Source organism: Natronococcus sp. CG52 (assembly GCF_023913515.1).
Classification (GTDB): domain Archaea; phylum Halobacteriota; class Halobacteria; order Halobacteriales; family Natrialbaceae; genus Natronococcus; species Natronococcus zhouii.
In genome coordinates this window covers 230,686-288,356 of sequence record NZ_CP099392.1, presented here as the reverse complement: position 1 = coordinate 288,356, position 57,671 = coordinate 230,686, and the positions used below count along the sequence as shown (strand labels likewise).

The following is a 57,671-nucleotide window of genomic DNA, read 5'->3' as shown; positions in this document are numbered from 1 at the left end:
CACAGCGGTGAGTCCATCGCAGCCAGCCAAACAGACACTGTCGACGGATCTCGAGACGGCGACCGGTCTCAGACTCTCACTCACAACGGGTGTGACTGTCCCTATACCGTAGGTTGGATCGCCGATCCGCCAAGTCAACAGATTCGACGATACTCCGGTGAGGACCGTGAGGACGGTTTTTGCCCTTCGAGACCGTACATTAGATCATGTGTGGACGTAATTCGGTGTTCATCACGGAAGCCGACCTCGAGGAACGGTTCGATGCGCGAGTAACCATCGACGACTACCGGCCCCGGTTCAACGTTGCACCGCAGCAACCGCACCCCGTGATCTCAAACGAGGACCCCGACGAGATCACCGAGTACCGCTGGGGACTCGTTCCGCAGTGGATGGACGACCCGAGCGAGGGATTCATCAACGCTCGCTCGGAGACCGCCCACGAGAAACCCGCCTTCAGGCACGCCTGGAAGACGCGGCCGTGTCTCGTCCTATCCACCGGATTTTACGAGTGGAAGCAACCGAACGGTAGTCCGAAACAACCGTATCGGGTGTACCGCGAGGACGATCCCGCATTCGCGATGGCCGGGCTCTGGGAGGAGCGAGAGCGTGAGGACGGTGAGACGCTTCGAACAGTTACCATCCTCACGACTGAACCCAGCGAGACGGTCGAACCGATCCACGATCGGATGCCGGTCGTGCTGCCTCGGAATGACGAACGAATGTGGCTCGAAGCCGATTCTGAGGAGCGACGGGAGCTGTGCCGTCCGTACCCCGCAGACGATCTCGAGGCGTATCCGATCTCGACCAGAGTGAACGATCCGACGAACGACGACGCTCGCGTGATCGAGCCACTAGGAAACGAACAATCGGACCTTGGCGAATTTGCGTGAGTACACGACGGAATCAGAATCGCCGGCACCGATCGTCTCTTGACCGTCGAAGCCGCCTTGAAAGGACTTCGGCGAATCCGCCCGACGGCGGTCGTGACGATTTCACTATCCTCGAGTTGACCACCAGAGACGCAACGGGATTGTTCAGCGCGATGTACCCCCTCCGTGCGCTGTCTGCCGCGCTCCCTGCCTCGAGGCTGACCGGAAATCCCGCGACACTCGACGGTCGGTCGCCAACAGCAACTCGCCGAGGCTGTGAACGACCCTGGACATCTTCACCGAGTATTACCGGTTCCCGCGAACGCCGTTACGTCTCATTGACGAGCCAGCGGAGCGTCACAACGTGTCTGTCCAGGGTTCGACTAGCGATTATCCTCCCCTACTCGTGTTGCGGTCTCAATCAGAGAACGACGAAAATGGTCATCCAGAGTGGATGGTTCGTTTTGAAGGCACTGCGACCGTTATCGAGGACACTGAGCGGATCAACGTAGGTGTGCGAAACGTGTTCGAACACTACTCAGGCGGCTACCCGGATGAGCGGGATCCACACTGGCGCCAGCAGTTAGAGGTCTCTGGGGACGATTTCTTTATTCTCGAAATACAGATTGAGTCAGCTGTCCGAGGTGTTTAGAAGCGATGTGTCTAACAAACCGCTGTGTGTCATACTACCGGTCTGCGACACGATACCGCGATTCGGAGCGTGAAACAGCGTCTCCACGTCAGACCGTATTCGATAGTGGTAGTGGTTTACGATGTTAGTGATCCAACTAGCGATCGGAGATGCTTAGACAAGAGGACGAACGGTTGTGGACGTATGAGGAACCGCTTCGGTTTTTTGGTCTCGAGATCGGACGAATTATGTCCGTGATTCGACTCTCGAGTGGCGGTCTCTTTGTTCACTCGCCAGCCAAACTGACTGCCGATCTCGAATCAGCGCTTGTCGACCTCGGTGAGGTTCGGTTCGTCGCACCAGCGAGTAAGCTCCACGGCCATCTCTATATGGAACAGTACAGGGACGTCTACCCCGCTGCGGAACTTCTAGCTGCGCCCAGACTTGAGGCCCGACGCTCCGATCTACTGTTTGATCACCATTTGGGTGATACACCCGATCCTCGGTGGGCACCAGATATCGATCAAGTCGCGATCGTTGGCCATCGATGGCTCACTGAAATCGCCTACTTCCATCGGCCAAGTCGAACGGTTATTCTCGGCGATGTCGGATTTCACATTGGCGGGAATAGCCCACTCAAAACCCGTCTCATTGCTCGTGCCTTAGGAGTATGTGGACGAGTCGGCCCCCCGATCGAGTTTCGGTTCACGATCACGAACGAGGCGTCATTTCGTCGATCAATACGAGACGTCCTCGCATGGGACTTTGATCGGGTTATTCCCGGCCACGGAGAGATTATCGAATCAGAAGGAAAACGGGCCGTTCTTGAGGGGTTCGATTGGCTCCTGGAGCCTTGAGAGCAAACGGCATTGTCGTGACGGTCGCAGGAGGACCCACTAAGATACGAAATTATTTTGAGCCGATGAGTAGCACTCGTGCCGAACAGCTGATTACTGTCGTACAGGCAGCGTTCGACCAACGACCAACCGAGATTGAGTCCGGCTTGGATACCGAAGACACGGCGATACTCCAACTTCGAAGGGGGCGCCGGCTGCTCGCTATAGTACCGACTGAAACGGTTTCCACACCGATCGCACTGTGCGCGGTTCTCGCTCGCTTCGCTCGCTCCGACCCGCGCTCCCGTCGGGCGATCGGGTGTGCACCGACTTTCAGTGGCTACTATACTACAAGAGCGCTTCGCGAAGAAGAATATACCGAGGACAAGGCGACGGAAGCGGGTATCGCGATTGAGTACGTGACTCACTCGATTTCGAGGTCACGTTCGGACTCGAGCCCGAGGTAGTCAGCGGCCGTTCGAGCGAAGAGATGTCGGGCGGTCTCGTCCGGCAAATCTCGAGCGATCAGTCCGGCTCGCTCGTTTCGGTAGGGGTACGGGATGTTCGGAAAGTCGGAGCCGTACATAATCGAGTCAGCAAGTTCGACGAGCGTTTCATTGGCGACCGTCGACGGATCAAATCCCATCGTCTCCTCAGCCGAGGTCGACATCGCGAATGTCGTGTCGAGATAGACGGTCTCGTGGTTTTGTGCAAGATCGAGAAACGCCTCAACCTCGTAGGTTCCCATGTGTGCACAGCAGACGCGAAGCTCCGGATACGAAGTCACAACTTCCGTAAACGCATCTGCACCAACGTACTGGTTATTCTCAAACATCGGTGCCGTGCCGCCGTGATAGGTGATCGGTCGATCGTATTCGGCTGCGACCTCGAGTGCCGGCTCGAGTCGCGGATCCGCAGGTCGACACTCCTGGACCGGGCAGTGGATCTTCAGGCCTCGAGTTCCCGTTTCGAACGCCTCCCGAACGATGTCTGCGACGGCGTCGTCGTTGGGATGAACTGTCGCGAACGGAATCAGCATCTCGGACGAAGAGGCATGCTCGCAGAGCCAGGTATTCAACTCGCGTGAGATCCCTGCTTTGTGTGCATACGGAAGCGCGACGTATGCAGTGACTCCGGCCGCGCGAAGGACGTCCTCAATTTCTGAGCGAGTTGTCGGATGTGAAAACTCCCAGTCGGCTTCGGCGCTGAGCGACTGTCGAATCGCGGCACTGAGCCGCTGCGGGAACAGGTGCGTGTGGGAATCGATCGCGGGACGGAACGACGACTGCTGCTCCTCGGATACCATATACTCTTCATCGGTAGCATCGTTATCTACCCCCATTGTTTCTCGGATCGTCGCAAATTGTTCTGATAGCGGAGCGGGTAACGTAATCAGACGAAGCACTTACTGAGTGGTTCAGTATCGCCGCAGCATCAACCCCCAGACGTATGCTTCGGGGGATCGTACGCTTGACATGGACGGTCCCATTCTCGTACCGACGGACGGAAGCGATCCCTCCTCGGCAGCGCTGGACCATGCGCTCGACATCGCGGCCGGCACCGACTCGACTGTACACGTACTCTACGTCGCGAACACGAACGAACCGAGTCTCGTTCGCCTCGGCGAGGAGGTCGTCGACGTTCTGGAAGACGAGGGCGAGGAAATCGTCGATCGTGCTCGAGCGACGGCAGAGGAACGCGGAGTGACTGTCGTCGATCGCATTATGCAGGGCGAACCGAAAGCGGCGATCCTCGAGTACGCTGACGCCCACGACGTCGGACTCGTGGTCATAGGCGCCCACGGTCGCCACGGGGTCAGGGAGTATCTCTTCGGGACCACGACGGAAGCCGTACTCGCGTCGAGCGAGGTACCCGTACTGACAGTACGAACGGACGCCGATAAGACGTGTTCGTATCCGTATGAGCGTATCGTGGTTCCGACCGACAACAGCGATTACGCGCGGGCCGCGGCGGAGCTGGCGTCGACGATCGCGGCCCGCAACGACGCGACGCTCCATCTGTTATTCGTCGCCGACGAACTCCCCGAAACGATCGATCCGCGTTCGACCGGACTCTCGAAGGACGCCGAAGAAGACGCACGTGAGTTGCTACACGACGTCGCATCGCAGCTGGATCACGACGACGTGGTCCCCGCAGTCGAAGCCGGTTCCGTCCCGCACGTGATCTGCTCCTACGTAAAAGAGAACGACGTCGATCTGATCGCGATGGGTACACACGGCTGGTCCGGGTTCGACCGCTTCTTGCTCGGGAGTTTCACCGAACGCATCATTCGAAGGTCGCCTGTGCCCGTTTTGACGACGACGGTCAAAGAGGACTGACCGTGACTGTCCCGTTCGAAGTTTGACGAACCAACCACTTCGGCCGGTTCGTACTATACGGTATAGACGGGTACGGCGATCTTGATTACGGTCTTCTGGTCGGACGGGGTTCCTGATTGGCTTCGGACTGGTCGTGATCGGTGCGAACGGTGAACTGCTCGGTCACGTTCCCTACGGGTTGCTTCCTGCATGGGGAACGCGCTTTCATCTACCTCGAAGGATGCGAAGTTCTCACCGCGTTTCTCCCGGTGCGGATATTCGGTGAGATTCTTCCACTGCCCGGATGGTCGGGATCGAACAGCGGTCGCTCTCTAATCACACCTACTGTCAATAACAGTACAGTTCTCGACATCTCCTTCCTGGTAGTCTTGGGTGCTGTTCTGGTTCAAATAGCCCGGTAGCTATCAGTGTCGTCGCTCTATTCGATTCTTCACCGTTCGGACGCGAACAGAGCGGCCCTCGAACTCAGCTTGTTAACCAACGTAACCGCTATTACTGCTGCCTCTGTTGGTCACCGTCGATCTTCTCGGAGAGTGATTCAGATCTCGAGACGGCGACCGGTCTGCTCGAGGACCGGTACTGTCACCTGGATCTCCTCGAGAAGGGAACAGTGAGTACGGGAGGCGTCACGCCCCTTGCGACCCAGCCAACGGCCGGAATCGCGTGAGAACGACGAGAAAGACGCCGACAAAATATAGTAGCCACTGAAAGTCGGTGCACACCCGATCGCCCGACGGGAGCGCGGGTCGGAGCGAGCGAAGCGAGCGAGAACCGCGGACAGTGCGATCGGTGTGGAAATCGTTTCAGTTGGTACTATAGGAAGACGGATACGGACGGTCTCGTTGAAACCCTTGCTGGAAAACATGACTGGAGAGTAGTGCAGGATAGAATGGATACCCTCCCCAAGTCACGCTTCTTCCAACTCGTTGAACGCGCGGTTATACTGGCTCGCCGTGCTGTAGCGCGGTTCTCGACTCGCTACTCGCGGAAGCGGTTCACGCTCCGGCAACACGTCGTGTTGCTCTGTCTGAATTCTAGTAGCTTCTGAGGATTTCAACGGAGCCGGGAGTTCGAATTGTAAGCGGCGTAACTCTACTATCCCGGTCCGAAGGCCGCGATATCGGCTCCCACCGTCGCCAGTGCGTCGGCGGGGTTCGGGTCGCTGTCGGCCAGATGCGTGTACTGGTGTTCCGGGATGCTCGACAGTGCCGCCGTGACGGCCTCGCTGTACGTCTCGACGCCCGGTTCCGTCGGGTCATCGCCACCCCAGACGTCTCGGATGACCGTCATCGAATCGATGCGCACTTCCAGCCTGCGTGGCTCGTAGCGAGCCAACAGTTCGGAGAGCCCGAGCTGGAGGGCGACGTATTCGGCGGTGTTGTTCCCCGTCCGGGAGCCGACGGGTCGGCCGAGACGGGCGAGTTGGTCCTCTGCAGCGTCCACGATGACAGCGCCCGCACCTGCGGGGCCGGGGTTGCCGCGTGAACTGCCGTCGACGTAGAGGACGAACGTGTCGCTCGTCGGCTCGGGGACGGGTGGCCGGGTGAGTCCCGACGCTAGCAGGCTTTCGAGCGCGCGACGCAACTCGGCCGGAGTGGTCGCGGGGTCGAATAGACCGCCGTAGCCGGGGACAGCGTCGTCGATGGCGTCGGTGGCAGCCGCCACCTCGTAGCCGACGCCCGCGAGTACCTCGTCGGCGAGCGTGGCGAGCGGCGAGCGGTGTTCGGCCGGGAGGGGGTCGTCGGTCACGCCACTTTCCCCTTCGGGCTTCGGTTCCGGGCCCTTACACCCTCGCTCCCGGACGATCTCGTTGGCTGGTCACACCACTGCATATAGGTCCTCGGTGGTCAAGCGGGATAATTTCTTCAGGTGGCACCGGTGGCGGGCCGTTTTGAATCAGTCGGCCCTTGATACCCTCGATGGCTGACACAAACGGCCTGTTGAATACAGAGGATGGATTCATCACGGCGAGTGTGGGATAGAGCGAAAAGAAGCGATTCGTTAGTTCGTTTCGCGGAAGAAGGCCAGTACCTCCTCGATGAAGCGGTCTGGAGCGGTGAGCATCGCCTCGTGGCCGTGCCCATCGAAGGTAACAATCTGGCTGTTCGGGAGCGCGTCGTCGAGCGGTTCCGTGACATCTTTCAAGAGCGGAGGACTCTCGCTGCCGGACAACAGCAAGGTCGGCGTCGTCATGGTTGCGAACCGGGCCGCATCGAATTCGTACTCGCCGACCGCTTGCACGCTGCGGGGCCAGACGTGGGCGACATCCACGAGGTCCTTCCAGTCCGGTGCCGAGCGTTGCTCGTCGATTTCCTCCGGTGTAGATTGGGCGATCTCTTGCAGGAACAGAACGAGTACCTCTTCGTTCCTCCCGGCGTTCAGAAGCCGCTTCATTTCAGCGAGCACCTCCTCGGAGTAGAGTTCGTGGTCGCCGACCTGAATCGGAGGTTCGTACAGGATAAGTTTGTGGAGGTTGTCAGTTCGCAGGGCCGCCTCCAAGGATAAAAGCGCCCCGGAGGAATGTCCGAGAAGAGTCACCGGGTCGTCTATCGCATCGACAACTGCAGCCACGTCCTCGAACTCCTGCTCCAGTTCGTATTCGGCGTCGTCGCCGCTCTCACCGACGCCGCGACAATCCATCGCGTAGACCGTGCAGTTGTCTGCGAAAGCGGGGCGCACACCGGATAGTTCCCAGAACCTGTGGTCGCAGGCACCGCCGTGGACGAGCACGAGCGGCGGCCCGCTTCCCGTCCGTTCGAACGCAATCTCGGTCCCGTCCGCTGATCTGACGGTCTCCATTTCCTCTCTCGTGTCGGGTGGCGTTGGTTCGGACATGGTTCGTCCACCTGCAAGTAACACGATGAGGGACGCGATAATGTAACTATTCAGTGAAATATTGCACGACGTGCAATCGACTCACGCCAGCGAGGCTCTCTACGGAACCGTGAATCGCTCGGGGACCGGGGTGTTCAGTGCGGCTTCGTCGACTGGCCGCGCCTCCTGGCGATACCGCTCGAAGACGGCCTGCGCCCACTCCCGGGTCTCGGGGGCGTCGGTATCGATCCACGCCTGCAGCGCTCTGGTTTCGGTGTCGTGACAGCAGATGCCGACTCGATCGTCGAAGATGTCGATCCCGCACCGCGTCCTGTCGGGAAGGTCGTCGTGAATCAGGACGGTGCAGTGGTCCCGGGCGGCCGTCTTCTCGAAGAGGTCGGGATTCCAGTCCACTGTCGCGGCCAGGATCGCCGGCGAGTACACGAACTCGATTTCCATACCCTCGAGGACGGCCCGACAGAACGCCTCGTTGGCGACCGATTTGAACACCGTCGCCCCGAAACCGCACATTGAGTCGCTTTCCTCGAACAGTTGGATCACGCGATCGACGGGTTCGTAGGGGTAGCCCGGACCCGGATAGGCGACGACGGCGTCGGCGAACAGGTCCACGGAAAATCCCTCCATCTCCCGGGGAAGCCACTGCCAGACGTCACGGAGTTTGCCTTCGGTGTCCATCGCCTCCCGAAAGGCCGCGAACCGTTCGGCGACGAACTCGCCGAGCGGTGTGAGTTCGTACGTCGATCCGCTGCGTTCGATCCACCGGCGCTCCTCGAAATCGCCGATGACGCGTCCGATGGTCGAGGCATGGGCACCAGTCGCAGCCCGCAAATCGGCCCGGTCGCAGCCCCCCTCGGCGAGTGCGTCGAGGACCCCGACCCGGTGTTCGGAGCAGGCGATGAATTCGATTTCCTCGATCGACGATACCATGTGAATCATTGGCATTGCGTCGATATTACGTCTTCCGGGAGGCCGTCGAAAGGGCCGATCCGAACTCGCTTCGACGATGGATACGCGCTCTGTATGCAGCACGGCCGCTGAAACCCATCACTGATTAAAGGTTTCAACAAGGCTATCCAGCCTGATCGCTGAGTTCGGTATCTACCTGCTCAGTCTAGAAGCGGACGGAGACGTTAAGAAAGATGATGCTTTCAACACCGCATCAAGGGGAGGAATTCAGAGCGTGTTAAACACCAAATGGTTTCTATACTACAATAAGGTATCTGTATCAGAATGGCTGACGATGATTTCCCACGGCGAAAATATTTAAAATTAGCTGCGTTCGGCGGTGGTGTCGCAGCTATTGCAGGCTGTAGCAGTTTTGGCGAAGATCAGGAAGATGCCGCGAAGCCGAACGGTGTGCCATCAGCGGCTGAAGGCCCTGCACTCCAGATGAAGACCGCCGACTTTGCCTCCGTGCGCCAGTTTGACAACGGGAACTATGAGCGAATGCACACCTACCGGAAGCGACGGGCGATCGAGACACTTCTGACTGACCCGAAGGTCAACGACCTCATCAGCGGCTGGATCGGGGGATTCGAGGCGTACGAGGTACTCACGAACCACTTGGAGACGGTCAGCCTCCAAGGCCCAACCTCGCTGAGCATCGAGGAGAGTGGATTCCCTGATGGGGAAGAAGCTGAGTTTGAGATTACAGCAGAGAACAGGCAAACTATCTACGGATTGATTGACCGGCACCGCGACAAAATTGTCGCTCTCGAAATCACTGAGCCCCAGGATGTCAGCTGGAATATAACTCAGACCCCCTACCAGATGGTGATCGGGCAGGCGATTCACGAGACTGACGTGGTTCACGATGCCTTCGGGGACATGAACGAGCGGGAGTGGTATCCCTCTTGGAAGGGCGCAGCCGGGGCTTATACTGGTCTCGGGCAGGCGGGCCTACGTCACGGCAACGGATCAACCGCGGTACTGTACGTGAAAGATGATGGGGATGTGCGGATAATCAGCGCGTTCATCGATGGTTCGGACTTAGAGAACCCTGAGATCGTGGACGTCGCCATCCTTAACGACGCCGTGGAGTACCCGCTCCACAAGATCGCCGAGACGATCAAGCCGGCCGCGGAGTCAGTGCTGGGTGTCGTCCCGGACGTGCCGACCGAGCAGCGCCCTTACTATACGGCCAACGATGGCTACCATCGGATTGAGCCACCCGAGGAGTTCTTCAAGCAGGACGGTTGGACCATCGAGTGGTCTCCCGCTAATTGCCAGGGAACGACCATTTCCGCGTCGTACCAGGATAGCCCCGTCTTTGCGGCGATGAACACTCCGATCACGTTCACAGCATACTACCTGCCACCGCGGGAGGGCCGGAGCACTCGAGAGTGGTACTTTCCCGACGACGACACCGTATTCAACGGTGACCTCCTTTTCTGGGACATCCACAGCACGGACTCCGGCGGTCCGGGGCTAATCGGGAAATTCGACTTCCCGGCCCGTGATGATACACCAAGCGGATTCCAGCTTAAGAGCCACTTCCACACCAGTGCGGTTGGACGGGAGAGCATCGACTTTCACTCTGGACTTCGTTTTGGACCCTACAATTACGACATCGCCTACGAGTTCTATGCGGACGGTGTATTCTCCCCAGTCTTCCGGCGGGCCGGTCCAGGATTTGTTAATCAGTTCGTTCAGAAGGTCCAAAAGAACGCCGATACGTACGGGGAAACCGGATCCTACGAGGAGCCAGTTGTCCTGCACTACACCTCAACTCAGGCGATCGACGTAACGCCCGGTACCGAAGACGGCGTGGCGGTGGAACTCTTCGATGGTAATGAGTGGACGGCGCCCGAAGAAGAGTTCTACCTCGAAGCTGAGCCGGAGATGATCGTCCGGTTCAGCAATCCTGATGGCCCAGAGACGGTCAATGTTCCTCTCCAGGATAACATGGAGATTGTCGTGGTTCGACGGGACGAGACAGAGATTGGTCCTGGCGAGTATCCCGCCCACCGACTCTACGATGAGGAAACACCCTCTCACCTTTATCATCCGGCCCAGTACGCCGATGACCAGCCCATTCAGGACGAACGGGTTATCGTTTGGCTGCTCATGACCGGGGCAACTAACCAGATGCCTCACCCCGCAGGAACGACGAACTTCATCACGACGGCAGAGCTGAAGCTGTCCGGATACTAAGAGAAAGTAAATGTACTCCCGATTGACAGCCATACGGACTCTAATATGACATCGGAACGTTCACGGAGAGCGTTCATACGTGCGGCGGTCGCGAGTGGCGGAAGCGCTGCACTTGCAGCCTGCCTCGAGGATGGGACATCGTTGGGTGCCCCTAAGGGTGTGGCGGATCCCACCTCGCTCCCTGATCGCCAGCATGCATGGAATGACGTGTTGTCTAAGGATCAGGATGGAAACGCCAGACCGCCCAAACACCACGTCTTCCTCAGCCTGTCTCTGTCGGGTGAACTGGGCGCCGCAGCCCGCGAAACCGTGGTGTCAGCTCTGAGTGAGGTCGAGCGAGCCCTAGAGTGGAGCACTAATGGTATCCTCTTCACGCTAGGATATACTCCGGCATACTTCGATCGGTTTGATGCGTCACTTGACGATGCTGTCGACCTTCCGAAGCCAAACCCAATCGTTGTACTCTCCGTTGAGAGCGATGTGACGGTCGACACGAACGACGCACTATTGCACCTCGCGAGCGACGACGGTGCCGTGGTGCTCGCCGTCGAAGAAGCCCTGTTCGGCGAACGTGAGCACCTCAACGGTCGCTCAATGTCGGCGTCGCTCGACACGGTCTTCGAGCGGACGAGCCGTCGAACCGGTTTCGTTGGACCAGGTCTTCCGGCCGACCGACAGAGTGGTCTCGAAGGGATCCCCGAAGGCGAGCCGGTGCCCGAGAAGGCACCGTTCTTCATGGGCTTCCGCTCGGGCTTCCAAGAGAGCCAAGCGACCGAGGATCGGGTAACGATCCTGGAAGGATCGTTCGCCGGCGGATCGACCCAACATTTCGAGACTATTGAGCTCGATCTCGAAGTCTGGTTCGAAGAGAGCGACCACGAGCAGCGCGTCGCGCGAATGTTTAGTCCTGATCACTCCGAGCGGAAGGCAGTTGGCGAGTATGGCGAACGCCTCGGAACCAAAACCAGCGCCACTACGGTCACGGACAAGATCCACGAACACGCTCGTAAGAAAGGCGTCGTAGGACACGCCCAAAAGCTCGCTCGAGCACGCGAAAACGGGAATCCAGTGTTGCTCCGGCGCGACGTTAATACAACTGACGGCGATGTCTGTGGACTCCACTTCGTCTCCCTACAGCGGAAGATCAACGAATTCACTCGCATGAGAGAGGCGATGGTCGGCGAAGAATTTCGCCAGTACGGACTGGGGCCGCGCCAGAGTAACGGAATTCTCCAGTACCTCCGGATACGGCGGTGGGGGAGTTACCTCGTTCCACCGCGGACACATCGGGCACTCCCAAGGCCCACTCCTGTGATGTGAGTATACCTATGAGAACGAAACTATAGCGGGGAGCGGCACTGTCTATAGTACTCATCAGAAGTAATTACTCATTTCCGGTATCGTAAGGCGATCGAGGGCGGTATCAATCGCTGTGTTGAGTTCAGAAAGCGACTCGAACAACCGGTTACCGAGGGCGTTCTGAAGCTGTCTCCAGCACTCTTCTACCGGATTGAGCTTAGGAGAATAGGCTGGCAATCGCACTAGGGTGAGGTCGTCACGGGCCGCCAGGTCCGTGACGGCCGACGCGCGGAAATACGGTGCACCATCGAGAACGATGATCAAATCTTCTCGGAATTCTTCGCATAGTGTAAGGATGAAATGTTTGGCGTGTTCGCCGGTTACATACCTTTCAAATCGGGAGAAAAAGCGATCACCGTCTTCGGTGATCGCGCCAACAAACACGCCCAGTCACGTTGACCCGATAATTCGACGGCTGGCCGCGTGCCGCGAGGAAACCACGCGGCACGCGGATCGACTTGCACGGATTTCTTGTCGTCCGTCGCTGAACGTCGTACCACTCGGCTAGTTCAGTCTGCGTAACGCCGTTTTTGTACGCCATTGCCGCTAAGAGCCGTTGTGACGGCTTCTTTCCCTCCACATTGCCGAGGGCATCTCGTAATTCTTCGACAGAGATTTCGTCGAGATGATCCACTGGAAGTGACTACAGGCTATGAGTGAAAAGTTCTAACGGTTACTATAATTTAGAACCTCCGCTGGCGTGTGTCCGTTAAGTGACTGGTGCGGTCGTTGGGCAACAGTGTGAGGTTCGCATAGAAGTCGAGAAAACCAGCGCTGAAACGTTCCTCATTTCCTTTGGGGGAGAGGTGTGTGTCTACTCCGATGACGGTGAAGAAATCACGGGGATAGGAACTCCCGGAGGACCTGGTACAAGTAGAGGACGTATTGCAAAAGGCGAGAGCCGGATGTACTCGAGTATGGGTTTAGAAGACTGTGAGGGGGCTGCTGAGTATGAAATTAACGTTCGGCGTTTCCGTGCTTCCGTTCCGATCAACGAGCTGGAGCCTGACTTCGACTTGGACTCTGAGCTCGAAGGAAAACTCGAGGTTGCGGATTCTTCGATCAGCTTTGAGAGTGGTGAGTACGCTCCGCTCTATAACAGAGAGTTCGCCAGTAGGTACGCCACTGTAGGAAACGTCACTGAGGACTATCGGCTCTCTGTTAGAGGGCCAGACGGTGAATATCGTGAGAAAACGGTCGATCTCGAACCGGGCGAAACCGCTGACTTTGCGCTCACAGGGTGGCAACTCTCTGTCTCTGTCGATGATCTTACGTGCGGTTTCGCGGTTCACGCAGAAGGCATCGAAGAGATCGACGACTCGTAGCGCAACTCCTCTCTGATTTCGAAGGGAAGAGACAACGGGTAGGAAAGTGGTAGTGTGAAGGTTGCGCGGATGGACGATGGTGGGTAACGGACGTCCCCTACGGTTGTTCTGGATGAACTGTGATTCTCGAGATTGAGCACTGTTGAGTCTAAACCGGACCGCACTCACTGAGTTCGACGTTTCTCGCATCTGCAAGAAACGCCTCATCGAAACCGTGTAAGGATGGGTAGCCTGGATGGTTTGAACAGTTCCCTGCGGGTATAAGCCTTCTTACCGACTAAATAGTAGGAGCGTGCGAACTCGGCGGCCGAACGAGTGTGAGCACTTCTCTCACAGTTCGACGTACTGGCTCTCCCAATCCCGTCGTTCCTGAACTATTTGCTCTCCCGCGTCAGTAATGGTGTAGTAGTTCGTTCGCCTGTCGAGTTCGCCCTTCTCGACGACCTCTTTGTTAACGAGGGTGTCCAGGTTAGGGTACAGCCGGCCATGATTGATCTCGGAGCTGTAATACTGCTCGATTTCATCCTTGACTTCTTGGCCGGACGGCTGGTCGGCGCCTGCGATAACGTACAGGAGGTCGCGTTGGAAGCCGGTAAGGTCGTCCATCTCACGAGAGAATTCAACGAAAATGTATTTGATGTTTTTCCCGCATTCGATTGTATGTTTGTGTACTATGACAGTGCCATATAGAAGGTTCAGTTGGCACTGTCTAGTTCTGAACCTCCTCGACTAGCGTTTTTCCATTGAGAATTTGATGCGGTCTTTGATGGTTGTAGCAATGCGCGAACTGTTCAATCCACTCTCGGACGCTCGCCCGACTGCCCACCCACGAACCCCCCAACGGACTCTCGCGTAACATCGACGGTGTATTTCGGCGTTGTGCTGACTGCTAATCCGGTCGAGAACATCCTGCCCGTCGATCCCGCCGGCAAACATTCCTACTGGAAACGGGTATCACGCTACCTGATCGCACCTGTCGAGATGGGCCGCTTCGAGAGCGAGCAAGCGGCCGCGCTCGAGCGCGACGTCGAGAAGATCGTCGATCACCACGGTATCAGCGTCGAACTCGCGACGGTACGGCCGAACAAGGTCGATCAGCGCACGTCGCCCACCGACGCGATCCTCGAGGCGTATACGGGAGCGATCGCCTCCGCGCACGTTTCGGGGAACCAGGACATCCGCAACGTTGCCGACGACGGCCAGACACTGTTTGCCTTCGAGGAACCGTCGCAGACGGCGACCCGCGCCCGCGGGTGTTCCTCGAGAACGCGACACGAATTCACAGCACTTGGAGGTGCAAACATGAGCGACGAGCTCGAGGAGTTGCGCAGGCGGACCGAACGCGGTGACCGAAACGACGAGACTACCTAGGACGATCCGTTTAACGCGGTGTTCGAGTACACCCTCGTCGAGGCGAGCGATGCAGTCGACCGGGGCGAACGGCCGAAGACCGGTTTCAGACTGCTTCCCCAGAAGACTTTTACCGATCATTCATAGAAAGTAGCGATAGTCAGGTATTATGTCTTATTCCGGGCTGCGGCGACGAGACGTTCTTCGGACCGTGATTGGCGGCTGCGGGGCACTGGTGGGGTGCACGGCTGCCGAATCCGGGGCATCGGACCGGACAGCTACTGAGGTACCTACCGAAGTCGAGGCACTCGCCGACCAGTTTGAAGACCGGGCCGTATGGAACGTCGAGGCGCACGAGATCACGGGCGATGGGAGAACCAAGGTCGGACACGCCGTCCACGAGCTCCTCGAGACGGTCGACCGAGCTGGCGGTGGGATCGTGTATTTCCCACCCGGGCGATATCTCTTCGAGCGGACGCCGCTGGTGGGCGACGAGACACTCCTCGTGGGAGCAGGTCGCTCGACGGTCTTCGAAGGGACACGGTCCATCTGGGAGCGCGGCGGCGCCTTGCTCTCCAACAGGGGGTACGACCAGCCCGGCTACACCGGCGCATCGAACTGGGGGGTTGCCAACGTCCGCGTCGACACGCCGGAGACGAACGGCATCATGCCCGCGCATGCTGATACCGTTCGACTGGAGAACATCTACGGCGACGCCACCTATTGCCATCACATCGACATCGTCTCGTCACGAAACGTCGTTGTGGATGGCTACTGGGCCAGCCGGGGCGGGGACAGTGCCTCGGACACACCGATCCAGTTCGACGTGCAACAGGCAGGAATCACCCGGAACGGCATCTGGGATGGCGAGACGCGCACGCTCGCCATGGACGACGAGACGCCGACGAAAGCGTGCACCCTCAGAGACTTCGAGATCGCGCCGAAGAACGGCGCCACCTACGGCGTCCAGCTCCACCGTGGGAAAACCGAGTCGATCACTATCACCGATGGCTCCATTCTTGGCTGTCAGTACACGGCGATCAGAGCCGATCGGGGCGAGGCACTTGCTGATCTGACGATCGACGGGGTATCGTGCATCGACAACGCGCGCGGGATCACGCTCGGCTCCAGTGACGGCGGCCGGCGAGGGGTGACGATTGACGATGTCACGATCAGGACGACTGAGCGCGGGGTGGCTGCCGGCGCGGGGATCTATGCCGCCGGGGTCGACGAGGCCGAACTCTCGAACGTGACCGTCGACGGGGCGTTTACGAACGGGATCATCTTCGAGGAGATGAGCGATCTGGAAATGAGCGATGTCACGGTGACGGGGATGACGCGTCAGGCGTTCCGTTTCCGCGAGAATGTCGAGGCAACACTCACGCGGGCCCACGCAGCGGAGTGCGGTGGGGCTGGCATCTACTCGGGGGAGGGAAGTCGGGTGACCTACGGCGACGTGACGTTCGATGGCGTCGGACGAGAGATAGTGGCCGATGGCGAGATTCAGAAGGAGCCCGCACCGCCAGCATCGTGAGTAGTGACGACGGCATATGAGATTGCACTCGCCTCACTGACGTCCGTGGCTTCAGAATTGGCGTCACCTGTCTCATCGGCTGCACGTTCTGCATGGACTCCGCGAAAAACACGATCTCACGGACGCTGAGTTTCTCGTCGATCAATTCGGCTATCGGACTGTCCTCTGTCGATTAGGATCGAACGGTCGGGTGGACTCTACTGACCGAAACCGCATCGAAAAGTAGTTTCACACCCTCGATATGCGGATCGACCGTTTCCGTAACTCGTGGGTCGGCAGTCGGTCGAGCGCACGCGAATGGATTGAACAGTTCGCGCATTACTACAACCGCCGGAGACCGCATCAATCGCTCGACGGAAACACGCCAGCCGAGGAGGTTCAGAGCTAGGCAGTACCCAAGTTGGGATAGAGTCGACCGTGATAAATTTCTCTCTCGTAGTAGTTTTCAATCTCTTCTTTGATCGCAAGCCCACGGGGCTCGTCGAGGCCTGCTACCGTGTAGAGCAGATTACGCTGGAAACCGGTGAGGTCGTACATATCAAAAACCAGTGTGCTCGAAAGTTTAATCTTTTATTTAATCCTGTATTTCCCTGAATTTTCTTATGCGGTCCCGAATAAGTAGATGGGGTGTGTCAGTTTTGAATGATCAACCACAGGAAATTGTCTAGCTGTTTGAGAACACACTTATACTCGAACGTGGCAGTCTGCCCAATGACCGAGACAGGTACCCAGAAGACGAATGCTGTGACAACACACTCCTTGGATTCTGAGACGACGCCTGTGGTCGCTGTTGTTTCTGCGGTCGCTGAGATTTCCGGTGCGAACCCGTTCGAGCTCCCGCCGCTCAACAACGTGATCAACGCAGAAGCGTTGAATGATCTGGTTGCCTCAGAACGCCACTCCGGTCTCGAGTCAGTTTCGTTCGAGTATGCGGGATACGATGTGGTTGTCACTGGAAGCGGTGACGTCAAAGTAACGTCGACAGCCTCTAGTAGCCACTGAAAGTCAGTGCACACCCGATCGCCCGACGGGAGCGCGGTTCGGAGCGAACGAAGCAAGCGAGAACCGCGGACAGTTCGATCGGTGTGGAAATCGTTTCAGTTGGTACTATAACTCCCGATACTAGCAACTCAGAATCTCGTTCATAGAGCGAACGAGCTCTTAAAGCCCTGTGGCCGTGTATCTGTTCTCATGCAGCGCCCCACTGGTCAGCGGAACTTGGAATCAGAGACTGTAGTGGATGAATCTGAGAATGAGCGCACGTGCGACGAATGTGAATCACGGAATCTCGTTACGAGCGAAGACCAGGGTGAACTCGTCTGTGAAGACTGTGGATTGATTAGCGAAGTACCGAACATCGATCGGGGACCAGAATGGCGAGCGTTCAATCACTCTGAACGCGAAAGCAAGTCCCGTGTAGGGGCGCCAACCACCCAGACGATGCACGATAAAGGGCTCACGACCCAAATCGACTGGAAGGACAAAGACGCCTACGGCCGGTCGCTGTCTGCGGACAAACAGAGTCAGATGAATCGCCTACGAAAGTGGCAAGAGCGTATCCGGACGAAAGATGCTGGCGAGCGGAATCTCCAGTTCGCGCTCAGTGAAATCGACCGGATGTCGAGCGCGCTCGGCGTTCCACGATCGGTTCGCGAGGTCGCGTCCATGACCTACCGACGGGCACTGAATGAAGACCTGATCCGTGGGCGCTCAATCGAGGGGGTCGCCACGGGCTGCCTGTATGCTGCCTGCCGCCAGGAGGAGATTCCGCGAAGCTTGGAAGAGGTTGCCGATGTCTCACGGGTCAAACGCAAAGAAATCGGACGGACATATCGGTATATCGCCGAAGAGCTCGCTCTCGAGATGAAGCCAGTTGATCCGAAAGAGTACGTTCCGCGATTTTGTTCCGAGCTCGACTCGAGTGAGACCGTCCAAGCCAAGGCGAGGGAAATTATCGATGTTACTGCGGAGCAAGGACTGTTGTCAGGGAAATCGCCAACAGGGTATGCGGCTGCGGCAATCTATGCTGCCTCATTGCTGTGTAACGAGAAGCGAACCCAACGCGAGGTTGCAGACGTCGCACAAGTTACTGAAGTCACCATCCGCAATCGATATCAGGAACAGATCAAAGCAATGGGAATTCACTGACACCTATGGCTGGCGTGACGCTGTCGTCTTCTCAACAAATGCGACCTTCTCAACGAAGCTCTCAATCAGTGAGAGGGCTCTACCCTCCGTTTCGTCGGTATTTGCGTTGTAAGGGGATTCGGAGACCGAAACCTCGGCACTCTCGAGGCTGGTGAACTCCTCCTCGATGCATTCGAAAGCAAAGATTGCAGCGTTGAAAATGATAAGAGTAGGCGCCTCACTGTCATCCAAATACTGGACCTGGAGTTTCTCGAGAGTAAAGGGGAGATCGAGCGGTGTGGAGCCAGTATATTGCCGAGAGATATCCGAACTGTCGTTCATTTCATAAATTTGTTGTCTATCTCTTACTAATTCCTCCCTTCGCTGTAAACGGAGTGTGCAGGTCGAGGATAGCGTTCGCTCTCGTATCGACCAGCAGCGTGACTTTCAACTGCTGAATCGTTAACTTCGTGCGCTTGGTGTAGTGCTTAGAGGCGTGACTGCGGTCGAAGCCGGAAGCGTCGATATCGGCAACACCGTTTGTTGGGAGAAGCGTAACCGAAGGTTGAGAAGAACGCGCCATACGGTCATATCGAGACGATTGAACGGTTTACATAAACAGCGGCCCAATTATGCGTCCCGATATCACGCTCGAGTTTCTCGGCAGCGACCGACCTAATTCGTCCTAGTCGCCCGCCGTCGAAGCCAGCGAACAGCGCCGCAAGATCGTCGCCTGTAGTATGTGGTCCAAATAGAGTTCCTCGCTTCCGAGGTCGGCGATCGCGTCCTCGAGCGACACCCTCCGCAGCAGGACCAGCTTAACCAACTCTCGCCGAGAACATTCTCCGAGCCGTATCTCTTTTCGAGAATTTACGGAAACCAGATAATTGATTCACTGGAGGGGCTGCTCCTCGTATCTGAATATTTCCACCGATCGGTTACAGTGACGGAGAGTCAGCTGTCTTCTTCGGTTTCAAGTTGGAACTGCTTGTTTTCGACTACGGCATTGAGAACAATACTGGTATTCGACTGATTGATGTCGGGATCGGTAATCAGGGTCTTGATCTGCTCGTTCATGTCCTCAGTATCTTCGAACTTGCCGATCGCGATCACGTCGTAGTCGCCGGTGACCTCGTAGACGGAGATCATCTGCTGATGATCTTTCAACGTCTCCGTGATTTCGGAGAGTGCATTGCCTTCAACTTTGAGTTGCATGACGGCAGTTACATCGTATCCGACGGCGTCGTAGTCGACGATTGGCGTGTACCCCTGAATGACCCCCTCGTCCTCGAGATCGGAGAGGTGGTTGGAGACGGTGGTAACGGAGACATCGAGCTCTTCGGCGAGGCTACGAAGACTTGCGCGTCCGTTCTCAAGCAGTTCGTTTACCAGATCTGTGTCTAGATGTTCGTAGGTCATTAGGTAGTGTGACTCTCTTCTCGTACTAGGGTTTTGCGAATGACCAATTTTCTCCCTTCGAGTGCGTGGAGATGCCGCCGGCAGCGCTCATTGATTGGAGATCCGCCACTCATCCGCGTTTCCGACTGGACCGTTTCGACCACGAGATGGCCGCTCGAGGTCGACCCGCACCCCGTCGAGCGGTTACACGAGCACACGAGATCGACGAACAGACTCGCGAGTGTGAGCTCGAATTCTCCGTCGGCGAGCGCAGCGACGGGACTCGAGCCGCTTTCGAAGGCGTGATCGGCGTCGGCTAGGTGACGTCGAAGGTGATTGACTACGAGTTCGACTCGCCCAACGAGTTGCGGCGTGCCGATCGGAGCGACTCGAATCCATGCTTGGCGTCGAGAAGACGACAGCCGAGGCAGTGCTCGAGCGAGTTCAGCGAGAAGTTCGCAACCAAGATCTATCACACACCAGCTGTTCAGATGAATACGAGCTTATCTACCAGTCTATCGTAAAGAGGCGGATGAGGTGGAAGATGGTAGGGTGGGAATTTCTATGGGCCAGGATTCGGGGTACTAGTTTCGTGTCGTTGCCTGAGAGTCTTGCCTAGCGTAGCCGCGTCCGGTTGAGCGCACGCGACATCCAACTATCTGGTCGCGTTTCACATTAACTGTCGACCTCACTCCCAGTGCGTGGGAATGTCGCGGTGAGTGCTATCGAGTGATCAGTAGACCGTGCGTTTTACTCGTTCTCGAAGACCTCAACAGTCTCTTCGGCAGACAGTAACAATTCTTGCGGAATTAGGCGTTGAACGCTCGCATGGAGCGGTCTAGAATGGGTACATCGGCTGGCTGACAGCGGACGCGACCCGCCGCCGGCCACGAGAGCTTCGCTCTCGTGCGGCCCATCAGAACGGTTCGCGTTCTGAGAACGGCGACGCCGTCGCGGGTCGCCATTGATGAGACCGCTGTCAAGATTACCGGTGACTGGTCTTGGGTGTACGCTGCAATAGACGCCGACTCAAAGTTGATCCTCAATGTCGCGTTATTTGGTCGGCATAGCACTAATCCAGCGGCTGCGTTTCTTCACCGACTCCGCGAAAAACACGATCTCTCGGACGCTGAGTTTCTCGTCGGTCAATTCGGCTATCGGACTGCCCTCTCTCGGTTAGGACTGAGCGGCAGGTCAACTATACCGACCGAAACCGCATCGAAAAGTGGTTTCACACCCTCAACATGCGAATCGATCGCTTCCATAACTCGCGGGTGGGCAGTCGGACGAGCGTCCGCGAGAGGATTGAACAATTCGTGCATTACTACAACCATCAAAGACCGCATCACGCTCTCGACGGAAACACGCCAGCCGAGGAGGTTCAGAACTAGAAAGTGCCCTCGCGTCGCGGTCTCAATCCAGAAGAACGATAATGGTCACCCAGAGTGGAGGAACCAATTCGGACGATGACCCGCTACACTTGCAGCACTGGCAACGGGAGAAAATGCCTCGCGATTCAGGCACCGAGTTTCGCCTTGCGATCGCCAATCAGAAACGGATCGCAAAATCGATACCGAGAGACGCATCAGTCAAAAACCGGTCACGAACGCGGGCTGGTTGTTTTTAAGTGAGTCAGCCACTCGTCAGTCGTCGGATGGGACTGCTGCACTGCCCTCATCGCTGCTGACGCCAGTTCCGGGACCGATCTCGATCTCGAGTTCGTCGAGTTTCTCGTCGGGGACAACGCCGTCAACCCAGCCGCGATGGTCGTAGTACTCCACTTTCATCTTCTCGAGTTCACAGTACTCGCCCTCGCTCGCACCCTGACCGGGAGTCTCACCTTCCTCGAGGAAGATCTCGGGGAGGGAGTCGTCATCGCCGTCGAAGCCAACGAGGTTGTTGTAGTACCGCTCAAGGTTATAGACCCGTTCACCACACTCGAGGAGGTCCTCCTCGCTGTAATCAAGTCCAGTCATTCCGTTGTACTGGAGGACGTACTCCTCGATCCCCTCGGCGAAGGCGTTGAATTTGCAGATGTCGAAGCTGTCGGAGATGGCGTGGAGGTCTTGAAATTCCGCGGTGAGTTCGCCCTTGCCTTCGTACTCGTAGGGGTCGACCTTCTCGGGAATACCGAGAATCTCCGCAGCGGGCGTGTAGCCGCGAAGGTGACAGGCCCCGCGATTCGACGTCGCGTAGCCGATACCCATCCCTTTCATGCAGCGCGGATCGTAGGCGGCGATGGACTGGCCTTTGACGTCGAGACGACAGTCATGGGCGTCGATTTCCTCGGCCACGCGTTTCTGACCCTCTGCGAGGAGGTCCGCCAGTTTGTCGTCCCGGGAGGCGATACGTTCGATCATCTCGATCATCGTTTCCGAGTCGCCCCATTCGAGCTCGTCGTTGAGGTCGTCGAGATGTCCTTTTTCGGTCGCATCCATCGCCATCGCCATGATATTGCCCACCTCGATGGTGTCGATACCCATGTCGTTACAGCGATCGATCATCACGGCAATCCGATCCCGGTCGTCGTTGGCCGAGTTTGTGCCGAGCGCCCAGGCAGACTCGTACTCGAAGGACTCCATCCGGACGTTCATCTCCTCGCCCTTGTGCATCACGTCGACCTCGACTTCCTTCTTGCAGGCGACCGGACAGGAGTGACACGTCGGCTCGTCGACGAGGATGTTCTCCCGGACGTTCTCGCCGCTGATGTTCTCGGCGTCGAGATCACTCGGTCGGTTCTCCTCGTTTTCGTTGTAAGAGATCCCCGAAGTATACCGGCCGTTCTTAGTCGGGTGGCCGTCCATCTCCTCGGTGATGTTCATCAGAACGTTCGTCCCGTACATCGAGAGGCCGCCCTCGTTGGGCGCCGTGACGTCGGACTCGGTGATCGCCTTCATCGCCTGCTGGTGGCCCTCCTGGAAGGTCTCCGGATCGGCAGGCTGGGGCATCTTCGTGCTGGACTTGACGACGATCGCCTTGAGGTTCTTCGACCCCATGACGCAGCCGGTACCGCCACGTCCGGACGCGCGGTCATCCTCGTTCATAATGCAGGCATAGCGGACCTGATTCTCGCCGGCCGGACCGATCGCCATCATCGAGAGATTCTTGCCGTACTGGCCGTCAACCTCCTCCTCGATCGTATCGCGAGTCTCGTGGACGCCGCTTCCCCAGAGGTGGGAGGCGTCCCGAAGTTCGACCTCGTCATCTTCGACAACGGCGTAAACCGGCTCGTCGGCCTCTCCTTCGAACAGTAGGCCGTCGAAGCCGGCCCACTTCAGCCGAGCACCGGACCAGCCGCCGTGGTGACTGTCGGTGACGGTGCCGGTCAGCGGCGATTTCGTACAGACGGCGATTCGTCCGCTCATCGTCACCTGCGTCCCCGACAGCGGCCCGTTCATGAACGCAAGCAGATTATCGGGACCGAGCGGGTCGACGTCCGGGCCTTGCTCGAAGACGTACTTCACCCCGAGTCCGCGCGCGCCGATGTACTTCTTCGCATCCTCTTCGTTGATTCCCTCGTACGCGATGTCGTTGTTTTCGAGGTCGATTCGCGCCACGTGATCTTGGAAGCCGCCAATGTCACTCATTACTTTGAATTAATAACTACGATCTTAATTTAGTTTTTCTTGATGAGAATCTGCCCGGTGCTCTGAACGAGAACGGTGTACCCGTAGTACGAGAAGGTAATACACCCCGCCCTGCAGACGCTCCCATCGTCGGACTCGAACGCCGTGTCGAGCGCTTCCGGCCTGATACTGTTACTCAGCGGCGGGAGTTCTCGCGGCGATTCGTTCTCGCACTTCGCGATCGCTTGGACGATCCGATCGCTCGCCCACTCGTCTCCGTCCCACTCGTGGTGTAAGTGCGTCGTTCGACTAGTTGCTGCGTCTATTGCACTGCTCATGGATCACCTATTGTTCATCACTCCAATGATAGTTGATGGGGAATATTCCTTGCCTTCAAATACCGCTATATAATGGGATGATTCTCTGACGCCTCCACGAATCGTTATCGTCAATTCGAGGGCGTCTTCTCGAGGAGTCTACCGATCTTCTCTCGTAGTATCTCTTCCATGAGGTCGTGTTTAGTTAAGCGTGAAAAGTGGTGGGGTCTACGACAGAAATCGACTGCCTCAGCGGTCGTAGCGACTAGATCGATTTGAGTTTTGTGGAAAAAGAACGGACACCGCGGCGACTGATGGAGTTGGGTATCCGATTCCATCTCGATAACCACTCTCTTTCGAATACCGTTCAGAAGTTAGAGGAGATCGCCGTCGAACGATCGCGAAATGCCGTTCGCGGTTGAGTGCAGAAAGCTGGTCGACAGCCCGCAACTGGCGCGAGTCCGGATCACGTTGCGCTCGACGAAACTGTGATTCGGATCGACGGTCAGCAGTACTGGCTGTGCGCTGTCGTCGATCCCGAGACAAACAGAATCCTGCGTACACGACCGTTTTCGACGACCACAACTGCTCTGACTGAGATCTTCCTGCGGGAGCTATTCGAGAGATACAACGTCGAGAACGCCGTGTTTCTCGTTGACGTAGCCCCCCATCTCCAGATTGCACTTCGCCGACGCGGGCTCCAATTGCGCTACGAAAAACAGGGAATTCGGAACACGGTCAAACGTATATTTCAGGGCATAAAACACCATTCCTCTTCGTTCTCAAACTGTTTCAGCCACACGAGGACGGCAATCGCAGAATCGAGATTCCAAGCCTTTGCCGTCTGGCACAATACTACAAACCAAGCACGACGTTCTATGAATACACAACTACTATTAATGTAATTTCCGTAAACAGATGTATCTGGGCGGGACTCAAGGGTATACGATCTTTCTATTAACAAACTATAGTAAAAATCGTTCTCTGAACGAACATAGAGTGAGTCTCATAGAAGAAGACTGTGATCAACGTTCGAACGAACCGTTCCGACGAGAGGGATCAATCGATATCCTCATCGTCCATCAGTGCCGCGGAGATCAGGTTCCGCATTCCCCGCCGGAGCCGCCCGCTCATCGCGGTTGACGAAACGTCGATTTCGTCGGCAACGTCGCTCAGCGCCATCTCCCGTGGCTCGCAAAAGTAGCCGCTCTCGTATGCTACTTTTAGCGCTTCGACTTGCTCGTCCGTTAATCCGTACGCGACGTCAGTTTCGCTTCCGGACCGTCCGTAGACTTCGATGATGTCGAAACGCATCTCCTGCTCTTTCGCGTACTCCCAGATTGTGGTGAGCGCCTCTCGGTCCGGGAGTTGGAGTTGGATAAACCATCCGCGACATTTGGTCTCCGCACGAAGCATAAATCCGTTCACGCGCGTCACAACGGGGCTCAGCAGTTCAGTACCGTCGGAATGTTTGATGTAGTAGATGTGTTGGTTCTCTCCTTCGTCGACGAGTTCGTAGCTCTCGACCGTCGGGTCCCCCGCGAGAAACGTCTCGAGTTCGTCAAGATCGGGATACTTGATGAGAAACGGGAATACGTTGGAATCCGGATCGGTGTTCGCCTGCGTAATCACTTCGATCTCGATATCCGCCGCACTCTGTAGCGTCGGGACTAGGGCGAGTTTGTCGTGTTCTGCGTAGGATTTTACTGTTATTGGCATCTCTCCGGTACTGATCGGTCACGGTCTTTCGGCAGTCGCCCCTGATCGGAATCGAATCGTTCTCGTGACGAATCGGTGTTACCCGACCGAATGGACATGTCTCTCACTGTTCGGGGAACCACTATAAGAGTATGGCTAGGACTGGTCCGTACCGGTCGATAGCATTATAGATACGGGAAGAAAATAAGCGATGAGCTCGGTACTACGTCCATGGGAGCTGACGAAACCGGGGCGGATTGCAAGATCGACCGAATTTCTCGGAAGTGGAATCTCGAGAATCTAGACGACCGATTGCTCGAGCGACGAAACGCAGGCGCTAGTCTCAGAGAACTCGAAACATACTACAACCAACAGATACTCGACGCAGCGATGCGAGATTCCGGAGTCGAAATGCTAGACGGTGAGGTTGAGAATCTGTACCATCTTCTCACCGACGCGGAAACCAGCGCGGGGACGAAAGTGGATGTGCAATCCCGCCTCGAACGAAACGGGCTCGATCCGGATACGATTCTGAGCGATTTTGTGAGTTATCAGACAGTTCGAACACACCTGAGAGACTGTTTAGGGATTGAGACGCATCGAAACACAGAATTCGATATAACTGACGCGAAGAACACTGTCTTCAAACTGCTGTCTCGAACCGAGGCGATTACCGAGCGAACGATCGATCGACTCCGTTCCGCTGGTCACCTGTCGATCAGCGAACCAGAAGTGACGCTGAGCTTACGAATCGCGTGTACGAAGTGCGGTGAAGAGTATCAGTTCACGCGACTCCTAGATCGCGGCAATTGTTCGTGCGAGAAGACTAACGAGCCATCGAATGAATAATGTGTGAAGTATGATAATAATGGCCGGTCAAAATCGATCGGGCTGCCGTTTTGAAGATGCCGGTCATAGGGTTCGACGCTCCCTTCCTTGGGTTGTTTGGGAACCAGTCGAAGACCGGTATCGAGACAGTCAATCCGGCCGTTGACCCGTGTAGCGCTGGGTAATGCCGACACAAGCTTAATGACTCCGGAGGGTTGAATGAATTATAAATAGGTCCCTCGTTCCTCCATTGATCATGACACTAACCAACTATTGTCAAAGTCCAGAAGATTTTCACGTCGAGCTTCGAAATATCGGGGGTATCTCCGACGGACAGATGACCATTTCTCCCGGAGTAACGCTACTCTCCGGAAAAAACGCATCGAACAAGTCGTCGTTCCTTCGAGGACTGGCCGGCGTTCTCGGCGGACCAATCCCCCCAGTAAAGAGCGACGCCGATAGCGGTACCGTCTCTCTTCGGACGGGCGGCGACGAGTACTCCCTCAAGATTTCGAACCGAGACGGAGAACGGGTCGTCACGAACGCAGATCTGGTTTCCGAACGGACGGATCTCTGCGAACTGTTCGTCGCACTCGAAGAGACGAACCCCATCCGACGGAGTATCCTCGCGGACGGTGACCTGTACGAACTGTTGATGCGTCCCGTCGACACTGCGGAAATCGAGGCCGAGATCGAGCGACTCAAGCGACGGAGGAACGAACTCGACGAACGACGTTCCGAGTTGGATCGGATGGAAGATCGCCTGCCGGCGCTTCGCACGCGGTCGGAAAACGTTCGGGACGAACTGGAGGAGGTCGAGTCGGCACTCCGGGCAAAGCACGACGCGATCGGAGCGAAGGAAACGGAGACGGGAGGGGACGACGTGCTGGACGAACTCAAAGAGAAGCGCTCGGAACGCGAGACCGTCCGGAACCGGATCCAGACGCAGAGCGAGGCGATCCAGTCACTCGGGGACGAACTGGGGGAAGTGGTCGAGCAGCAGGACCAGCTTGACCCGGCCGATTCGTCGACCGACGTTGATTCGATCGAAACCGAGATCGAACAGCTACATCACCAGAAACAGCAGCTGACGACCACGATCAACGCGTTGAGTCCGATCGTCGAGATGAACAATCAGCTGTTGGATGACGGGAAAGACATCCCCGACGAGATGAAATCTGAGAACGTTGTCGCCGAACTTGATCCGAGGTCGCGGTCGATTACCTGCTGGACGTGTGGCAACACGGTCGAACGGGAAGAGATCGCCGAACAGGTTCGAACTGTCCAGGAGATCCTGCAGGAAAAACGCGCTCAGCGCGAGACGCTCTCCGAGCGCATCCAGGAACTCGAGGACCGCAAGCGTCAGCTCGAACGCCATCGAAGTGAACGTGAACGCCTCGCGGAAAAGGAGCGCTCGATAGAGGAGGAAATCGAGCGACGAGAGGAGACCGTATCTCGCCTTCGGAAACGGCGGTCGTCCCTGAGCGACAAGATCGAAACGCTCCAGGCGGACGCCGAGGCGGCCGGCGAGCAGGACGACGAGTTGCTCGACCTCTACAGCGAGGTCAGCGACCTCGAGTACGAACGAGGGCAGTTCGAGAACGAACTGAACGGAACCGAACGCGAGATCGAGCGGATCGAATCCGAACTCGCGGAACGTGAGGTGGTCGCAGCGGAGCGTGATTCGGTAGCAAATCGGCTCCGGGAGCAGCGGGACCGCATCGAAACGCTCGAGCGCGACCTCGTTACCACGTTCAATGAATCGATGCAACGGGTGCTCGACATGCTGGATTACGAGAACGTCGAACGGGTCTGGATCGAACGGTTCGCAGGAAGTAGCGACGCACCGTCAGAGACGGAGTTCGAACTTCACATCGTTCGCTCGAATGAGGAGGGCACCGCGTACGAAGATACGATCGATAGTCTGAGCAAGAGTGAGCGAGAAGTGATCGGTCTCGTCGTCGCTTTCGCAGGCTATCTCACCTACGACGTCGCGAGCGAGCTCCCGATCATCGTCGTCGACGCGGTCGAGATGCTCGACGCGAGTCGAATCCGCGGACTCCTGAACTACTTCGATCAGCACGCCGAGTACGTCATCGCGGCGGTGCTGCCGGAAGAAGCGGCGGAACTCGAGGAGGCGTACCCGGCGGTTCCAACGTCGTCGTTCACCGCCGAATCCTGACTCGAGCCGCGAGCGACCGTCATTCCGTTGGACTAGTGGTCTCTCGTCGCTCGGACCGTTCCAATCGCCGCGGCGTTCTCTCGCACGTCGTGAACGCGGACGACGTCGGCACCCCGTTCGGCGGCCATCGTCGTTGTTGCCAGCGTCGGCGGAAGCCGATCGGAAGGCTGGCAGTCGACGCGTTCGAACATCGACTTTCGCGAGTGTCCGACCAGAATTGGACAGCCGAGTGCTCGAAGCTCCGGAAGTCGCTCGATCAGCTCGAAACTCTCGCTGGCGTTCTTCCCGAACCCGCAGCCCGGATCGACGAAAATTCGATCTCGATCGAGTCCCGCTCGTTCCGCGAGCAGTATCTTTTCTGAGAGGTCGTGGATGACGTCCTCGACGATGTCGGCGTACGCGGCGCTCTGGTCCGGATCGGCGGGTGTCTCGATGCTGTGCATGATAACGAGCGACGCATCGTGATCGGCCGCGACGAAGCGCATCTCGGGGTCCTCGAGTCCCGAGACGTCGTTGACGATGTCTGCGCCCGCCTCGAGCGCGGCGTCGGCAACCGCTGCTTTCCGGGTATCGATCGAGATCGGGACGTCCAGATCGGTGATCCGCTCGATCACGGGAACGACGCGGGCGATCTCGTCTGCGGTCGCGACCGGATCGGCGCCGGGGCGGGTACTCTCCCCGCCGATATCGACGATGTCTGCGCCGGCGGCGACCATCTCCCGAGCGTGTCGAACCGCGTCCTCGATCTCGTCGTACGCGCCGCCGTCGTAGAAGCTGTCCGGCGTAACGTTTAGAATCCCCATTAGCGCCGTCTCGTCTCCCCAGGGAGGCTGCGACGACCGGCGGTTCGAAGCGATAGCGCGACGAATCTGTGTCGAAACGTGCGACAGTCCGAATTCGTCCGTATCGATCGCAGCGACGAGATCCCGAAATTGGGCCGTCGACCCGGAGAGCACGGCGGTAACTCGCCGGCCGCTGGAATCGGTTTCGGAGAGCACGCAGGTTCCCCCGACCGATTGGAACGCATTTCGAACACGCTCCGACTGATTTCGACGGAGGTGAGTTTTGATGGTTCGGTAGATCGTCTCCTCGGCGATCGGCGCTTCGAGATCTGCGTCGTCCTCGTCGACGAATAGATCGTCCTCGGCCCGTGGGGTCGTCCGTTTCGGGATCTGTAACCGCGTCCACCGGTCGCGCGCTTCGGCGACGGCGTACAGCGATCCGGTGACGAGCACGCAGTCGTCGTCGTCCGCTTCCGAGAGGGCCCGTTCGGTCGCCTCAAGCACGGACCCGGCGGGATCGACCGTTGGCGCGCGCCCATCGAACACTCGCGCGAGCTCGTCGACGCACTCGGCGCGGGAGACGTCGGGTTCACAGAGGTGGATCGCGTCGACCGGTGGCAGCGCCGCGATCATCCGCCGGTGATCCTTGTCCGTCATCGCCCCAAAGACGAGGTGGAGGTCGTCGTACTCGTACCGATCGACGAGTTCGCCGAGCGTTGCGCAGGCTCCCGGATTGTGCGCTCCGTCGAGGATCGCTATCGGCTCCGTCGACACGATTTCGAATCGTCCGGGCCAGTGGGCCTTTCGGAGCCCCCGGGCGATCGTCTCCGAATCGACGGCTGCGATCTGTCTGGCCAGCGTCGCCGCGATGCCGGCGTTCGTCGCCTGGTGTTGCCCGAGAAGCGGGAGGTTGGTCTCGAGCGACCACGTCGGTGCCGTGATCGAAACGCTGCTCTCGATCTGGGAAGCCAGACCGTTCTCGCGAGCGATCACGTCCCCCTCGTCGCTGTCAACGGTAATCACGTCGGTTTCCGACCGGATCGCCTCGAGCGCGGCACCGTCCGCGCCGGTCACCAGCGGCGCGCCGGCCGACGCGACCTGCGCTTTGTCGCGAGCGATCGCCTCGATCGTGTCGCCGAGGATGTCGGTGTGCTCGAGCGTGACGCTCGTCACGGCGCTGGCGATCGGATCGACGACGCTCGTCGCGTCGTAGCGGCCGCCGATGCCGACCTCGAGGACGGCGACGTCGACGGCTTCGGCGCCGAAGTGGTCGAGTGCGAGCGCCGTGAGCACCTCGAAGTACGTCGGTCCGTCGTCCGCCTCGCGAAGCCGCTCGACGCAGCCGTCGATTTCGTCGACGAACGCTCGAACGCGCTCCTTCGGGATCTTTCGGCCGTTCACCCGGATTCGCTCGCGAAAATCGTTCAGATCGGGAGACGTGTAGAGACCGACGTCCAGCCCCGCGTCGCGAAGGATTCGCTCGAGCATTCGTGCTGTACTGCCCTTTCCGTTCGAACCCGCGATCTGGACGCAGTCGACTCCGTCGTCCGGACGGCCGAGGTGCGAGAGCAGTTGGGCCGTTGTCTCCGTCCCGAGTTTGGGCCGGCGCCGCTGTAGCGACTCGAGGTAGTCGACCGACTCGTGATACTCCATACCAAACTACCCTCTCGGAACCGTCATTAATTTGTCGCAGCACCGACTCCCGAACGGTTTATAACCTCGTGCGCAGACACTCGTGACGATGCCTTCCGAATCGCTAGCAAACCTCGCGTCTGTGGAGCCGTACGTGACGGATTTCGAGGCGCCGGTCGGAGCCGTCGACGGGACCGACGTCCAGCTCGAGAAGACGTACTTCTACGCCGAAGGCGGCGGACAGCCCGCCGATTGCGGGATGATCGACGGAATCGAGGTCGTCGACGTCCAGCGACGGGACGGAACGACCGTCCACACGTTGGCGACGAAACCCAACTTCGAAGCGGGCGACACCGTCACCGGCTCGGTCGACGACGAGTTTCGGACCTACTGCATGCGGGCCCACACGGCGAGTCACCTCTTGTACGGTGCCGGCCGCAAACTGTTCGATCAGCACGGATACGGCGGGTTCGATATCGGACCGGAGAAGGTTCGGTTAGACTTCGAGACGGACCGAGATCCGGACGAGGTGAACGCGCTCACCCTCGAGCGGATGATCAACGAGGCCGTCTGGGAGTCGAGGGACGTCTCCTGGCGGGAGATGGACGCGGCGCGGGCGCGAGAGCGCGACGAGATCGTGTTCAACCTCACGGACGAGGCCGAGCGGGCGGAGACCGTTCGCATCGTCGAGATCGAAGACTGGGATATCGCCGCCTGCGGCGGGACGCACGTCCGCAATACGCGCGAGATTGGCCCCGTCAACGTACTCGACGTATCGAACCCGGCTGCCGAACTCGTTCGCGTCGAGTACGCGGTCGGACCGACGGCCATCCGAGCGCGAATCGACGAGACGAAGGCTGTGACTCGAGCCGCTCGCACGCTGGATACGAACGTGCCGGACCTGCCGAGTCGAGCCGAGAACATCGTCGAATCGAACGCGGAGCTCGAAGCGAAGGTCGATCGGTTACGAGACCAACTGCTCGAGGAACGCCTCGAGACGCTGGCGAATGAGTCCGTCTCGAAAGGCGGGACCGAGTGGGTGATCGGCCACCTCGATATCGACGATGCGGAAGCGAACGACGTCTCGGGGCGTGTCAGGGCGCTCGCAGGTGAGGTCGGAGACGTGGTCGCGCTGACCGGCGGTAACGGAAGTTCGTTCGTGGTCGTCGGGACGACGGGCGAACCCGACGCGAGCGAGGTTGTCAACGACGTGACGGTGACATTCGGAGGTGGTGGCGGCGGCGGTGAGACGTTCGCCCAGGGCGGCGGGCTCGACGAGGAACCGTCCGCCGTCGCCGACTACCTTCGGGAACGGGCGTAGCTCACGCCCGAGGCGCCCCTCGTTCGGACCGGATCGATAGCCGCTTTTCACCGTTTCGGATCCCGGACACGAATTGGATCGGAAACACATCCTCTCTCCGCAATTTCAGGAGAACCAAGGTTCATTACCGACGGTCGGGAAGTGAGTGACTGGATGCCACACGAACAGAGCAAGCCGTCCGTGCAGACGGAGGAGCGACCGCGGCGTGCGACGGAAGCGCTCGTCCGACCGAGGATGATGGAACCGAACGGAACGCGAACGCAGGGGTGGAAAAAATGACCCGGGAGATGACCGAGATAACGATCGTTGGAGAGGACGATTCGGGACTTCTCGCCGACCTCACGCACCTCCTCTTCGAGCGCGGTGTCGACATCGCCGACCTCGATCAGGCCGTCCGAGAGGAGACGTTCCGGATAACCGTCCGAGCGGACACGTCCGAAATGGATCCCACGGAGGACGCGCTCCGGGAGGACCTCCGGGACCTCGGCGACGAGTTCGACGCCGACGTACAGGTACGCTTCCCCTCGAACTGCGAGAACCAGTCGATCGCCGTCCTCGTTACGAAGGAGAGCCACTGTCTCGAGGCGCTCCTCGAAACCTGGGACGACGGTGAACTCGGCGCCGATATCGAAGTCGTCATCGGAAACCACGACGACCTTCGGCCCCTCGCAACGGCGTACGACGTCCCCTTCCACGACGTCGGCGACGAGAGCGGGTCGCCGGACGAGGACGAACTTCTCGATCTCCTCGCCGAGTACGAAACCGATCTCATCGCGCTGGCCCGGTACATCCAGATCCTCTCGCCGGAGGTCGTCTTCCGCTACGAGGAGCGCATCATCAACGTTCACCCGAGCCTGCTGCCGGCGTTCCCCGGCGCCGCGGCGTACCGGCAGGCGCTCGAGAAGGGGGTCCGGATCGCCGGCGTCACCGCCCACTACGTGACCACGGACCTCGACCAGGGGCCGATCATCACCCAGCGTGCGTTCAACGTACCTGCCGACGCAGCCGAATCGGACCTCAAAGCGCGTGGCCAACCGCTCGAGGCGGAGGCGCTCGTCGAGGCCATCGAACTCCACCTCGAGGACGAGATTACGGTCCAGGAGGGACAGACGGCGCTCGCCGATCCGAACCGATCCGGCGTACAGCTCGGCGCACCCACAGAACTGGACCGAGCGAACCCCGACGCCCCGGTCGACAACCGCGAAGCGTTCGTCAACGACAAACGGGATACGACGGCCGTTGCTGACGACTAACGCGTCTTCCGCTCTTTCCTCCTCTCGCACCTGTCGCGCAGCGGGAGACGCCGCGAGGCTGACCGCTACCGTTCTATCGCTAATCGAGCGCTCCGGTACCGGTCGGTACCGCCCCGGATTAACACTGATAGTGCTGTGAAATCGTGTCCCGTTCACGGACGGGAACGAGTCGAAACAGTCGGAACGAGGCCGTACTACTCGCGCGGAGTCCCGTTCGCCCGGAGATGAGGAGAAGAGTTTACCGACATCTCCTCTTCTGGGGTCGTCTCAGTCGTCGTCGGCGGGGAGAGGAACGTCGTGCTCCCCGTCCGGCACCGCGGAATCGGCGGGACCGATCCGAACGCTCGAGACCTTGTACTCGGGGATTCCGCTGATCGGATCGAACTGTTTCTGCGTGAGCGTATTGACCGCACCCCTCGCGAAGTGCATCGGCATGAATACGACGCCTCGATCGGGCCGATCCGACACCTGGGCTTCGACGACGATCGAACCGCGCCGGGACTCGATCGTCACGTCCTGGCCGTCCGCGATACCGAGACGGCCGGCCGTGTCGGGGTGAACCTCTACGAAGCTCTCGCTGACGTGGGACATGATCCCGTCGACGCGTCGCGTGAGCGTCCCCGTGTGGAAGTGATACAGCACCCGGCCGGTGGTCAGCGTCAACGGGTACTCCTCGTCGGGGATTTCGCCCGGTTCGCCGAGATCCGCGGGGACGAAGCGGGCCATTCCGTCCTCGAAGTTGAACTCGTCCTCGTAGAGGTACGGCGTGCCCGGATCGTCCTCGTCGCGACACGGCCACTGGAGGCCGCCCTCTCGAGCGAGACGGTCGTGAGTGATGCCGCCGTAGATCGGAACGAGATCGCTGATCTCGTCCATGATCGTCGCCGGAGCGTCGTAGCTCCAGTCGTAGCCGAGGCGATTCGCCAGGGCCTGGAGAATTCGCCAGTCCTGCCGTGCACGTCCCGGCGGATCGACCGCCTGACCGACGAGCTGGACGCGTCGTTCGGTGTTCGTGAAGGTCCCCGACTTCTCGGCGAAGCTCGCTGCGGGGAGGACGACGTCGGCGTGCTCGGCCGTCTCCGTGAGGAAGATGTCCTGCACGACGAGGAAATCGAGGGCCTCCAGGGTCTCTTCGGCGTGGGAGATGTCCGGTTCCGAGAGCGCGGGGTTCTCCCCCATAACGTACATCCCCCGGACGTTCCCCGCGTTGGCCTCCGTGAACATCTCGGGAACCGTCAGTCCGATTTCGCCCGGCGGACGGTCTCCCCAGACGTCCTCGAACGCGTCGCGAACGTCGGGATCGTCGACCGGCTGATACCCCGGCAGGCTGTTCGGCAGGGTTCCCATGTCACCGCCGCCGCCCTGGACGTTGTTGTGGCCTCGGAACGGCGAGAGGCCGGCGTTCGGCTCGCCGACGTGGCCGGTCACCAGCGCGAGGTTCGCCAGCGCGAGCACGTTCTGGGTGCCGTGGGAGTGCTGGGTCATCCCCATCGCCCACCCGAAGACGCAGGTGTCCGCGGTCGCGATCGTCTCGGCCGCGGATGCGAGGTCGTCCGGATCGACGCCGCAGAGCCGTTCGACCTCCGCCGGCGTGAATGGTTCGACCTTCTCCTTCAACTCCTCGAAGTTCCTGGTCCGGGCCTCGACGAACTCCTCGTCGTGGAGATCGTGCTCGAGGACGTACCGGGTCAGGCCGTTGATCCAGGCGACGTCGTATCCGGGTTCGACGCGAGTGTACTGGTCGGCGTGTTCGGCGATCCCGACCTTCCGCGGATCGAAGACGAACAGATCCGCCCCATCGCGAACGTTCTGTTTGATGCGGGTTGCGAGTACGGGATGACTCTCGGTCGTGTTCGATCCCGTGATGAGGTAGCAGTCGGTGTTGGCGACGTCCTCGATACGGTTGGTCATCGCGCCGTAGCCGACGGTCTGTTTGAGGGCCGCGACCGTCGAGGAGTGACAGAGCCGCGCGCAGTTGTCGACGTTCTTGGTGCCGAGCACCTGCCGGGCGAACTTCTGCAGGAGGTAGTCCTCCTCGTTCGTACACTTCGACGACGCGAGACAGGCGATCGAATCGGCGCCGTACTCGTCGGTGATCGCGGATAGTTCGGTCGCGATCCGATCCAGCGCCTCCTCCCAGGTGGCCTCGCGGAGCTCTCCGTCTTCGCGAACCAGGGGCTGCTCGAGGCGGTCGTCGCTGTTGACGAAGTCGTAGCCGAACTTCCCCTTCACGCACGTCGAGAACCCGTCATTGGCGGGCGCGTGGTCGGCGTCGGTCGGTCGGACGCCCAGCACCTCGTCGTCCCTCGAGTAGACGTCGAACCGGCAGCCGACGCTGCAGTACCCGCAGGTCGTTTCCGTGACGTCGACGTCGTCGAGGCGGTGGTCGGCGACGAACTCGGCGATGTCGAACATCTGTCCCTCCGAGAGGACGCTCGCGGCGACGCTCTCGCCCGCGTGCTCGGCCTCGACGAGCGCCCGTTCGCCGACATCTCGGAGCGCGCTCCCGGCCTCCCGCCTGGCCCGTGCCATCATCCCCGCGACGCCCGAGGGCGCCGGTTCGGCGGGCTCAGTGGCGGGGTCGGCGCCCTCGTCCGGATCGTACTCGATCGTCTCTCCGATCGAGTTCTTCTGGTTGAAACCGGGGACCGGTAGCGTCGCCGTGTCGGCCAGCCCTTTCTCGGTGATCGAGCCCGTCGGACAGACTGTCGCGCAGTGGCCACAGGAGACGCAACTCGAGCCGGCCATCGCCTCGCTCTCGTTCTGGAAGGCGATCCGGGTATCCTCGCCCGTCCCCTCGATCCGGAGGACGCCCTCGACCTGCACGTCGTTGCACGCCTCGACGCAGCGGTTACAGAGGATGCACTTGTTGCGGTCGATCCGGATGAACGGCGACGTGTCGTCGAGCGGTTCGTACTCCTCGCGCTCGTCGAAGACGCCGTACCGGGGCTCCTCGACTTCCTGCTCGATGGCGGTGTCCTGGAGCTCGCAGCGACCGTTCTGTCCGCAGGTCGTACACCGGAGGTTGTGGTTCGACAGCACCAGATCGAGGTTGACGTCGCGGACCTCGGACGCGTCAGCCGATTCGGTCCGGACCGTCAGTCCCTCCTCGGCCGGGAAGCTACACGCCGGAACGAGCCCGTGCTCGTTGGTCTCGACGACGCAGGTCCGACACTCGCTGCGGGGGCCGATCTCGTCGCTCCGATCGTAGTGACAGAGCGCCGGGACGTCCGCGCCGACGGACTCGATCGCGTCGAGAAGCGTTTCGCCCGAATCGACGCGAACCGTTTCGCCGTCGACCGTGAGTCGCGTCGGCTCGGTGGCGCCCTCGAGCGCCGGATCGTTCGCCGTTCCCGTGGTGAAGTCCTCGGTCAGCGGCGTGCGTGGCTGTGGGTCTGTAACGTCTGGAACGCGCGGAATCGGGGTTTCTTCGGAACTCATAGGTACTGATCACACTCGCCGGCCGGACAGCGGCCCTCCGCGTGCGCAACGAACTCGGTCTCGAACTCGTTCAGCGCCGTCGTCACCGGCCGCGCCGCGTCGCGGCCGAACGAACAGAGGCTCGAGCGCTCCATCACGCGAGCCAGTTCGCGAACGTCGTCGATCGCGCCGTCGCCGTCGTACACTGCCCGCAGTAGCTCGGTGAGCTGTTTCGAGCCCTCGCGACACGGCACGCAGCGGCCGCAGTTCTCCTCGCGAGCGAACGCCGCGCGACGACCCGCGAAGGCGACCGCACAGCGGTCCCGGCCCAGTAGCTCGACGGGGCCGTCAGTTCCCAGGTCGGCCGCGTTCAACCCGTCGGCGCTCGCCGGTACGTCGAGGGCCTCGGTGAGGCCGCCGAAGACGCCGCCGACGCAGGCTGCCTTCATCGATCCCTCGAGTTCGACGCACTCGCGAAGCGTCGAGAGAGTACCGTCGGTCGGGAGTTCGACCGTCGCCGGGGCCGTGACGTCCCCGCAGACGTCGAACAGCCTCGTTCCGGGATCGCCCTCGGCGCCGCCGACGTCGCCGTTTTTGCGGACGAGGTGTCGAAGCTGTGCCACGGTTCGCGGCGTGTGGAGGAGGGTCGGTCGACCGTAAAGGCCGTGTTCGGCGGGCCCCGGCGGTTGGACGCGCGCCTCGAGTCGATCGGCACCTTCGAGCGACTCCAGTGCCATCGTGGTCTCGCCGGCCTTGTACTCGGCCGGACCGGCGACGACGTCGATCGAAACTCCTGCGTGGGATTCGACGGCCTCGGCTGCGGCGACCGCGTTGTGATACGCGCGCTCGTCCGTCTCGCCGAGGTAGACGACCACTTCCGGCGCGCCGATGGCGGTTGCGACCGCGGCGGCAGGGTCGATCACCGCGAACGGGTCGGCCTCGAGTAGCAGGCCGTCGGCCGACGCCCGCTCGTCGGCGTCGTTCGCGTTCACCACGACGACGGGGTCGCCGTCGGCCTCGCGGACCGTCCGCCAGGAATCGGCGACCGACTCGTCGGTGGCGACGTCGCCGCGACCGCGGCCGCGCACTCCGGTCCGCTCGGCGAACGCGACGAGGTCTTCCGGCGGGTCGCGAACGAGCATCTCGCCGCGGGCGCGGTAGTCTTCCTCGCTGGTCGGGACGACCCAGCCGCAGGCGCCGAGCACGCGACGGTTCCCGACTGCGAGGGGTCCCGTATCCGGCGCCGGAAGCGTCGACGCGTCGCGGTCGTGTTCGACGATGGTCGTCGCGTCCGCTGGATGTTCGCCGTTCGCTACCGCTGTTACCACGTCCCGGACGGTCTGCGGCGTGCATCGGTGGACGAACGCCGTCCGATCTCCGACGGTGGCCGTGACGAGGGGCTCTACGTCCTCCAGGCCGGTCGGACCGACCTCGACGATGCGAACGGCGTCGGCTGTCTCTCGTGCTGCTTCGAGTACCGTCGTTGCGGCACCGGCCTGTCGTTCTCCTGCCGCCACTCGAACGGCTCCTCCGGTGCCGACGATACCGCGTTCAGTCATCAGTATCGAACCCTACCGAGAGCGACGGTGTAAGTGTTATCGCTGGCCGTGACGCTCCCGAAGCACACGACCCGGGCCGCGTTACTCCGTCACCGCGACCGCTTCGATCTCGACCGCCGCCCCTTTCGGTACCCGTCCGACTTCGACCGCGCTACGGGCGGGTGGCTCGTCGTCGAAAAACTCGCTGTACGCCTCGTTGAACTCCTCGAAGTCGTCGATGTCGTCGAGGAAGACGGTCGTCTTGAGGACGTCCTCGAGGGAGGCGCCTTCGGACTCGAGGATCGCCTCGACGTTCTGCAAGCACTGTCTCGTCTGTTCGTCGACGGAGGCGTCGTCGAGCAGATCGCCGTCCGTCGTGAGCGGGAGCTGTCCGGCGGTGAACAGGACGTCTCCGCTCGTCGTCGCCTGGCTGTACGCACCGACGGCTGCCGGTGCATCGTCGGTGCTGATCGTGCGTTTCATAGCCGTACCCTGTGGTATCGCGGTCGAGAACTTAAATTCCGGCCTCGAGGATGGCCGCTCCACATCACCTCACATACGTTACCGATTATGGTTCAGCACGTTTGCGCACGTAAGATACTTACTGTCGTTTCGCACTACTCGTGGTATGGCGTTCGAACAGCCACTCGACCGGATAGCTCCGAGCGTGTCCGAGGCCATCGGTCACGAACGCGAGCGACAGGAGTCGACACTCGGAATGATCGCCTCGGAGAACCACGTTTCGGAAGCCGTTCTCGAGGCCCAGGGGAGCGTTCTGACGAACAAGTACGCGGAAGGCTACCCCGGCGGGCGGTACTACGGCGGTTGCCAGCACGTCGACACCGTCGAGGACCAAGCGATCGAGCGGGCACGGGAACTCTTCGGCGCGGACCACGTCAACGTACAGCCGCACAGCGGGACGCAGGCGAACATGGCCGTCTACTTCGCCGTTCTCGAACCGGGTGACAGTATTCTCTCGCTCTCGCTCTCCCACGGCGGCCACCTCTCGCACGGCCACAGCGTCAACTTCTCGGGCCAGCTCTACGACGTCGATCAGTACGAGGTCGATCCCGAGACGGGCTACATCGACTACGACGAACTCGAGCGGCAAGCCCGCGAGACGAACCCGGAGATGATCGTCAGCGGCTCGTCAGCGTATCCTCGCGAGTTCGAGTACGAGCGCATCCGAGAGATCGCTGACGAGGTCGACGCCTACCACCTTGCGGATATCGCCCACGTGACCGGACTCATCGCAGCCGGCGTCCACTCGTCGCCGGTCGAGCACGCGGAGTTCGTCACCGGAAGCACGCACAAGACCATCCGCGCGGGCCGCGGCGGACTCGTCATGTGCGAGGAGGAACACGCCGACGCTATCGACTCGGCGGTCTTCCCGGGTGCGCAGGGAGGTCCGCTAATGCACAACGTCGCTGGCAAGGCCGTCGGCTTCGCGGAGGCCCAGACCAGCGAGTTCGAAGGGTACGCGGAGCAGGTCGTCGCGAACGCGAAGCGGCTCGCCGAGATATTCCACGAGCGGGGCCTGTCGCTGGTCAGCGACGGGACCGACAAGCACCTCCTACTCATCGACCTTCGCGAGTCGTATCCCGATCTCACGGGGAAAGAAGCCGAAGCGCTGCTGAGCGACGTCGGTATCATCGTCAACAAGAACACCGTCCCGGGCGAAACCAGATCGCCGATGGTTACGAGCGGGATCCGCGTCGGCACGCCGGCACTGACCACGCGCGGGCTCGAGGAGGCGGAGATGGAGACCGTCGCCGACCTGATCGTCGACGTGCTCGACGATTCGGACGACGAGGACGTCGCCGATCGCGTCGATTCGCGGGTCGACGAACTCTGCGAGGAGTTCCCGATCTACGAGTAGTTTCGTTCGATCTCCTTCCGCGACTGTTTTTTTCGTTTCCCGCGACCGTAGATCGTCACGGTACGCCCGTGATCCACTTCGTGTCGATCGTTCGTCCCGTCGAAAACGAGTTGCTGCCGTTTACCACAGTGAATCGAGTCGCTGTACGTCTCCCTCGAGAACGACCGGTGTGAGGTCGGGGCCGACGAAGAACCGGCTCACCGATCGAAGCGTACGGGAAGGCGGGCGAATCGCTGCGGAATTTTCTATCGCGATCGAAACGGGGAGCGGAGAAGAAGGCGGTCAGTCGTCGGACGGATCGACCGTATCCGGATCGGAGTCGCTCGAGTCGAGTTCGGGTGAGGGAATCGAAACGTCATCCTCCTCCCGGAGGAACAGGGGTCTGCGATCGCCGAACGCGGCCATCATCGACGCGACGGCGAGCAGGGCGATCATCGAGAACGGACCGCCGGTGATGATCGCAGCCTGCTGTAGCGCATCGACGCCGCCGGTGACCATCAGTAGCGACGCGAGTGCACCGATGAGGAAGCCCCAGATGACGCGGTTGATCGTCGAGGGCCGTTCGGCGCCGCCGGTGGTCAGCATTCCCAGCGCCAGCGTCGACGAGTCGGCCGAGGTGACGAGGAACGTCGTGACGAGCACGAGGAATAACATCGTCAGCAGGCCGCCCAGCGGCAGCGCTTCGAACAGCGGGTAGCCGGATCCAGCTTCGCCGAGCTCACCGATGATCGTGAGAATGTCGGCCTGACCGCTCTCCTGGAGGAAGATTGCCGTTCCCCCCATGGTTGCGAACCAGGGGATCGTAATACCGGTCGAAGCGATCACGCCCGTAACGGCGACCTGTCGAACGGTTCGGCCGCGCGAGATCCGCGCGATGAACAGGCCGACGAACGGCGTCCACGAGAACCACCACGCCCAATAAAAGATCGTCCATCCGCCGACCCACTCGGCGACGCCCGCCCCGCCGGTATCCCCGGAACCGGTGTAGAAGCTCATCGTAATGAAGTCGTTGATGTACGCACCGAGCGCCTCAGTCCCCATCGACATGATATACGTTGTCGGACCGAGCACGAACGTTGCAACAGTCACTATGGCAAACAGTGCCATGTTGAAGTACGAGAGCCGTCGAATGCCTTTTTCGACGCCGAGCGCGACGGAAATCGTGAACGCGACCGTCAGTCCGGTGATCACTAGAACGGTCCCGGAGTCGCCGACGGTCACGCCGCTTATCCACTCGACGCCGACGAGGAACTGGCTTCCGACCAACCCGAGCGTCGTTGCGACGCCGCCGATCGTGGCGAACACTGCGAGAATGTCGATCGTCTTCGCGACCGGACTATCGAGATTATCGACACCGACCCACGGCGCGATTACCGTCGAGATGCGCAGCGGCGCGTCGTACCGGTAGGCGAAGTACGCGATCGGTAGGGCCATGACGACGTACGCGGTCCACGCGGAGATTCCCCAGTGGAAGAACGTGTACTGGATCGCGCCGACGGCGGCTCCCGACGACTGCGACTCCGCGCCGACGAACGGCGAGACGGCGTCGTAGTGGAAGATCGCCTCGGCGGGCCCCCAGAACACGATCCCGGCGGCGATTCCCGCCGAGTACAGCATGGCGAAGTATGCGGGAAACGTGAACTCCGGTGCCTCGTCCTCGCCACCGAGTTTGATGTTCCCCCAGGGCCCGAAGATCAGGAATCCGACGAACGCGACGAGGACGAACATCGCAACAAGGTACCACCAGCCGGCGAACGTCCACAGGAAGTCGTTCACGCTGGTCATGTACTTCGACGCGGCTTCGGGTCTGAGGACGAACGCGAGGACAGACGCTGCAGCCACGAGGAAGCCGATTACGAAAATTGGGGTGTCGAGTTCGTTAGTAAACTGTTTGATCGGACCGTTCGCTCCTGATTGTGCCATTCTTTCTCACCTCCGTTTATCGCTCCACCACGCACGGTCGGGAGCAAGGGTTCGTTCTCGGGACGTCGTGTTCGACGACGGCTTCGTCTGATCTTCGGTCATCTCTCTGCTGTGGGCGACCATCGTTAGTCACTGTCACTCATGTTCTGATCCTCCGTTATAAACTTGAGCTTCAATCATATATCGCACACGTTAGTGAAGAACGAAACGACCGAATTCGGGATTTCGATCCTTCTGTCACACGACCTCTCGGATATCTGTCTACTCTCGGTTGATGTCTTCTACGTCGTAACCTTCAGCTTCGATTCGTTCGATGATCGAGGCAGCGTGTTCGAGCCCGCTCGTCTCGATGCGGAACACTAGGTACGCTTCGCCGACTTCCAGATCTTCGACCGCTCTGTCGTGGCGTACGGTCTGGATGTTTGCACCGTGGTCAGCGATGATTCCGGAGAGTTCGGTCATCTTCCCGGGCATGTCGTTGATCTTCACACGCAGACGCAGGATCTGCCCGCGGGTCGTGAGCGCGTGAACCAGAACCGTCTGCAGCATTGTCATGTCGAGATTACCGCCGCACAACAGGGGCATGACGGTTTCACCGGAAACGTCCAGTTCGTCGCTCAGCAGTGCCGCAACCGATGCCGCGGCCGCTCCTTCGACGACCTGCTTCGCCCGCTCGAGCAGGAGCAGGATCGCACGTGCGATCTGGGAATCGGTGACGGTGACGACCTCGTCGACGTGCTCCTCGATTAGCTCGAGCGTCAGCTCGGAGATGCCGCCGGTCGCGATCCCGTCGGCGATCGTGTCCACTTCGTCGAGCGTAACTGGGACCCCTTTGTCGAGGCTCTCGTGGACGGTTTCGGCCCCGGTAGCCTGGACGCCGACGACGCGCGTTTCCGGAGAGAGGTGATCGAGTGCCGTGGCGATACCGCTGATCAGTCCGCCGCCCCCGATTGGGACGACGACGGTGTCGACGTTGGGCAAGTCCTCGTACATCTCGATGCCGAGCGTACCCTGCCCCGCGACGATCTGCGTGTCGTCGTACGCGTGAACGAACTCGACGTCGTGTTCCGTCGCGTAGGACTGCGCGTGTTCCATCGCCTCCTGAAAGTCCTGCCCGACCAGTTCGACCGTCGCGCCGTAGCTCCGCGTCGCGTCGATCTTCGCCTGTGGCGCGTGTTTGGGCATGACGATCGTCGAGTCCGCGCCGCATCTGGTCGCCGCCAGCGCGACGCCCTGTGCGTGATTGCCCGCGCTCGCGGCGACGAACTCGTCGGCACCGCCGTCGACCGCCTGCCTGATCTTGTTGTACGCGCCTCTCGTCTTGAACGAGCCGGTCCACTGGAGGTGTTCCATCTTGAGGTACACCTCGGCGTCGACCATCTCGCCGAGCGACGTGCTCCGCTCGATCGGGGTTCGCTTCACGACCGTCTCGTCGGTCAATCGTTCGCGCGCCCGTTCGATGTCGGCGTACTCTACCAACGGTTCGTGTTCTGGTGATTCACTCATGGTTCGAGGGTCGTGTGATCTCTGGTCATCGGATGATCTTGTTGCGGCCGGGATCGAACAGGGGTTCGTCGCGGACCGTCGCGTCGTACGTCGTCCCCTCGCACTCGATCTGGACCGACGTTCCGGCGTCCGCGTACTCGTCGGGCAAGTAGGTGTAGGCGATCGACTCGCCGACGCTGTATCCGTAGCCGCCGGCCTGGACGTAGCCGACGGCCTCGCCGTCCTTGCGAACCGGGCGCCCGCCCAGCATGATGTCGGTCGATTCGTCCAGGGTCAGGCACGCGACTCGAGTGTCGATCCCGTCCTCTTTCGACTCGACGAGCGCGTCCTTGCCGACGAACTCCGTATCGAGATCGACCGCGAACGGCAACCCGGCGGCGTAGGGGTTGACGTCCGTGTCGACGTCGGTCCCCCAGAGCCGGAACCCCTTCTCGAGGCGCATCGACTCGACCGCGCCGGCACCCATGGGTCGCACGCCGAGGTCCTGTCCGGCCTCCCACAGCGTGTCCCAGAGCTTCTGGCCGTACTCCGTCGGCGTCCACAGCTCCCAGCCGAGCTCGCCGACATAGGAGAGTCGGAGCGCGATCACGGGAACGTCGCCGACGTAGATCCGCTCGCCGCTGAAGTACGAGAACGCGTCGTTCGAGACGTCCGCGTCGGTGACGCGCTGGAGCAGCAGTCGCGCGTTGGGCCCCCAGAGTCCGATCGTGCTCTTAGCCGATTCCTCGACCGCGACGGAGACCGTCTCGGGGGCGCGCTTCTCGAGCCAGGAGCCGTGGATGCCCGGCGAGTTCCCGCCGCCGGTCGTCACCATGTACTCGTCGTCGTCGAGGCGGACGACGGTGAGGTCGGCGAGGATGTTACCGCCCTCGTTCAGCATCGTCGTATATCGGACCTGTCCGACGGAGATGTCCATATCGTTGCTACAGACCCGCTGGAGGAAGTCGCCGGCATCGCTTCCTTCGACCATAATCGAGCTGAACGTCGTCATGTCGAACATGGACACCTTCTCGCGGGTGTGGAGGTGCTCGGCACCCTCGATCGGGGAGCGGTTGACCGCTTGCCAGCCGTCCTGGTCCGGGATCCCCTCGTCGTACTTCGAAACGAGGTCCGCGTTGTGTTCGTACCATTGCGGGGTTTCCCAGCCCCCGCTCTGGTAGAACTCCGCGCCGAGTTCCTGTTGCTGGTGGTAGAACGGACTCACCCGGAGACCGCGGTGGTCTTCCGGCTGCCACCGCGGCTCGACGATGCTGTACACCTGCTGGTACCGCAGACCGCCGCGGTCCGTGAAGTAGTCCTTGTTCCCGGCGTGCGGTTCGAACCGGTTGACGTGGATCCCGCTCGTGTCGACGGGACCCGACGGAAGCCGCGGCACGCCGTTTTCCATCCACTCGGCGAGGATCTTGCCGTACCCGCCGGAGTGGGTCCACCAGATCGCCAGTCCGGTCCAGAGGCCGTCGACCTGCGCCGTTTCCCCGAGAACCGGCATCCCGTCCGGCGTGTAGACGAAGATGCCGTTCTCGGTGACGCTGAACTCCTCGTCCGCCGTCGCGGGCAGCAGTTCGTCGAACGCCTGCTTCGGCGACTTCTCGCGGTTCGGGTGCGTCGGCTTCGTCCAGTGTTTCTCGGTGAAACTGTGGACCGACGCCTGACTCTCTTCGGAATTGGTCCCCATCTCGTCGGGATCGACGACCAACGGCTCGTGATTGTACGAACCGAGTCCGTAGCCGTCCCCGTGAGTCCGGAAGTACAGCGAGTTGTCCTGGTCGCGGCCGACCGGACGGTCCGGCGGCTGGGACATGGCCTCCGTGATCTGCGGGTCGCCCGGAATCTCCAGATCGGTCGTGGCGTCGCCGGCCGCGTTTCCGTCACCCTGGAGTTCTTCGAGCGGTTCGGTGACGACGTACTGGTGCTCGACGGGTGCGATCGGCAGGTCGAGACCGGCCATCTGCCCGGTCTGGTAGGCCCAGTTGTTCGTGGCGAGAACACAGCGGTCGCACTCGATGCGACCGCGGTCGGTGACGACCGCCTGCACTTCGCCGCCGTCGACCTCGATATCGGTCACTTCGGTGTGCCCGTGGAACCGGGCCGGCGACGTCTCGATGTACCACTGAAGCGCGTCGGTCCCGTTGACCCGGCCGTCAGTCGGGGAGTAGTAGCCGCCGAGGATCTCGTCCTCGTCGACGAGCGGCAGCCGTTCGGCGACCTCCTCGGGCTCGAGCAGTTCCGGTTCGGGAAGCCCGTACGACGTGGCCCACTCGACGCGACGCTGGAGGAAGTCCATCCGCTCCTCCGAGCGGGCGAGTTCGATGCCGCCGACCTCGGTGTAGACGCCGGCGTCCTTCAGCAGCCGACTCGTGTAGTGCGCAGTCTTCGTCTGTATCTTCGACGGCGACGTCTGGAACATGATCCCCGGAGCGTGCGTCGACGAGCCGCCGGTCACGGGGAGCGGCCCCTGATCGACGACGACTACGTCTTCGGCACCGAGTTCCGTCAGGTGGTACGCGACGCTGCACCCGACGGCCCCGGCACCGATGATCACTGTGCCAGCTCTCGAGGGTGGGCTGTCTGTGCTCATGTACCACACACTGGAACAGTCCCTCTGATAAGTGCACCGGTCATTTAAGTCGATGCCCGAAATACGCCGTCCGCTGGGCGCTCGAGCAGCGTAGATTCGATATCGTCCGGGAAGTCCACGACGAAACTCCAAACTGACACTTCTTGCGAGCAGTTCGCCGGAACGGTCGGGCGTCCGCTTACCAACGTCCGCCGTTTCGCGGCGGAGACTTACGGAAGCGTCACCGGAACGCCCTCCTGGAGGCTCGCGGCTTTGACCGTGTTGTACAGCAACATCGCGATCGTCATCGGGCCGACGCCGCCGGGGACGGGCGTGATGACGTCGGCCTTCTCCGTCGCGCTCTCGAACTCGACGTCGCCGACCAGTTCGTACCCCTTCTCGGTGTCGGCTTCCACCCGGTTGACGCCGACGTCGATCACCGTCGCGCCCTCGCTGATCATCGAACCGTCGATCAGTTCGGGGTAACCGGCGGCCGCGATCACGATGTCGGCCTGTCTCGTCTTCGCGCCCAGATCCGTCGTTCTCGAGTGACAGACCGTCGTCGTCGCGTTTCCGCCCGGTGCCTTCTGGATAAGCAAGTTCGCCATCGGCTTCCCGACGATGTCCGACCGGCCGACGACGACCGCGTCCTTCCCCTCGGTGTCGACGTCCGCCGCCTCGAGTAGCTTCTGGATCCCGTGCGGGGTACACGGTTTGAACCGCGGATTGCCGGCGACGAGGCGCCCGGCGTTTTCGGGGTGAAAGCCGTCGACGTCCTTCGTCGGTTCGATCCGCTCGAGGACGCGCTGCTCGTCGACGTGGTCCGGAAGCGGCATCTGGACGAGGATGCCGTGTACCCCCGGATCCTCGTTCAGTTCGTCGATCTGAGCGAGCAACGCGTCCGCCGACGCGCTCGGATCGAGTTCGGTGTGGATACTCTCGATACCGAGTTCACCGCACGCCCGGCGTTTCATCGAGACGTACGTCTCGCTCGCTCCGTCGTCGCTCATCAGGACCGTCGCCAGTCCCGGCGTTACGCCGTTGTCCTCGAGCGCGTCGAGACACGACGTCAGTTCTGACTTGATACCGTCTGCGACCTCGTTTCCGTCGATGGTCCGTGTCATAGTGATCTCCGTTCGATCGCTGCCAGCGCCAGCGTTTGCACGAACTCGAGCGCGATGTCGACCGCGATGCGTCTCGACAGGGACGCCGAGAGCTGGCTGCAGCGCTAGCAACTGACCGCTTCGGAGCGTAATGAATCCCAGTGCCGATGTTCGACCCCTCACAAATGAAACATTTTCTGAACTCGAATCTGGTGGTCTGCCCTCGAGGAGGCGGATACCGTATTAAATCCCACCACTATTCCCCCTGAAGGCATTTGATACAGGAGACGAACGTTCAGGTGGCGCCTGTTCACAGGTGTCATCATCGAACGGTAGGGGATGTGCGCCGGTATCACATCTCCTGCCCCCTCAGCCTTCATCCCCATAGCAGTCCGCGGTTCGTCGTAGCTCATTCGCGGACTCCCTCTCTCGTTTCGCTTTCAGTTCGCCACCCGGACGACGATATGTGATTGCGCTCGACACCCGAGTGATTTCTACCCGGCCGCTACTCGTGGAACCGCCGTTCTCAGTCGCGAAAAGAAACCGGGAGCCGCCTTCGATCCGGACCTACGACAACGCGCGCTCGCGCTTGCGACCGAGTTACAGTAGCGGTCCGTCGCGAACCGTCGCGCTGTACCGGTCGCCCTCGTGCAGAATCTCGAGTTCGGTACCGGGCTCGGCGTACTTGGGCGGGAGGTACGCGTACGCGATACAGGCGCCGACGGTGTAGCCGTACTCGGCGCTGTGAACGTAGCCGAGCGACTCGTCGCCGTCGAGAACCGGCCGGTCCGTGAAGACCACCGCCTCCTCGTCGTCCAGCGTCAGACAGGCGACCTCGTGGTCGATCCGCTCGCCTTCGGCCGCCTCGACGACCGCTTCCTTGCCGATGAAGTCGGTCTCGAGGTCGACGGCGAAGCCGAGCCCCGCCTCGTAGGGGTTGTGCTCGGTGTGGAGGTCCTCGCCCCACAGTCGGAACCCCTTCTCGATGCGCAGGGAGTCGAGCGCGCCGTTGCCGTAGGGGCGCAGATCGTACTCCTGACCGGCCTCCCAGATCACTTCCCAGAGCTGTTCGCCGTACTCGCTCGGCGTGTACAGCTCCCAGCCGAGTTCGCCCGCGTAGGAGACGCGAAGCGCCCTGACCGGGACGTTCTTCACGAAGAGTTCCTGGGAGGTGAAGTACGGGAACGCGTCGTCCGAGAGGTCCGCGCGGGTTACCTCGCTCAGCACCTCGCGAGCGTTCGGGCCGGTGAGGACGAACGACGAGAGTTCGGAGGTGACCTCCCGAACCTGGACGTCTTCGGGCGCGTGTTGCTTGATCCACGCGACGTGGTTCCGCCCGACTTCGCGTCCCGTCGTGAGCACGAGGTATCGGTCGTCGTCGACGCGCGTGACAGTTATGTCGGCGCGCACGCCGCCCTCCTCGTTACACATGAGCGTGTACCGAACCTGGCCGACGTCGATGTCCATATCGTTCGTACACAGGTACTGAACGAACTCGTCGGCCTCCTGTCCGCTGATCTCCATCTTGTTGAAGGAGGTCATGTCGTGGAGTCCGACCGCGTTGCGCACGTGGAGCGACTCGGCGCCCTCGATCGGCGACCAGTACTTCGCTTCCCAGCCGTCGCGGTCGGGAACCCGATCGCCGTACTGCGCTAGGAGGTCCGCGTTCGAGTCGAACCAGTGTGCCTCCTCCCAGCCGGCTTCCGCCCACAGTTCGGCCTCGAGTTCCTTCAGTTTGTGATAGACGGAACTGCGCCGGATGTCGCGCTGGTGATCGGTCCAAGTCCACTTGGGATGCATGATGTTGTAGACGATCCGGTACTCCTCGCCCCCGATGTCGCGGGCGAAGTCCCAGCTTCCCTCGTGGGGCTGGAAGCGATTGACGTTGCAGTGTGCCAGATCGATCGGCCCTTCGGGGAGCCGCGGCGCGTCGTTTTCCATCCACTCGGCGAGCGCCTTCCCCGCGCCGCCGGCGTGGGTCACCCAGATTGCCGCCCCAGACCAGAGGCCGTCGTACTCCTGGACCGGCCCCATCACGGGGAGACCGTTCGGGGACTCCGCGAACATCCCGTTGTACTTGTGCTCGAGCTCCTTTCCGTCCGTGGCGGGCAACAGTTCGTCGCTGGCCTGCCGTGGGGCCTTATCCGGACGGTCGGGGTGGGTCGCGTTGTTCATGTGGTAGTCGGAGAACTCGTGAACCGACCCCTGCTCGGCGTCCTCGTCGTTGCCGCCGAGCTCCTGTGGATCCGGAACGAGCGGCTCGTGGTTGTACGAGCCGATCCCGTACGCGTCCCCGTGGGTTCGGAAGTACAGCGCGTTGTCCTGGTCGCGAAGGATCGGACGGTCGGGGCCGACGAGGAGGCGATCGGCCTTCTCGCCGGAGACGTCCCTGTAATTCTCGTAGACCGGGTGGTCGCTGACGTCCTCCCGGCTCTCGGCGAGTTCCTCGAGCGGCTCGGTGATCGTGTACTGGTGTTCGACCGGCGTCACCGGGAGGTGAACGCCGAGCTGTTCGCCGAGTTGACGGGCCCAAATGTTCGTGGCGATTACGACCTCGTTACACTCGATCTGGCCGCTGTCGGTGACGACTGCCTGCACCTCGCCGTCGTCGACCGCGATGTCCTCCGTCCACGTGTGCGGTACGAACTTCGCGCCCTGTTCCATCGACGCCTCGGCTAACGCCGCACACGCCTTGACGCCCGAAACCTGTCCGTCGGTCGGAGAGTAGTAGCCGCCCTTGATGACGTCGCTGTCGACGAGCGGCAGCCGTTCCTCGACCTCCTCCGGCGAGAGGATCTGCGGGTCCGGAATACCCCAGGCCGTTCCGTGTTCGACGCGGCGCTGGAGAAAGTCCATCCGTTCGTCGGTTCGTGCGACCTCGATTCCGCCAGTTTCGTTGTACAGCGGTTCCCCGTCCTCGTCCTCGAACTGCGAGTACAACTTGCGACTGTACCTCGCGAACTTGGTGAGGACCTTCTCTTCCGCGGTCTGGAACATAATCCCCGGCGCGTGACTGGACGAGCCGCCGGTCGTAGGGAGCGGCCCCTGATCGACGACGACCACGTCCTCGCGTCCGAGTTGGGTCAGATGGTACGCCGTACTACACCCAACGATGCCGGCGCCGACGATAACGGTGTCAGCCTCGGCCGGCAGGCTGTCATGTGTACTCATAACTTACGTTGCGATATCTCCGAGGCGGACAAATATAGTTACCGCTGTCTCTCGCGAATCCAACGACGTGACGGGAGGATGACCGGTCGTGTTTCGTCGAGTGGAATAACGGTGATATCACTGTTATTTTCGGCAATAGCGCCGACGAACGCGCGGTCGGACCGCGCCGGTGCGCTACCGCGGTCGTGAGATCGGGTCTCGTTCTTCCCGACGAGAAGCGAGCCAAACTTACAAGCCCCGTCGCTGGGTTGAACGAGTATGGAGTACGAGGCCGTTTCCCATACGACGGACGAGCGTCCCCTCGTCCAGTTACCGTCGGGGACAGACGTTACGGTGACCGTCCATCGCTACGAGGGTGGATCTGGACCGACGGCGTACCTGCAGGCCGCACAGCACGGAATCGAACTCAACGGGACCGCCGCGTTGCGCCGACTCCACCACCACCTGGCGACCGCTGAACTCGCCGGAACGGTCGTCGTCGTTCCCGTGGTCAACTCCCTCGCGTTCGATCACGGATCGTACGTTACGCCGCAGGCCGTCGACGCGGTCAACCCGAACTTCAATCGCGTGTGGCCGGGCGACGAGAACGGAACGCTTCAGGAGCGACTGGCCGCCCGGCTGTGGCAACTGATCGAAACGGCGGACGTCGTGATCGATCTTCACACGGGAACCGCAGATATGCTCGAGCACGTCCGGTTTCAGGACGACAGTTCCGACTCGCGCAGACTCGCGGCGATGTTCGGAACCGAGTACCTGTTGACGAACCCCGAGCGCGAGGAGGCGGACGAGGAGGATTTCAGGGGGAAACTTCGAACGGCCGCCGCGAACGCCGACATCCCGACGATCGTACCGGAACTCTCGAACAGTCGTCGGATCGATCACGACGCGGCGCGCAGAGGGGTGAACGGAATCCGAAGTGTCCTCGCCGAGGTCGGCATGCTCCGCGAGGAGCCGTCGACGCCACCCTCGCAGACGATCCTTCTCGACGACGGTGGCCGTATCGGTGCGAACCGCTCCGGACTCTTCGAGCCGAGCGAAGACGTGGCGGTCGGCGATCGAGTTTCGGAAGGAACCCGACTGGGAACGGTGTACTGTCCGGCGACGTTCGAAGAGCGACAGTCCGTTCGGATGCCCGAACCCGGCATCGTCTACTCACTTACGCGGGAGTCGGTCGTCACGGCTGGCGAGAAAATCGCCTGCATCGCCGAGGTCGAGTAACGCTTCGGATCTTACCCGCGGACGATCGACGACCAGAAGTTCTCGATGATTCGCTTCCCCGCGTCGGTGAGGATGCTCTCGGGATGGAACTGAACGCCGACGTGGGGCCGTTCGGCGTGTCGAACCCCCATGACGATTCCTCGCTCGTCGTCGGTGTGCGCCGTCTCGATCAGGGACGCCGGGAGCGCGTCACGATCGATCGCCAGCGAGTGGTACCGTCCGACTTCGAAGGGATCGGGGAGTCCCTCGTATAACCCCTTCCCGTCGTGGTTCACCGCGGAGGGTTTCCCGTGGACGACCTCCGGTGCACGTCTGACGGGGACGCCGTGGGCAGCACAGAGCGCCTGGTGTCCGAGACAGACGCCGAGGGCCGGATACTCGGTCTCGGCGAAGACGTCGACGGAGACGCCGCTTTCCCCCGGCGTTCCCGGCCCGGGAGAGACGACGATGCCGTCCGGATCGATCTCTCGGATTTCCTCGAGGTCGATCTCGTCGTTTCGCCGGACCGTCACGGTATCGAACGAACCGACGTACTGCACGAGATTGTAGACGAACGAGTCGTAGTTGTCGATGACCAGGATCATCGGGAATCACCGGCCGCCTCGGCCGCAGGTTCGACGTCGAACGACGCTCGCTCGCCGAGCGCCCGGTCGACCGCCGTGACGAGCGCCCGCGCTTTGTCGAGTGTCTCCGCGTACTCGCGCTCGGGGACCGAATCGTGAACCACGCCGGCGCCGACCCGGAGGTGGTACTCGTCGGCGTGGCGAACGAGCGTCCGAATGACGATATTCAGCGTCGCTCGCTCGTCGAAGCCGAAGATCCCGATACTGCCCGTGTACGGACCGCGACGCGTCGCCTCGACCTCGTCGATGATCTCCATCGTCCGCGGCTTGGGTGCGCCGGTGATCGTTCCGCCGGGGAACACCGCGGCGACCGCGTCGGCCAGACTCACGTCGTCTCGTTTGACCCCCTCGACGAGGGAGACGAGGTGCATGACCTCCGAGTATCGGTCCACGCGGCGATACTCCGTAACCCCGACCGACCCGTACTCGCTCACCTTGCCGAGGTCGTTTCGCTCGAGGTCGACGAGCATCGCGTGCTCCGCCCGTTCCTTCTCGTCGCTCAGGAGGTCGGCTTCCAGTTCCGCGTCTTCGGCTCGCATCCGCCCGCGGGGTCTCGTTCCGGCGATCGGTTCGGTGACGAGGTCGGGACCCGTCGCCTCGAGGAGCAGTTCGGGGCTCGCACTCACGAGATCGATGCCGGGGAACTCCAACAGTCCCGAGTACGGGGCCGGATTCACGCGTCGAACTGCGTCGAAAACGTCGACCGGGTGGACCGCCGCCGGGGCGACTAGCCGGTGTGAGACGTTCGCCTGGAAGGTGTCACCGTCCCGAACGTGCCGTTTGACTTGCCGGACGCGGTCGGCGAACGCGGCGGCTCCGCACTCACTCTCGAATGTCCCCTGATCCGAAGCGACGGGCGGCGTTCGATCCACTTCCGTCCCGTCACTCGCTTCTCGCGCCAGCGAGCGCGCCCGTTTTCGACCCCGATCGTAGGCGGCGACCGGATCGTCCTCGACGACGGGACAGGCTGTCACGCGGAGTTCGACGGCTCCGTCGCGGGGCTCCCGCCACGCGGCGACGCGATCGAAAACGCCCAACTGGAGGCGGGGAAGGCCCCGCTCGTCGACCGTCGAAAACGGCGACTCCTCGAGCTCTCTGGCGACGTCGTACGAGAGCCACCCGAACGCCCCGCAGGGATACGGGATCGAACAGTCGCCGCGCACCAGCCGCTCGCGATCGAGGAGCGCGTCGATCGCCTCGAACGTCGGACTCTCTCCATCCGACGCGACCGCGTTCGCGCCGACCCGCAGTCGTTCGACGGGATCGACGCCGAAGTACCCCCAGCCCGACTGGCCGCCGGAGGTTTCGAGGTAGAACCCGTCAGTCCGCTCCGCCCGGACCCGCCGATAGGCCTCGAACGGGTCGGCGACTGCAACGCGCGCTTCGATCGGTACTCGAGCGCCGGACGGTGCCGTCGCCGCGGCCTCGAGGAACGATTCTCTCTCGGTAACTACAGTTATCGTGCTCATATCTCCGCCTCCCCCGGGCTCTCTGTCCCGGACCGTCCGTGTGAGTACCGCGAGTGAAGCGCCCAAAAAGGTTGCGTGCCCTCGTATTAGTCGACCGAACGTCGAAAAACGACGCCGCACACGCCTCAGATCGCCCGCTTATATGAAGGGGTGAACTATTCCTCACTCAGGCTTATCCCGAACGATGCGAAGGATGGATAACATCATGGGTATCAGTACCTCGATTGGGATCCTCTCTCAAATAGTCGACCGGTACGAGTCGGACGGGGGGCTGGTCCAGGGGGCCGACGTATCCACCTCGGAACGAGCGGACAGTGACGGACTGAGCGCTTCGATCGACGTCGCCGTGCCGTTGTGTGCGGCGGCGGAGCAACCAGAAACCGAACCGGTGCCGGAAACAGCGAGTCTCGGAGACGACGGCGCGTTGCGGCTCGAGTTCCCGTCGTCGATTGTCCCTACGATGGACGAGTACGCGCCCGATGGGGTTTCGACTGCCAGGGAAGACGTCAGCGTTTCCGCCGACGGGACCGTCGTCGTGACGTTCTCACTCGGTTTCGAGGCTGATCCGGAGCCGAACGCGGTCGACCCGGTGGCGTCGACGGATCCGGAATTGGACTCCGATACGGACGCAACGCCAGCGGACTCCGATCGGAGACGACCGAACCCAGCTTCGGCCGAGACCGCGACCGAGACGTCGTCCCCTGCTCGCGGAACGAGCACGACTCCGGCGAGCGAAGCCGAGGACGAAGACGAGACCGAGCGGGAAGCGAAACTCGGGATCGAACCCGAGACCGAGCGCGAACTCGAGGACGCGCGCAACGAGGACCTGCCACCGTACGAAGACGTCGAGTACCTGCAGTGTCTGTACGACTCCCTCGATACGTTCGCGGTGATGGCCGACGTGCTCGAGATGGACGTCGCGTCCGAAACCGTTCGTCGGTACATGATCGACGCCGGAATCCACGACCCCGCGTCCTACGATACGACGAGCGAGGAGGACGCACAGCCGGCGATGGTGGAGGCAGAGGGATCAGCCGCTGAGGCTGATGGCCAGCAGTCCGACGCCGATCCCACGACGGCAGCCGACGAATCGGATTCCGAATCCGCACAGCCGGAGGAGATCCACCCGGCCGAACACGTCCCCGAAAAACCGCTCCTCGCGGACGGAGCCGGTCTCCCGGACGACGTCGATGTCGACGAGCTAATGGATGCGATCGAGTCGTCGATGACGCTGTACGACGTCCATCGGCAGCTCGACCTCGACCGTAGCCAAACGCGCGAACTGCTGGAACGGCTGGACCTGATCGATCTCGTCGTCAAGCGCGTCTACGATTCGAATGCGCCCGAGCGATCCCCCTCTCGGGACGAAATCGCGTCCCGGATTCGCGAGAGCGTGGCTTCGGAGCAGCACGGTCCCGATCGGATGCCGACGAATCCCCAATCAGAGCGGTCGAGCAAGCCTCGTTCCGTTCGACCGTAGCGTCGCCCACTCCCGTGTTATAGTAACGACTGAAGTGAATTCACACGCCGATCGCACTGTGCGCGGTTCTCGCTTGCTTCGCTCGCTCCGAACCGCGCTCCCGTCGTGCGATCGGGTGTGCACCAACTTTCAGTGGCTACTATAGTCGTTCCCGGGATCGTCCGGTACGATCAGGCCGGACTGTACGATCCGTAGCTGGGTGAGTCGACGAGGTCCTCGAGGCAATCGATCGGTTTGGCCAGTATCACCCTGACCAGTCCGAAATCGTGAGCTATCGAGCTGCAAGCATCGGGTGCGGACTCGAATCACGACCGACTGGACCGAACTGTGGTTTCGCCGCGGATCGAGAGCGAAATCTATCGGGGTTTATAGTGGTGTTCAATATCACTGGTGAACGACTTTGGGTAACTATTGTGTAGATGATACCGTATGACACAGTGGGACGACTCACAAATCGGAGAAGTGAGTGAGGACATTACGGAGAAATCGAACGCGTTACCGGCCAAGTACTTCATCGAACCGGATATTTTCGAGATGGAGAAAGAGAAGGTCTTCGGCCAGTACTGGGTCTATGCGGGCCACGCGAACTGCCTCGAAGAGCCGGGAGAGTTCTTCACGCGAACCATCGGTGATCGGCAACTGATCGTCGTTCGCGACCACGAGGGCGAGGTCAAAGCGTTCGACAACGTCTGTGCCCACCGTGGCTCGAAGATGGTCGAGGACACGCCGATGACCGATCCCGGCGACGCGGGTCGGATCCAGTGTCCGTACCACCTCTGGACCTACGACCTCGACGGAAGCCTCCGGAGCACGCCGAAGAGCTTCGAGGAAGCGAGCATGAACCCCGATCTCGAGGACGACGACGTACAGGAGTTCGACGCGAAAGAGAACGCGTTGAACGAGGTCCGCGTCGACAGCATCGGTCCGCTGGTCTTCGTGAACCTGAGCGAGGACCCGATGCCGCTGGCCGAGCAGGCCGGCGAGATGAAGGATCGCCTCGAGGCGCTCCCGCTCGGCGAGTACGAACACGCCTGTCGGATCGTCTCGGAAGTCGAGTGCAACTGGAAGGTCTTCGCCGGCAACTACTCGGAGTGTGACCACTGTGAGGGGAATCATCAGGACTGGATCAAGGGAATCTCGCTCGACGAGTCCGAACTCGAGGTCAACGACTACCACTGGGTGCTCCACTACACCCACGAAGAGGACGTCGACGACGAGATGCGGATCCACGACGAACACGAGGCGCAGTTCCACTATCTCTGGCCGAACTTCACGGTCAACATGTACGGCACCGCCGACGGCTACGGCACCTACATCATCGATCCGATCGACACCGACCGGTTCCAGCTTATCGCCGACTACTACTTTCGTGATGCCGAACTCTCCGACGAAGAGCGGGAGTTCGTCCGGACGAGCCGTCAGCTCCAGGAAGAGGACTTCGAGCTGGTCGAGCGCCAGTGGGACGGAATCAGCAGCGGTGCGCTCGCCCAGGCACAACTCGGTCCGAACGAGCATACCGTTCACAAGCTCCACCAGCTCGCCCAGGAAGCATACAACTCGTAATACGAACCATGAGTACACAAGAACACACATCGTACGCTGCGACCTGCCCCGAGTGCGACGTCGATCTCCAGACCGACGCTCCGAACGAGATCGTCGACTTTTACCGCCGTCACTACCGCGTAACGGGCCACGACATAGAGCTGGTTCACGCCCCGGACGATCTGGGAGCGGCCGTCACGAGCGACGACCTCAAAGACGTCGTCTGGCAGCTCCAGGATCGGTACGAGAACGGCGTTCCGATCGGCGCCGTTGCGGCAGCGATGAGCGAGCGCGGGCTGTCGATCGGCGAGACGCTGGACGAGATCCACGAGATACGAATGGGTGGCGGACTGTACGAACCGCAGGACGATCACCTGGGTGCGTTCTGACGTTCCCAACAGTGAGTCGGTTTCCCGAGTCGTCCGGCGACTGACGAGGAGTCGGCTCCGTTCTCGCCGATTAGTCCTCGCGATGAGTTTCTTCCACTTCACCCCACCTGTCATCCGGATCTACCGGCCTGACGGCGCGGGCCAGTTCCTCCTCGGAGTAGTCGCGATCCTCGAGTTGCATGCTCCGGAGACGCCACTGACGACTCAACTCGGGTTCGCCGTCGGGACCGACTCGCGCGCCGTGCGTTCTGAAAAAGGCGCCGTCACGCCCGAGCGATTTCCCTTCGTAGGTGTGCTGATCGAACGCGACATCGTACCGTCCGCCGGGCTCGAGTTCGTCAGTGGGGTGGTCGTACCGAGGCTCTCGACCCTCCTCGCGGGCGAGCGCCCGCTCCGCCGAGCGTTCGCCGAAATAATCGTCGGCGTGTGACGATTCGCGGCTCGACGGTGCTCGGGCGGCCGCCAGGGCGGCGTGAACCGCACAGAGTCGTCCCCGCCACGAGTCCTCGGACCAGCGT

Annotated in this window: 43 protein-coding genes and 7 pseudogenes (1 of these 50 running past the window's edge); 23 read left to right on the top strand and 27 right to left on the bottom strand. The window is 60.9% G+C overall.

Features of this window, described 5'->3' with window-relative positions; genetic code table 11:
- The first annotated feature begins 206 nt into the window (after window positions 1-206).
- Window positions 207-890 (top strand): SOS response-associated peptidase, encoded by a 684-nt coding sequence (locus NED97_RS20960; RefSeq protein WP_252490739.1) that lies wholly within the window; start codon window positions 207-209, stop codon window positions 888-890.
- A gap of 780 nt (window positions 891-1,670) precedes the next feature.
- Complete coding sequence (locus NED97_RS20955; RefSeq protein ID WP_256493429.1) at window positions 1,671-2,357, top strand: DUF4336 domain-containing protein; 687 nt, start codon at window positions 1,671-1,673, stop codon at window positions 2,355-2,357.
- Window positions 2,358-2,760: 403 nt separating this feature from the next.
- Here NED97_RS20955 and NED97_RS20950 read toward each other — a convergent pair whose 3' ends face one another.
- Window positions 2,761-3,642 (bottom strand): amidohydrolase family protein, encoded by an 882-nt coding sequence (locus NED97_RS20950; protein WP_252490737.1) that lies wholly within the window; start codon window positions 3,640-3,642, stop codon window positions 2,761-2,763.
- A gap of 169 nt (window positions 3,643-3,811) precedes the next feature.
- Here NED97_RS20950 and NED97_RS20945 point away from each other — a divergent pair, with 169 nt between their 5' ends.
- Entirely contained in the window at window positions 3,812-4,675 is an 864-nt protein-coding gene (locus NED97_RS20945; protein ID WP_252490736.1) for a universal stress protein, read from the top strand.
- Between the two features lie 889 nt (window positions 4,676-5,564).
- A pseudogene (locus NED97_RS20940) lies at window positions 5,565-5,705 on the top strand (IS5/IS1182 family transposase); the annotation flags it as partial.
- Window positions 5,706-5,770: 65 nt separating this feature from the next.
- Here the strand turns inward: NED97_RS20940 and NED97_RS20935 are convergent.
- The 3 genes from NED97_RS20935 to NED97_RS20925 all read right to left on the bottom strand — a co-directional run bounded on the left by NED97_RS20935 (window position 5,771) and on the right by NED97_RS20925 (window position 8,437).
- Window positions 5,771-6,424: a ribonuclease HI family protein gene (locus NED97_RS20935; protein ID WP_252490735.1), complete on the bottom strand. Its 654-nt coding sequence runs from the start codon at window positions 6,422-6,424 to the stop codon at window positions 5,771-5,773.
- A 252-nt stretch (window positions 6,425-6,676) separates the two neighbouring features.
- On the bottom strand, window positions 6,677-7,510 hold the full coding sequence (locus NED97_RS20930; protein ID WP_252490734.1) for an alpha/beta fold hydrolase: 834 nt from the start codon (window positions 7,508-7,510) through the stop codon (window positions 6,677-6,679).
- Between the two features lie 99 nt (window positions 7,511-7,609).
- Window positions 7,610-8,437: a helix-turn-helix transcriptional regulator gene (locus NED97_RS20925; RefSeq protein WP_252490733.1), complete on the bottom strand. Its 828-nt coding sequence runs from the start codon at window positions 8,435-8,437 to the stop codon at window positions 7,610-7,612.
- A 303-nt stretch (window positions 8,438-8,740) separates the two neighbouring features.
- On the opposite strand from NED97_RS20925, the gene NED97_RS20920 reads away from it, so the two are divergent.
- Entirely contained in the window at window positions 8,741-10,663 is a 1,923-nt protein-coding gene (locus NED97_RS20920; protein WP_252490732.1) for a hypothetical protein, read from the top strand.
- A 45-nt stretch (window positions 10,664-10,708) separates the two neighbouring features.
- Window positions 10,709-11,983 carry a Dyp-type peroxidase gene (locus NED97_RS20915; RefSeq protein WP_252490731.1) on the top strand — a complete coding sequence of 425 codons (1,275 nt, stop codon included), beginning with the start codon at window positions 10,709-10,711 and terminating at the stop codon, window positions 11,981-11,983.
- A 54-nt stretch (window positions 11,984-12,037) separates the two neighbouring features.
- Here NED97_RS20915 and NED97_RS20910 read toward each other — a convergent pair.
- A pseudogene (locus NED97_RS20910) lies at window positions 12,038-12,495 on the bottom strand (IS630 family transposase); the annotation flags it as partial.
- Window positions 12,496-12,735: 240 nt separating this feature from the next.
- Between NED97_RS20910 and NED97_RS20905 the strand changes: the two are divergent.
- Window positions 12,736-13,347, top strand: coding sequence for a hypothetical protein (locus NED97_RS20905; protein ID WP_252490730.1), 612 nt, complete (start codon window positions 12,736-12,738; stop codon window positions 13,345-13,347).
- 330 nt (window positions 13,348-13,677) lie between these two features.
- Here NED97_RS20905 and NED97_RS20900 read toward each other — a convergent pair whose 3' ends face one another.
- A complete protein-coding gene (locus NED97_RS20900; protein WP_252490729.1) occupies window positions 13,678-13,953 on the bottom strand; it encodes a PadR family transcriptional regulator in 276 nt (91 codons plus the stop codon).
- A gap of 103 nt (window positions 13,954-14,056) precedes the next feature.
- Complete coding sequence (locus NED97_RS20895) at window positions 14,057-14,206, bottom strand: integrase core domain-containing protein (protein ID WP_382207823.1); 150 nt, start codon at window positions 14,204-14,206, stop codon at window positions 14,057-14,059.
- 122 nt (window positions 14,207-14,328) lie between these two features.
- Between NED97_RS20895 and NED97_RS20890 the strand changes: the two genes are divergently transcribed.
- The 3 genes and pseudogenes from NED97_RS20890 to NED97_RS20880 all read left to right on the top strand — a co-directional run.
- Complete coding sequence (locus tag NED97_RS20890) at window positions 14,329-14,718, top strand: hypothetical protein (RefSeq protein ID WP_252490728.1); 390 nt, start codon at window positions 14,329-14,331, stop codon at window positions 14,716-14,718.
- A 148-nt stretch (window positions 14,719-14,866) separates the two neighbouring features.
- The gene (locus tag NED97_RS20885) at window positions 14,867-16,231 is read left to right on the top strand and encodes a glycoside hydrolase family 55 protein (protein ID WP_252490727.1); all 1,365 of its coding nucleotides are present in this window, start codon (window positions 14,867-14,869) and stop codon (window positions 16,229-16,231) included.
- Between the two features lie 88 nt (window positions 16,232-16,319).
- Window positions 16,320-16,619: pseudogene (locus tag NED97_RS20880) on the top strand (integrase core domain-containing protein); the annotation flags it as partial.
- A 2-nt stretch (window positions 16,620-16,621) separates the two neighbouring features.
- Here the strand turns inward: NED97_RS20880 and NED97_RS20875 are convergent.
- A pseudogene (locus NED97_RS20875) lies at window positions 16,622-16,768 on the bottom strand (PadR family transcriptional regulator); the annotation flags it as partial.
- A gap of 174 nt (window positions 16,769-16,942) precedes the next feature.
- On the opposite strand from NED97_RS20875, the gene NED97_RS20870 reads away from it, so the two are divergent.
- Window positions 16,943-17,233 (top strand): HalOD1 output domain-containing protein, encoded by a 291-nt coding sequence (locus NED97_RS20870; protein WP_252490726.1) that lies wholly within the window; start codon window positions 16,943-16,945, stop codon window positions 17,231-17,233.
- A gap of 189 nt (window positions 17,234-17,422) precedes the next feature.
- Entirely contained in the window at window positions 17,423-18,379 is a 957-nt protein-coding gene (locus tag NED97_RS20865; protein WP_252490725.1) for a transcription initiation factor IIB, read from the top strand.
- Window positions 18,380-18,382: 3 nt separating this feature from the next.
- Here the strand turns inward: NED97_RS20865 and NED97_RS20860 are convergent, their stop codons facing one another.
- The 4 genes and pseudogenes from NED97_RS20860 to lrp form a co-directional block, all read right to left on the bottom strand.
- A complete protein-coding gene (locus NED97_RS20860) occupies window positions 18,383-18,700 on the bottom strand; it encodes a hypothetical protein (RefSeq protein ID WP_252490724.1) in 318 nt (105 codons plus the stop codon).
- A gap of 37 nt (window positions 18,701-18,737) precedes the next feature.
- Window positions 18,738-18,976, bottom strand: a pseudogene (locus tag NED97_RS20855) (IS5/IS1182 family transposase); the annotation flags it as partial.
- Window positions 18,977-19,043: 67 nt separating this feature from the next.
- Entirely contained in the window at window positions 19,044-19,184 is a 141-nt protein-coding gene (locus NED97_RS20850; protein WP_252490723.1) for a hypothetical protein, read from the bottom strand.
- A gap of 128 nt (window positions 19,185-19,312) precedes the next feature.
- Entirely contained in the window at window positions 19,313-19,777 is a 465-nt protein-coding gene (gene lrp, locus NED97_RS20845) for an HTH-type transcriptional regulator Lrp (protein WP_252490722.1), read from the bottom strand.
- A gap of 755 nt (window positions 19,778-20,532) precedes the next feature.
- Here lrp and NED97_RS20840 point away from each other — a divergent pair.
- Window positions 20,533-21,147: pseudogene (locus NED97_RS20840) on the top strand (IS6 family transposase); the annotation flags it as partial.
- 252 nt (window positions 21,148-21,399) lie between these two features.
- On the opposite strand, the gene NED97_RS20835 reads toward NED97_RS20840, so the two are convergent.
- Both NED97_RS20835 and NED97_RS20830 read right to left on the bottom strand, forming a co-directional pair.
- Window positions 21,400-23,343 (bottom strand): aldehyde ferredoxin oxidoreductase family protein, encoded by a 1,944-nt coding sequence (locus NED97_RS20835; protein WP_252490721.1) that lies wholly within the window; start codon window positions 23,341-23,343, stop codon window positions 21,400-21,402.
- Between the two features lie 29 nt (window positions 23,344-23,372).
- Window positions 23,373-23,660, bottom strand: coding sequence for a HalOD1 output domain-containing protein (locus tag NED97_RS20830; RefSeq protein ID WP_252490720.1), 288 nt, complete (start codon window positions 23,658-23,660; stop codon window positions 23,373-23,375).
- 248 nt (window positions 23,661-23,908) lie between these two features.
- Here NED97_RS20830 and NED97_RS20825 point away from each other — a divergent pair.
- A pseudogene (locus NED97_RS20825) lies at window positions 23,909-24,544 on the top strand (IS6 family transposase).
- Window positions 24,545-24,698: 154 nt separating this feature from the next.
- Here NED97_RS20825 and NED97_RS20820 read toward each other — a convergent pair.
- Window positions 24,699-25,358: a helix-turn-helix domain-containing protein gene (locus NED97_RS20820; protein WP_252490719.1), complete on the bottom strand. Its 660-nt coding sequence runs from the start codon at window positions 25,356-25,358 to the stop codon at window positions 24,699-24,701.
- A gap of 210 nt (window positions 25,359-25,568) precedes the next feature.
- Between NED97_RS20820 and rdfA the strand changes: the two genes are divergently transcribed.
- Together rdfA and NED97_RS20815 are read left to right on the top strand one after the other, a co-directional pair.
- The gene (gene rdfA / locus NED97_RS23275; protein WP_345781246.1) at window positions 25,569-26,186 is read left to right on the top strand and encodes a rod-determining factor RdfA; all 618 of its coding nucleotides are present in this window, start codon (window positions 25,569-25,571) and stop codon (window positions 26,184-26,186) included.
- A 235-nt stretch (window positions 26,187-26,421) separates the two neighbouring features.
- Window positions 26,422-28,347 (top strand): archaea-specific SMC-related protein, encoded by a 1,926-nt coding sequence (locus NED97_RS20815; protein WP_345781245.1) that lies wholly within the window; start codon window positions 26,422-26,424, stop codon window positions 28,345-28,347.
- 32 nt (window positions 28,348-28,379) lie between these two features.
- On the opposite strand, the gene folP is transcribed toward NED97_RS20815, so the two are convergent.
- Complete coding sequence (gene folP, locus NED97_RS20810; protein WP_252490717.1) at window positions 28,380-30,782, bottom strand: dihydropteroate synthase; 2,403 nt, start codon at window positions 30,780-30,782, stop codon at window positions 28,380-28,382.
- An 88-nt stretch (window positions 30,783-30,870) separates the two neighbouring features.
- Between folP and NED97_RS20805 the strand changes: the two genes are divergently transcribed.
- A complete protein-coding gene (locus NED97_RS20805; protein ID WP_252490716.1) occupies window positions 30,871-32,082 on the top strand; it encodes an alanyl-tRNA editing protein in 1,212 nt (403 codons plus the stop codon).
- A 275-nt stretch (window positions 32,083-32,357) separates the two neighbouring features.
- Window positions 32,358-33,335, top strand: coding sequence for a formyltetrahydrofolate deformylase (locus NED97_RS20800; RefSeq protein ID WP_252490715.1), 978 nt, complete (start codon window positions 32,358-32,360; stop codon window positions 33,333-33,335).
- 267 nt (window positions 33,336-33,602) lie between these two features.
- On the opposite strand, the gene fdhF is transcribed toward NED97_RS20800, so the two are convergent.
- The 3 genes from fdhF to NED97_RS20785 all read right to left on the bottom strand — a co-directional run bounded on the left by fdhF (window position 33,603) and on the right by NED97_RS20785 (window position 38,776).
- Complete coding sequence (gene fdhF / locus NED97_RS20795; protein ID WP_252490714.1) at window positions 33,603-36,776, bottom strand: formate dehydrogenase subunit alpha; 3,174 nt, start codon at window positions 36,774-36,776, stop codon at window positions 33,603-33,605.
- The gene (locus NED97_RS20790; RefSeq protein ID WP_252490713.1) at window positions 36,773-38,314 is read right to left on the bottom strand and encodes an NADH-ubiquinone oxidoreductase-F iron-sulfur binding region domain-containing protein; all 1,542 of its coding nucleotides are present in this window, start codon (window positions 38,312-38,314) and stop codon (window positions 36,773-36,775) included. Before NED97_RS20790 ends, fdhF begins: the two co-directional genes overlap by 4 nt.
- Before the next feature lie 81 nt (window positions 38,315-38,395).
- Window positions 38,396-38,776, bottom strand: a complete 381-nt coding sequence (locus NED97_RS20785) for a Rid family detoxifying hydrolase (RefSeq protein ID WP_252490712.1) — start codon at window positions 38,774-38,776, stop codon at window positions 38,396-38,398.
- Between the two features lie 145 nt (window positions 38,777-38,921).
- Here NED97_RS20785 and NED97_RS20780 point away from each other — a divergent pair, with 145 nt between their 5' ends.
- The gene (locus NED97_RS20780; protein ID WP_252490711.1) at window positions 38,922-40,172 is read left to right on the top strand and encodes a serine hydroxymethyltransferase; all 1,251 of its coding nucleotides are present in this window, start codon (window positions 38,922-38,924) and stop codon (window positions 40,170-40,172) included.
- Window positions 40,173-40,454: 282 nt separating this feature from the next.
- Here the strand turns inward: NED97_RS20780 and NED97_RS20775 are convergent, their stop codons facing one another.
- The 5 genes from NED97_RS20775 to NED97_RS20755 all read right to left on the bottom strand — a co-directional run bounded on the left by NED97_RS20775 (window position 40,455) and on the right by NED97_RS20755 (window position 50,432).
- Complete coding sequence (locus NED97_RS20775; RefSeq protein ID WP_252490710.1) at window positions 40,455-42,095, bottom strand: BCCT family transporter; 1,641 nt, start codon at window positions 42,093-42,095, stop codon at window positions 40,455-40,457.
- Between the two features lie 261 nt (window positions 42,096-42,356).
- Window positions 42,357-43,601, bottom strand: coding sequence for a threonine ammonia-lyase (gene ilvA / locus NED97_RS20770; protein WP_252490709.1), 1,245 nt, complete (start codon window positions 43,599-43,601; stop codon window positions 42,357-42,359).
- Window positions 43,602-43,626: 25 nt separating this feature from the next.
- Entirely contained in the window at window positions 43,627-46,179 is a 2,553-nt protein-coding gene (locus NED97_RS20765; RefSeq protein ID WP_252490708.1) for a GcvT family protein, read from the bottom strand.
- 209 nt (window positions 46,180-46,388) lie between these two features.
- A complete protein-coding gene (locus tag NED97_RS20760; protein ID WP_252490707.1) occupies window positions 46,389-47,282 on the bottom strand; it encodes a bifunctional methylenetetrahydrofolate dehydrogenase/methenyltetrahydrofolate cyclohydrolase in 894 nt (297 codons plus the stop codon).
- Between the two features lie 579 nt (window positions 47,283-47,861).
- Window positions 47,862-50,432, bottom strand: a complete 2,571-nt coding sequence (locus NED97_RS20755; protein WP_252490706.1) for a GcvT family protein — start codon at window positions 50,430-50,432, stop codon at window positions 47,862-47,864.
- Between the two features lie 258 nt (window positions 50,433-50,690).
- Between NED97_RS20755 and NED97_RS20750 the strand changes: the two genes are divergently transcribed.
- Complete coding sequence (locus NED97_RS20750) at window positions 50,691-51,650, top strand: succinylglutamate desuccinylase/aspartoacylase family protein (protein WP_252490705.1); 960 nt, start codon at window positions 50,691-50,693, stop codon at window positions 51,648-51,650.
- Window positions 51,651-51,661: 11 nt separating this feature from the next.
- On the opposite strand, the gene NED97_RS20745 is transcribed toward NED97_RS20750, so the two are convergent.
- Together NED97_RS20745 and NED97_RS20740 are read right to left on the bottom strand one after the other, a co-directional pair.
- On the bottom strand, window positions 51,662-52,234 hold the full coding sequence (locus NED97_RS20745) for an anthranilate synthase component II (protein ID WP_252490704.1): 573 nt from the start codon (window positions 52,232-52,234) through the stop codon (window positions 51,662-51,664).
- Complete coding sequence (locus tag NED97_RS20740) at window positions 52,231-53,742, bottom strand: anthranilate synthase component I family protein (protein ID WP_252490703.1); 1,512 nt, start codon at window positions 53,740-53,742, stop codon at window positions 52,231-52,233. The genes NED97_RS20745 and NED97_RS20740 overlap by 4 nt, the downstream gene beginning before the upstream one ends.
- 205 nt (window positions 53,743-53,947) lie before the next feature.
- Between NED97_RS20740 and NED97_RS20735 the strand changes: the two genes are divergently transcribed.
- The 3 genes from NED97_RS20735 (at window position 53,948) to NED97_RS20725 (ending at window position 57,153) form a co-directional block, all read left to right on the top strand.
- Complete coding sequence (locus NED97_RS20735; RefSeq protein WP_252490702.1) at window positions 53,948-55,222, top strand: hypothetical protein; 1,275 nt, start codon at window positions 53,948-53,950, stop codon at window positions 55,220-55,222.
- A 429-nt stretch (window positions 55,223-55,651) separates the two neighbouring features.
- The gene (locus NED97_RS20730; RefSeq protein ID WP_252490701.1) at window positions 55,652-56,785 is read left to right on the top strand and encodes an aromatic ring-hydroxylating oxygenase subunit alpha; all 1,134 of its coding nucleotides are present in this window, start codon (window positions 55,652-55,654) and stop codon (window positions 56,783-56,785) included.
- A gap of 8 nt (window positions 56,786-56,793) precedes the next feature.
- On the top strand, window positions 56,794-57,153 hold the full coding sequence (locus NED97_RS20725; RefSeq protein WP_252490700.1) for a hypothetical protein: 360 nt from the start codon (window positions 56,794-56,796) through the stop codon (window positions 57,151-57,153).
- A 70-nt stretch (window positions 57,154-57,223) separates the two neighbouring features.
- On the opposite strand, the gene NED97_RS20720 is transcribed toward NED97_RS20725, so the two are convergent.
- Window positions 57,224-57,671, bottom strand: the 3' portion of a protein-coding gene (locus NED97_RS20720; RefSeq protein ID WP_252490699.1) for a hypothetical protein. 344 nt of this gene lie beyond the right edge of the window; the window shows 448 of its 792 coding nt (coding positions 345-792); its start codon lies beyond the right edge, outside the window — the gene reads right to left on this strand; it ends in the stop codon at window positions 57,224-57,226.

Excerpts from the sequence above, each read along its gene's own strand:
- NED97_RS20960 (WP_252490739.1), top strand. The coding sequence starts at position 207 with ATGTGTGGACGTAATTCGGTGTTCATCACGGAAGCCGACCTCGAGGAA.
- NED97_RS20955 (WP_256493429.1), top strand. The coding sequence starts at position 1,671 with ATGCTTAGACAAGAGGACGAACGGTTGTGGACGTATGAGGAACCGCTT.
- NED97_RS20950 (WP_252490737.1), bottom strand. The coding sequence starts at position 3,642 with ATGGTATCCGAGGAGCAGCAGTCGTCGTTCCGTCCCGCGATCGATTCC.
- NED97_RS20945 (WP_252490736.1), top strand. The coding sequence starts at position 3,812 with ATGGACGGTCCCATTCTCGTACCGACGGACGGAAGCGATCCCTCCTCG.
- NED97_RS20930 (WP_252490734.1), bottom strand. The coding sequence starts at position 7,510 with ATGTCCGAACCAACGCCACCCGACACGAGAGAGGAAATGGAGACCGTC.
- NED97_RS20925 (WP_252490733.1), bottom strand. The coding sequence starts at position 8,437 with ATGGTATCGTCGATCGAGGAAATCGAATTCATCGCCTGCTCCGAACAC.
- NED97_RS20920 (WP_252490732.1), top strand. The coding sequence starts at position 8,741 with ATGGCTGACGATGATTTCCCACGGCGAAAATATTTAAAATTAGCTGCG.
- NED97_RS20915 (WP_252490731.1), top strand. The coding sequence starts at position 10,709 with ATGACATCGGAACGTTCACGGAGAGCGTTCATACGTGCGGCGGTCGCG.
- NED97_RS20900 (WP_252490729.1), bottom strand. The coding sequence starts at position 13,953 with ATGGACGACCTTACCGGCTTCCAACGCGACCTCCTGTACGTTATCGCA.
- NED97_RS20895 (WP_382207823.1), bottom strand. The coding sequence starts at position 14,206 with ATGTTACGCGAGAGTCCGTTGGGGGGTTCGTGGGTGGGCAGTCGGGCG.
- NED97_RS20890 (WP_252490728.1), top strand. The coding sequence starts at position 14,329 with ATGGGCCGCTTCGAGAGCGAGCAAGCGGCCGCGCTCGAGCGCGACGTC.
- NED97_RS20885 (WP_252490727.1), top strand. The coding sequence starts at position 14,867 with ATGTCTTATTCCGGGCTGCGGCGACGAGACGTTCTTCGGACCGTGATT.
- NED97_RS20870 (WP_252490726.1), top strand. The coding sequence starts at position 16,943 with ATGACCGAGACAGGTACCCAGAAGACGAATGCTGTGACAACACACTCC.
- NED97_RS20865 (WP_252490725.1), top strand. The coding sequence starts at position 17,423 with ATGCAGCGCCCCACTGGTCAGCGGAACTTGGAATCAGAGACTGTAGTG.
- NED97_RS20860 (WP_252490724.1), bottom strand. The coding sequence starts at position 18,700 with ATGAACGACAGTTCGGATATCTCTCGGCAATATACTGGCTCCACACCG.
- lrp (WP_252490722.1), bottom strand. The coding sequence starts at position 19,777 with ATGACCTACGAACATCTAGACACAGATCTGGTAAACGAACTGCTTGAG.
- NED97_RS20835 (WP_252490721.1), bottom strand. The coding sequence starts at position 23,343 with ATGAGTGACATTGGCGGCTTCCAAGATCACGTGGCGCGAATCGACCTC.
- NED97_RS20830 (WP_252490720.1), bottom strand. The coding sequence starts at position 23,660 with ATGAGCAGTGCAATAGACGCAGCAACTAGTCGAACGACGCACTTACAC.
- NED97_RS20820 (WP_252490719.1), bottom strand. The coding sequence starts at position 25,358 with ATGCCAATAACAGTAAAATCCTACGCAGAACACGACAAACTCGCCCTA.
- rdfA (WP_345781246.1), top strand. The coding sequence starts at position 25,569 with ATGGGAGCTGACGAAACCGGGGCGGATTGCAAGATCGACCGAATTTCT.
- NED97_RS20815 (WP_345781245.1), top strand. The coding sequence starts at position 26,422 with ATGACACTAACCAACTATTGTCAAAGTCCAGAAGATTTTCACGTCGAG.
- folP (WP_252490717.1), bottom strand. The coding sequence starts at position 30,782 with ATGGAGTATCACGAGTCGGTCGACTACCTCGAGTCGCTACAGCGGCGC.
- NED97_RS20805 (WP_252490716.1), top strand. The coding sequence starts at position 30,871 with ATGCCTTCCGAATCGCTAGCAAACCTCGCGTCTGTGGAGCCGTACGTG.
- NED97_RS20800 (WP_252490715.1), top strand. The coding sequence starts at position 32,358 with ATGACCCGGGAGATGACCGAGATAACGATCGTTGGAGAGGACGATTCG.
- fdhF (WP_252490714.1), bottom strand. The coding sequence starts at position 36,776 with ATGAGTTCCGAAGAAACCCCGATTCCGCGCGTTCCAGACGTTACAGAC.
- NED97_RS20790 (WP_252490713.1), bottom strand. The coding sequence starts at position 38,314 with ATGACTGAACGCGGTATCGTCGGCACCGGAGGAGCCGTTCGAGTGGCG.
- NED97_RS20785 (WP_252490712.1), bottom strand. The coding sequence starts at position 38,776 with ATGAAACGCACGATCAGCACCGACGATGCACCGGCAGCCGTCGGTGCG.
- NED97_RS20780 (WP_252490711.1), top strand. The coding sequence starts at position 38,922 with ATGGCGTTCGAACAGCCACTCGACCGGATAGCTCCGAGCGTGTCCGAG.
- NED97_RS20775 (WP_252490710.1), bottom strand. The coding sequence starts at position 42,095 with ATGGCACAATCAGGAGCGAACGGTCCGATCAAACAGTTTACTAACGAA.
- ilvA (WP_252490709.1), bottom strand. The coding sequence starts at position 43,601 with ATGAGTGAATCACCAGAACACGAACCGTTGGTAGAGTACGCCGACATC.
- NED97_RS20765 (WP_252490708.1), bottom strand. The coding sequence starts at position 46,179 with ATGAGCACAGACAGCCCACCCTCGAGAGCTGGCACAGTGATCATCGGT.
- NED97_RS20760 (WP_252490707.1), bottom strand. The coding sequence starts at position 47,282 with ATGACACGGACCATCGACGGAAACGAGGTCGCAGACGGTATCAAGTCA.
- NED97_RS20755 (WP_252490706.1), bottom strand. The coding sequence starts at position 50,432 with ATGAGTACACATGACAGCCTGCCGGCCGAGGCTGACACCGTTATCGTC.
- NED97_RS20750 (WP_252490705.1), top strand. The coding sequence starts at position 50,691 with ATGGAGTACGAGGCCGTTTCCCATACGACGGACGAGCGTCCCCTCGTC.
- NED97_RS20745 (WP_252490704.1), bottom strand. The coding sequence starts at position 52,234 with ATGATCCTGGTCATCGACAACTACGACTCGTTCGTCTACAATCTCGTG.
- NED97_RS20740 (WP_252490703.1), bottom strand. The coding sequence starts at position 53,742 with ATGAGCACGATAACTGTAGTTACCGAGAGAGAATCGTTCCTCGAGGCC.
- NED97_RS20735 (WP_252490702.1), top strand. The coding sequence starts at position 53,948 with ATGGGTATCAGTACCTCGATTGGGATCCTCTCTCAAATAGTCGACCGG.
- NED97_RS20730 (WP_252490701.1), top strand. The coding sequence starts at position 55,652 with ATGACACAGTGGGACGACTCACAAATCGGAGAAGTGAGTGAGGACATT.
- NED97_RS20725 (WP_252490700.1), top strand. The coding sequence starts at position 56,794 with ATGAGTACACAAGAACACACATCGTACGCTGCGACCTGCCCCGAGTGC.